The following is a 55,803-nucleotide window of genomic DNA, read 5'->3' as shown; positions in this document are numbered from 1 at the left end:
CTACACTCGACCTGAAAACCCCAGCCCAAGCGCTGGACGAACTGCTCGCCAACCCGGCAGCAGCATGACCGTTGCTTACACCGATGGACACCGCCAGGCCTGTACGGGTGGTGACGCATGGAATTCCATGGTGAACGTGGTCATTCACGTCAGAGGACGGCGCCGTTGTCGGGGTCGTCGGGGTGGTGCCCGCGCATGCGGGCGATCAGGGTCGCGAACCCGGCGATGAACGCCACGACCGCGGCCAGCACCACCTCGTCGGGAGGGGTCCACGACACCGCGCTGACCAGGATCAGTCCCGCGGGTCCGGAGATGACACCGGCCCAGGCGAGCTGTGAGACGCGGTCGCCGCGGGGGATGGGCGCCGGCGTCGGCGGCACGAAGTGGTCGGGTTGCTCGTCGACGGTGCCGGGGCCGGAGCCGGGCTCGGTGGTCGCGTCGTCGCGCCTGGCGGGTCTGTCCGGCGGACGGTCGCCGGTGGTCAGCGTGCCCAACGTGACCGACGCGTCGCCGTAGCCGTCGTCACGGTCGTCGTCGGGCTCGTCCGCGTCGAGATCCTCCGCGGCCGGCCACCGGCCCTGGCCGTCTCCGGACGACGGCGAGGCGTGGAACGTGTCGACCAGTTCGGCCCAGGTCTTGTCGTCGTCATGACTCATGTGCTCGGACCCGACTCCCCTCCGTGATTCGCTCGATGAAGGCCGTCGCACCGTCGAAGATGGCGGAGGCATCGTGGTCGAGTGTGGCGACGTGGTAGCTGTGGTGCAGCTCGGTCTCGGTCACGTCCGTGGACGAGACACCTGCGAGGATCTGCGGAGCCCCCGTTGCGTCGACGACGTGGTCGTTCGTGCTGCGGTAGAGCAGCAGCGGCTGGGTGATCGCGGCGAGATCTCGTAGCACCAGTCTCCACAACCGGGTCTGCGAATACAACGCCGGCAGCGGTGTGCGGTCGTAGGCGTGCTCGTCCTGCCCCGGCCGGGCGATGTCGTTGCCGATGGCGGCGACCGAGGGCTTGACCAGCCGCAGCAGCGGCAGCGCGCGTAGCCGCGGGTCGCCGCTGGCCACCGCCGGGTTGACCAGGACCAGTCCCTGCACGAGTGGGCCGTGCTCCTGAGCCAGCCGCAGCGCCAGGCACCCGCCCATCGACAGGCCCGCGACGACCACCGCGTCACAGCGCTCGGCGAGGTCGAGCAGGCTGCGCTCGACGCAGCGGTACCAGTCCGGCCAGGCGGTGCGGTTCAGGTCCTGCCACACGGTGCCGTGCCCGGGCAGGCGCGGCAACTCGACGGAGTAGCCACGCTCGGCGAGGTGCTCCGCCCACGGGCGCAACGACGCCGGGGACCCGGTGAACCCGTGGCACATCAGCACGCCGACACGTCCGCCGGCATGCCGGAACGGCTGCACAGCGGGGTCCGGTTCACCCTCCGACGGCATCGCGTACCTCCGTGTTCACGCCGGTGCGTCCGCACCGGTACCCGACCGAACAAGCATGGTCGCACGAGTGTTCCGCGACGTGGGCCGAGGGACGTGCCGGATGCGCGGGCGGTACCGTCCGGCGTTTCGCTGTATGGTGCCGACGTGCTCTATTGGCTGATGAAGAGCGTGATCTTGGGCCCGATCCTGCGGCTGGTGTACCGGCCGTGGGTCGAGGGGGTCGAGAACGTTCCGGACGAGGGGGCGGCCATTCTCGCGGGCAACCACCTGACCGTCATCGACTCGTTCTTCCTGCCGGTGATGCTGGAACGCAAGGTGAGTTTCCTCGCGAAGAGCGACTATTTCACCCAGCGGGGGGTCAAGGGCTGGTTCAAGCGGCGCTTCGTCGGCGGCACCGGCCAGGTGCCGGTCGATCGCTCCGGCGGCCGTGCCGGCGAGGCTGCGCTGAACGCCGGGCTGGCGGTGCTCGACCAGGGCGAGCTGTTCGCGATCTACCCGGAGGGGACACGGTCGCCGGACGGGCGGCTCTACCGCGGCAAGACCGGCGTCGCGCGGCTTGCGCTGAAGTCGCAGGCCCCGGTGATCCCGGTGGCGATGATCGGCACCGCGGAGATGCAGCCGGCCGGGCGGGTGATCCCCAAGGTCATGCGCCCAGGCATCCGGTTCGGTGCGCCACTGGACTTCAGCCGCTACGAGGGCATGGAGTCCGACCGGCACGTGCTGCGCTCGGTCACCGACGAGATCATGTACGCGCTGATGGAACTGTCCGGGCAGGAGTACGTCGACGTCTACGCGTCGAGTGTCAAGGCGAAACGGCAGGGCGACACCGCCGGCCGCGACGAGTCCGACTGACCGTGTTGGCTCAGGTGACGGTCAGGCCGCGGGCTCTCGGCCGAGCACCGCGGTGACGACTGCGCCCGGTTCCGGGCCCGCCCGGTCGAGCACCGAGCCGTCCGGCGCCCAGATGCCGGACCCTCCGGCCGCCTCGGCGTAGCCTCCGCCGGTCGACCCGGCGAAACTGGCGACGACGACCCACACGCCGTGCTCGCCGGTGACGCGGCAGGCACGTTCGGCCGGCACGGCCGCGTCGTCGGCGGACTCGAGGACACCGGCGACGTAGCCGTCGACACCGAGCGCGACCGTGTCGGCAGCGTGCCGAGCGACCCCTGTGTCCTTGCAGACCGCAAGACCGAGCCGCCAGCCGTCGACGTCGAACACCGCCGGTTCCGTCCCCGGGGCGAACCGGTCGGGTTCCGGCCCGCCCAGCCACATCTTGCGGTACACCACGGTTGCCCCCGCAGCGTCGACGGCGAGCACGGCGATACTCGGGTTCTCACGGTCACCGCCACCGGGCACAGGCGCCCCGGCCAGCGCGACGGCGCCGGTCTCCGCGCATGCCCGGACCAGCGGCTCGAGCCGGTGATCGCCGGCCGGCACCGGGTCGGCGTCCAGCTCGTAACCGGTCAGCGACAGCTCGGGGAACACCACCAACCGGGCACCGGCGGCCCGCACGACGTCCGCGTGCACCCGGGCGTTCGTGGCGACGTCGTGGGCGGCGACCGGCGGCTGGGCGGCGGCCACCCGCAGCGGCTGACGCACGAGAACGCTCAGTGCCGGCCGGGGTAGTGCTCGGGCTCGGGCTCGGCCGGCTGGACGCTGTGGCTCGGGAAGTCCTCGAGCGCCCCGGTGGGCTGGTCGTCCCAGTCGCTGAAGGTCAGCGAGCTGCGCAGGTACGTGGTGAGCAGTTCGGCGGTACGGCGGACGCCGTCGAGGTGCGTGCGCTCGTGCCCGTGGCTCGACTCGACGCCGAAGCCGATCAGCGCGGTGCGGCACTCGAGGCCGGACTCGATGGCCGGCGCGGCGTCGGAGCGGTAGAAGCGGTACACGTCGCGCCGGTAAGGAAGCCCGACCTTGTCGCACAGCCCGATGAGCCGCCGCGTCAGGTGGTAGTCGAACGGCCCGGTGGAGTCGAGCATGCCGATGTTGACGGTGTCCTCCCGCGACTCCTGTCCCTCGCTCACCACGGCGTTGTCGACGGCCACGAGTTCGGCGACGTTCTCGTCGAGTCCGTGGGTGGCGCCCATGCCGACCTCTTCGCCGATGGTGACCAGCAGGTGCGCGGTGACCGGCAGCGGGGCGTCGTCCTCGACGAGCGCCTTGACGGCCGCCAGGCACGCGGCGACGCCGGCCTTGTCGTCGAGGTGACGCGACTTCAGGTATCCGTTCTGCGCGAGCTGGGGCGCGGCGTCGAGCGCGACCATGTCGCCGACGTGCAGGCCGAGAGCGATCAGGTCGGCGCGGTTCTCGACCGGCTCGTCCAGCCGGATCTCGACCTGGTGCCAGCCGACACCCTGGGTGTCCACGGCGTCGCCGAAGTTGTGCCCGCTGGACATCAGCGGCAGCACGGTGCCGGTGTGGATCTGGGTGAGGTCGTCGGTGAAGACGGTGACGTGCGCGCCCTCGGCGAACCGGGCGCTGTGGGTGCCGATCGGGACGACCTCGAGACGGCCGTTGTCCTTCAGCCGTTTGACCATGCAGCCGATGGTGTCCGCGTGCACGGCGACGGCCCGGCTGGTGTCGTCGACCTCGCCGGTGAGCGTCGCGCGCAGGACACCGCGGCGGGTGAGCCGGATCGGCACGCCCAGAGCGTCGAGATGGTCACCGATGATCTGCATGACGGCATCGGTGCGCCCGGACGGGCTGGGCGTGCGGAGCAGCTCGAGCAGGACCTCGCGCAGATACTCCTCGTCGATCGGCAGGAACTTCATACGCCAAGCTTCGCACGGCAACCGGTGTGAGTGACACGTGCCCGACCCGCCGTCCGCCCTGTCCCGCGGTCATCCGCCACCCCTGCCGTCGCCGGTGGTCAGGCACGTGCATAGTGGGTCGGATGGTAGCGGCGGCAGCGGGAGGCGACGGCATGCGCACACTCACGTACTTCGTGGCGGCGACGATCGACGGGTTCATCGCGGAGTCCAGCGGGACGGACCCGACCGACAGCCTGTTCGGCGTCGAGGGGGACCACATGGCGGCGATCTCCGCGGAGTACCCGGAGATCATCCCGGGCCATGTCCGTACGGCGCTCGGCATCGCTCCCGACAACGTCAGGTTCGACACGTTGCTCGAGGGCCGGCACAGCTACGAGATCGGGCTGCAGGCGGGCATCACCAACGCGTATCCGCACCTGCGGCACTACCTGTTCTCCACCAGCATGGCCGAGAGCCCGGACCCGACGGTCGAGCTGGTGCGTGACGACGCCGTCGAGACCGTCCGGCGGCTGAAGCGCGAGGACGGCGACGGGATCTGGCTGTGCGGGGGCGGCAGGCTTGCGTGGAGCCTGCGGACGGAGATCGACGAGCTGATCGTCAAGGTGAATCCGGTCGTCACCGGGTCGGGGGTGCCGTTGTTCGCCGGCGGGTTCGACGCCATGCGGTTCCGGCTGGAACGCAGCAGGACGTTCGACAGCGGCGTCGTGTTCCTGACCTACACCCGGTCGTGACGTGGTCAGGCGGACGAGCTCGGGGGAGCGGGTGTCCAGGCTCGCGGTGTCGCGCGGGTCGCCGGGAACAGCAGGTCGATGAACGCCGCGGCGGTCGGCTGCGGCTCGTGGTTGGCCAGCCCGGGACGTTCGTTCGCCTCGACGAGGACGTAGTGCGGCTGGTCGGGCGCGGTGACGATCATGTCGAGCCCGGTGACCGGGATGTCGATGGCCTCGCTGGCGGATGTCGCGGCCTCGGCCAGACTCGGATGCAGGATGGCGGTCACGTCGTGGATCGTCCCGCCGGTGTGCAGGTTGGCCGTGCGCCGCACCCGCAGCGCCTCGCCCTCCGCGAGCACGCTGTCGAGGGTGTAACCGGACAGGCGGACCGTCTCCTCGGTGGTGTCGTCGAGCGGGATCCGCGACTCGCCGCCGGTGGCGGCCGAACGGCGCCGGCTGTGTGTCTCGATGAGCTGTGCGACGGTGTGCCGGCCGGTTCCGTAGACCATCGCCGGGCGCCGCACCGCGGCCGCGATCACCTCGTGACCGATGACGATGATCCGCAGGTCCTCGCCGCTGACGCACTCCTCGAGCAGCACCTGCGGGCAGAACGTGTGCGCGTGCTCCACGGCGCGGGCCAGCGCGTCCGGCTCGGTGACCCCGACCGTGATGCCGCGGCCCTGCTCACCCCGGGCCGGTTTGACGACGACCTCGCCCACCTCGGCCAGGAACGCCCGGTCGGCGTCGGTGTCGCCGGCCAGCCGGCCGCGGGCCACGCTCAGCCCGGCCCGTTCGAAGATCCGGCGCGTGGCGAGCTTGTCGTCGCAGCGGCTCATCGCCACGGCCGTGGTGAGCTCGGACAGGGACTCGCGGGTGACGATGCGCCGCCCGCCGTGGGTCAGGCGCATCTCGTCGCTCTCGACATCGGTGGTCTCGACCGCGATCCCGCGGCGGCGCGCCTCGTCGGCGATGATGCGTGCGTACGGGTTGAGCTCGGAGAACTCCGCCTCCGGCTCGGCGGCGAACAACGGCTCGTTGATCGGATTCTTGCGCTTGACGGAGAACACCGGCACCCGCCGGAAGCCGAGCTTCTTGTACAGCCGGATCGCCGGGTCGTTGTCGTGGATCACCGACAGGTCCAGGTGGTTGCGGGTGCGGCCGATGTAGCGCTCGGCGAGCACCCGCACCAGCGCCTCGCCGACACCGGGCACCGTCGACTGCGGGTCGACGGCGAGACTCCAGAGACTGGCGCCGTTGTCCGGGTCGTCGAAGGCGAAGACGTGGTCGATGCCGGTGACCGTGCCGATGATCTGCCCGGTGTGCTCGTCCTGGGCCACCAGATACGTGAACGTGCGCGTGCGCTGGTTGGACCACATCAGCTCGGGGTCGGCGGTGACCATGCCCTGCGCGGTGTAGATGCGGTTGATCTCGTCGGCGTCGGCCAGCTCGTTCATCGCCCGGACGAACACGCCGGGGACCAGGTTGCGCCGCGGCCGGTACCGGTGCAGCTCGAGCCGGTAGGTCAGCGACGGGTCGATGAACAGCTCGTCCGGTGCCTGCGAGATCAGCACGTGCGAGTCGGCGACGTACATCGCGATGTCCCGCCGGCCCTCCTCCTCGGCGCCGAGCAGGCTGATGATGTCGGTCGGCTCGTCGAAGGTCTGCGCGAACACCAGCCGTCCCCAACCGCAGTCGACGACGACGTCGCGACGCATGTCGCGGACCAGGTGCTCCGGGGTCTCCTCCCACGGCCGGGTCCACAGCGACTGGCGCTGTTCCGGCTGGACCTTGCGTCGCTGGTCGGAGAGGCGACGTGACTGGGATCGGACGCCGTCGTCGTCGCCGTGCCCGTCGTGACGTTCGCCCTCGGTCACCGGATGCCGCCCTCCCCGGACAGGTGGGTCTGTAGCCACATCTCGAGCAGTCCGAGCTGCCACAGCCGGTTGCCCCGCAGCGGAGTGAGCTCCGCGTTCGGGTCGGCGAGCAGTCGGTCGACGTACTCGGACCGGAACAGCCCGCGCTCGCGCGCCGCCGTGGAGTGCAGCGCGTCGGTGACCATCTCGAGGTAGCGCCCGCGCAGGTACTTCAGGGCCGGCACCGGGAAGTAGCCCTTCGGGCGGTCGATGACCTCGTTCGGGACGACCCGCCGGCCGGCCTCCTTCAGCACGCCCTTGCCCTCCTGGGCGAGTTTCAGCTCCGGCGGGCACTGCGCGGCGAGCTCGACGAGGTCGTGGTCGAGGAACGGGACCCGTGCCTCGAGACCCCAGGCCATGGTCATGTTGTCCACACGCTTGACCGGGTCGTCGGTGAGCATGATCTGGGTGTCCAGCCGCAGGGCGGCGTCGACCGCGGTCTCGGCGCCGGGACGCTTCATGTGCGACGAGACGAACTCGTGGCTGACCGCGGTGCCGGTGAGGTACTCGGGCGAGACGACCTGGACCATGCCGTCGTGGTCGCGGTCGAAGAACGCCGCGGCGTAGGTGTCGACGGCGTCGCCGCGCGCCGCACCCTGCAGTGGCGGGTACCAGTGGTAGCCGGCGAAGACCTCGTCGGCGCCCTGGCCGGACTGCACGACCTTGACGTGCTTGCTGACCTCATTGCTGAGCAGGAAGAACCCGACGGCGTCGTGACTGACCATCGGTTCGCTCATGGCGCCGATGGTGTCCTCCAACGCCGGCAGCATGAGGTCCTGGCCGACGCGGACCTGGTGGTGCTCGGTGCCGAACTCGCGGGCGACGACGTCGGAGTACTTGAACTCGTCGCCCTCCTCACCGCCGACGGTCTCGAAGCCGATGCTGAACGTGTTCAGGCCGTGCTGGCCCTCTTCGGCGAGCAGGCCGACGACGAGGCTGGAGTCGAGCCCGCCGGACAGGAGAACGCCGACGGGGACGTCCGCGACGAGCCTTCTCCTGACAGCGACGCGGAGTGATTCCAATGTGGCGTCCTGCCAGTCACGCTCGCTCCAGCCGGCCTTGTCCGGGTCGCGCACGAACGCCGGGTCCCAGTAGACGCGCTCGCGGCTGCGTCCGTCGGGTTCGATGACCCGGATGGTCGCCGGCGGCAGCTTCCGCACGCCGCGCAGGATGGTGTACGGCGCCGGCACGACCGCGTGCCAGGACAGGTAGTGGTGCAACGCCACCGGGTCGATCGTGGTGTCGAGCGAGCCGTCGGTGCGGCCGGCTCGCACGAGCGCCGGCAGGGTGCTCGCGAAGCGCAGCCGGTCACGGGTCTCGTCGAGGTACAGCGGCTTGATGCCGAGCCGGTCGCGGGCGAGCACCAGCCGGCCGCTGTCGCGCTCGTGAACGGCCACCGCGAACATGCCGGACAGGTGGTCGACGAAGCTCTCACCCCAGTGGTGGTAGGCCTTGGCGATGACCTCGGTGTCGGAGGTGGAGAAGAACCGGTAGCCGTACCCGGCGAGCTGTTCGCGCAGCTCCTTGTAGTTGTAGATGCAGCCGTTGAACACGAGGGCGAGGCCGAGCTCGGCGTCGACCATCGGCTGGTGCCCGTGCGGCGAGAGGTCGATGATGGACAGCCGCTGGTGCCCGAACGCCAGCGGGCCGTGTGCGTATGCGCCGGAGTCGTCGGGCCCGCGCGGGATCATCGCCGCGCACATCTGACCGACCGCTGCGAGGTCGGCGGGGCGGTTGCCGAAGGTGTACTCGCCGGATAGACCGCACATACGGTTCGACACTACACGTCGCGGGTGATGTGGCGAGGCGCTGTCTCATCGCTGCCGCAGGCAGTGACGTTGCCGCCGGCGCCGCGTGTGTGCGGCGCCGGCGGCATGATCAGTTCGTTCCCGGAGATGACCGGGATCGACGGTTACGCGTTGGTGGTGCGTCGCCGTCCCACGACGGCCAGAGCGGTGCCACCGATGGCCAGCAGCGCCGCGAGCGCGAGGCCGGTGCCGGCCCCCGCGCCGGTGTCGGGCAGGTTGCCCTCGGGGTCCTCCGTGGGCTCGGCCGTGGGCTCCTCGGTCGGCTCAGCGGTGGGCTCGGCCGTCGGCTCCGCCGTGGGGGTGGGGTCCTCGGTCGGCTCGGAGGTGGGGTCCTCGGTCGGCGTTGGCGTGGGCTCCTCCGTGGGCTCCTCGGTCGGCGTCGGTGTCGGCTCCTCGGTCGGCTGCGCCTGACCGCTGACCGTCACCGTGACGGTGGCCGTCGTGGAGTCGGTGAGGCCGTCGTTGGCCGCGTACGGGAAGCTGACCTCGCCCTCGAACCCGGGCTCCGGCGTGTACGTGAGCGTGCTCAGCGTCTCGTCGTCGCTGGTCAACTGGCCCGTCTCGGGCTGGCCCACCTTGAACCGGATGTCGTCGCCGTCGGCGTCGTCGGCGGTGAGCGAGATCTCCACCGGCGTGTCGATCGTGGTCTCCACGGCGACGTCCTCGACCTGCGCCGGCGTGTTCTCGCCGTTCGCGACGGCCATGATGTCCCCGGCGAACGCGCTCACCTGGGTGTAGATACCCGGGAAGCCGGGCCGGGCGCAGCCCTGGCCGTGGCTGACGATGCCGACCTGGACGTACTGGCCGTTCTCGTCCTCACGGAACATCGGGCCACCGGAGTCACCCTGGCAGGAGTCGACCCCGCCCTCCTCGAGGAATCCCGCGCAGATCTCCTGCTCGGGCACGACACCGTCGCCGTACGCGGCGGTGCAGTCCTCGTCACTGACGAACGGGACGGTGGCCTCGCGCAGCACCTCGCTGCCCTCGCCGGCGCCCTCCTCGGTGTCGCCCCATCCGATGATGGTGAACTCACCCTGGTCGTACTCGGTGGTCGTGGCGATCGGCAGCGGATCGATGCCCTCCACCTCGCTCTGCAGCTTGACCAGTGCCCAGTCGGTCGGGATGCCCGAGACGTTGCCCGAGTAGACGTGCTCCGACTGGTACGTGGTCATCTCCGGGCTGCCCAGCTCGACCGAGCCGAAGTGCGCGGTGATGCTGGTGTTCGGCCCGGTGCCCTGAACGCAGTGTGCCGCTGTCAGGACCATGTCGGGTGCGTACAGCGAACCTCCGCAGGAGTACGTCCCGTCCTGCTGCTCGATGGTCAGGTAGCTGATGAACGGGTATTCGCCCTGGTCGGCGGGCTCGCCGCCGACGATGCGCGGCTCGATGTCCGCGGGGGCGGTCTGGGTGATGAGCGACTCGGCGGGGATCTCCTCCGCCGCGTTCGCCGCGGATGCGGTGCCGAGAGCGCCGGCTCCGGCGACCAGAGCGGCCAGTAAGGCGCCCGTCACCCGCGCGCGGCCGCGCTGAATGGTGGTCAAGATGTCTCCAAGAAGTCAGCAGAATCCATGCCGCTGTCGGCCCCGGGTGTGCGTGCGGATGGCGCCGATGGCGCCGAAAGGGGTCGAAGCGGAACGGATGCTACACGAGGTGATCATGGAGCGGAACCAGCCGACGCCCCGGCGCGTCTCATCGTGTTCGGCCGCTGACTCCGGTCTGCTCTGTCCGCCTTTACTCACCGGAACGAGCACCTCGTTACACTCTGCGCGTGAGCGACCACGACACCTTCGACCAGCGTCCGGCCGTGCCCGCCAAACCCACCGTGGACGGGCTCGAGGACGTATGGGTGCGGCGTTGGGCCGACGGTGACGTGTACCGGTTCGATCGCACGCGCCCGCGGGCCGAGATCTACTCGATCGACACCCCGCCGCCGACCGTCAGCGGGTCGCTGCACGTGGGGCACGTGTTCTCGTACACCCACACCGACGTGCTGGCGCGGTTCCAGCGGATGCGCGGCAAGGCCGTGTTCTACCCGATGGGCTGGGACGACAACGGGCTGCCGACCGAGCGGCGCGTGCAGAACCACTTCGGTGTGCGGTGTGACCCCTCGTTGCCGTACGACCCGGCGTTCGTGCCGCCGGAGAAGCCCGGCAAGGAGCAGTTGCCCGTGTCTCGGGGCAACTTCATCGAGCTGTGCGAACGGTTGACAGTCGAGGACGAGAAGGCGTTCGAGGAGTTGTGGCGGCTGCTCGGGCTCTCGGTGGACTGGTCGCACACGTACCAGACCATCGACGCTCGGGCGCGGCGGACGTCGCAGCGCGCTTTCCTGCGCAACCTCGCCCGGGGCGAGGCCTACGTGTCCGAGGCGCCGACGCTGTGGGACGTCACCTTCCGCACGGCCGTGGCTCAGGCCGAGCTCGAGGACCGTGAGCGCCCCGGAGCGATGCACGAGCTGACCTTCGCCCGCCCCGGCGGCGGTGAGCCGGTGACCATCGCTACCACCCGCCCGGAGCTGCTGCCGGCGTGTGTGGCCGTCGTCGTGCACCCGGACGACGAGCGTTACCGCGCATTGGTCGGCGACGAGCTGCGGACACCGGTGTTCGGGGTGGACGTGCCGGTGGTCGCGCACCGCCTGGCTGACCCGGAGAAGGGCTCCGGTGCGGCCATGATCTGCACGTTCGGCGACACCACGGACGTCACCTGGTGGCGTGAGCTGGCGCTGCCGACCCGTCCGGTCGTGGGCCGCGACGGGCGCATCGTCTGGGACGTGCCGCCGTGGGTGACCTCGCAGACCGGGCGTACCGCGTTCGAGGCGCTGGCGGGAGCCACCGTGCACACCGCGCGTGAGCGCGTGGTCGAGCTGCTGGGCGACGCGGGAGCGTTGCTGAGCGGGCCGCGGCCCATCACCCATCCGGTCAAGTTCTACGAGAAGGGCGACAGGCCGCTCGAGATCGTCACCACGCGCCAGTGGTACCTGCGCAACGGCGGGCGTGACGCAGATCTGCGCGCCGCACTGATCGATCGCGGGCGCGAGCTGAGCTGGCACCCCGATTCCATGCGGGTGCGTTACGAGAACTGGGTCGGCGGGCTCAACGGCGACTGGCTGGTCAGCCGGCAGCGCTTCTTCGGCGTGCCCATCCCGGTGTGGTACCCCCTGGACACCAACAGCGAGCCGCGCTACGACGCGCCGATCGTGCCCGACGAGGCGATGCTGCCCGTCGACCCGAGCTCCGACACGCCGCCGGGCTACGACGCCGCGCAACGCGGCAGGCCCGGCGGCTTCGTGGGCGACCCGGACGTCATGGACACGTGGGCGACGTCGTCGTTGACGCCGCAGATCGCGGGCGGCTGGGACGACGACCCGGACCTGTGGTCGCGGGTGTTCCCGATGGACCTGCGTCCGCAGGCGCACGAGATCATCCGCACCTGGCTGTTCTCCACGGTGGTGCGTGCCCACCTGGAGGACGGCGTGCTGCCGTGGCGGCACACCGCGATCTCGGGCTGGATCCTCGACCCGGATCGCAAGAAGATGTCGAAGTCCAAGGGCAACGTCGTCACCCCGGTCGAGTTGTTGCGTCAGTACGGCTCGGACGCGGTGCGGTACTGGGCGGCCAGTGGCCGGCCGGGCGCGGACACCGCGTTCGACGTCGGGCAGATGAAGGTCGGCCGACGGCTGGCGACGAAGATCCTCAACGTCAGCACGTTCGTGCTGGGGCTGGGGGAGCCGGGCGCGTCCGCACGGGTTGGCCGGCCGCTGGACCGCGCGATGCTGGCGTCACTGGCCGACATGGTGCGTACGGCCACCGACGCGCTCGAGGGCTACGACTACACGCGTGCCCTGGAGGCGGCCGAGCGGTTCTTCTGGGACTTCTGCGACGACTACGTCGAGCTGGTGAAGTCCCGCGCGTACGGGCCGGACACGGGTGCGGCCGACGACGAGGGCGCCGGTTCAGCGCGGGTGGCGCTGCGCCTGGCGCTGACGGTGCAGTTGCGGCTGTTCGCGCCGTTCCTGCCGTTCGCGACCGAGGAAGTCTGGTCGTGGTGGCAGGACGGCTCGGTGCATCTGGCGGCATGGCCGGAACCCGGCGAGCTGACGCTGGAGGCGGGCGTCGAACCCGACCCCGGTGCGTTCGCGACCGCGTCGGCGTTGATCGGCTCGGTGCGTCGCGCCAAGTCCGAGGCACAGCTGTCGATGCGCAGCGAGGTCGAGCGGGCGTCCGTCCGCGGCCCGTCGGCCGACCTCGACGCGATCCGGCAGGTCGTCGCCGACGTGCAGGCCGCCGGCCGGATCGGCGAGATCGGCATCGAGTCCGACGACGACCTTGAGGCGCCGGCCGTGACGTTGGTCATCTGACCCGCGGTCCGACCTCGGCGTCGTCGATGCTACTCGGCGACACCGAAGAGGAGCTTGGTGACGAACCCGTCGATGGCTCCGTTGAACTTGGAGTCGAAAGTCCTCGGCGTGGTCGGGAAATCGGCCGACCCCGTGGCGCCGACGACGTGGGCCGCGCCCTCGGCATCGAGTGCGACCGCGTTGACCCTGTCGAGGTCGGCGGCGCCGCCCAGGAAGGTGCTGGATTCGAGCGTGCTCGCGCTGGAGTCGAGCAGGGTCACGAACGCGTCGTTTCTTCCGTCCAGGGTCGCGTCGAAGGCCTCCGACGTCAACGGGTAGTCGGGCGACCCGGTGGAACCGGTCACGACGGCGCGTCCGGTGGCATCGATTGCGATCCCTAGCGCTCCGTCGCCGCTGCTCCCGCCGAGGAAGGTGCTGTAGGTGAGTGAGCTCCCGTCTGGGGCGAGTTTGGTGACGAAGCCGTCCGAGTTTCCGCCGAGGCTTCGGTCAAAGCTGCCTTCGGTGGTCGGGAAGTCCCCCGATCTCGTCCTACCGATCACATGGGCGGCACCGTTGTCGTCCACGCCCAGATCGCGCATGTTGTCCACGAGACTCCCGCTGAGGAAGGTGCTGTAGGTGAGTGAGCTCCCGTCTGGGGCGAGTTTGGTGACGAAGCCGTCCGTGCTTCCGCCAGGGCTTCGGTCGAAAGCTCCCTCGGTGGTGGGAAAGTCCGGCGACGTGGCGTTGCCGGTCACGTAGGCAGCGCCGCTGTCGTCCACCCGCACCGCGAAGCCTGTTTCTCCGTCGGTCCCCTCATCGGTGCCCCCAAGCAATGTGCTGTAGTCCAGCGCGCTTCCGTCCGGGGCGAGCTTGGTGACGAAGGCGTCCGAATAACCCCGGACGTCTCGGGCGAAGGCGCCTGCCGTGGTGGGGAAGTCCTGCTCGGTGTCCTCGGCCCGGTGGGTGGTGCCGGTCACGTAGGCCGCGCCGTCCGAGTCCACCTCGAGTCCGAAGACGCTGTCGCCTGCGGCCCCGCCGATGAACGTGCTGTAGACGAGGGAACCCCCGTCGGGGGCCAGCTTCGTGACGAAGGCGTCTCCGCCGAGGCCCGAGGGTCCATTGAACGTCGTGTCGAACGCTCCCGGCGTGGTCGGGAAGTCCGACGACTCGGTCGTGCCTGCCACGTAGACCGCGCCGGTGGCGTCCATCTCGAGGGCACAACCGACGAAGCAGTCGGAATCGCTCCCGCCCAGGTAGGTGCTCCACACGAGGTCCTGCCCGTTCGGCTCGAACTTCGAGACGGCCAGGTCGCGGAGTCCGGACTTTCCGGTGAGCTTCTTGTCGAAGGCCCCGGATGTGGTCGGGAAGTTCTTCGAGGTCGAGTAGCTGAGGACGTAAACGTGGCCGGACGCGTCGACCGCAATGTCGACGGCATGGTCGAAATCGCGCCCACCGAGGAAGGTGGAGAAGGCCAGGCTCGATTCGCTCGCCTCGGCGGTCACCGTCTGCCCGCCTACGGGTGCGACGCCGGCGGCGAACACCAGGGCGATCACGCCGGTCAGGGGAATCGCGTTCGGTCTCATCCTTCTCCTCCTTGTCCCAGTACCCCCGCTCCTGATCTGCGCGAGGCCTCGAGCAGCACCTCCCGGGTCACGCGTGGTGCTTGCGCGTGACCTCGTTCGTCGCTGACCCGCCGTGGTCGCTGCGCACGGTGATGCTCTGTGGGTTCGACGGCCGGCGTGGTGCTGGGGGCGGCCGAGGGCGCGACCGGCACGATGCTCGGCGACACGAGCGTGCAGAGAGCGGCAAGGGGCAAACTGCGTAGGGACATACACTGTCCTCGTCCAGTACCTGCGCCGCACGATACTGCCGACGTGCAGGATGGTCCACCCTCCGGAGGCTGCGAATGGCCGGCGGAGTTGGTCGGGTTTGCGCACGTTCGTGCCGGCATAGCCGGGCAGCTCAACGGCGCGCCGCGGAGGGCGTGCGCGAGCGGTGCCGGCGCACGGCTTCCCGGTTCGCGCACCGGGTGGAGCAGTAGCGCTGCCGGCCGTTGCGGGTGATGTCGGCGAAGGCGAGCGAGCACTCTTTCGCCCCGCAACGTGCGACGCGGTGCATCCGCATGGAATTCCATGCGTCACCACCCCTGCAAGCCTGGTGACGCGTACACACGCCTGGTGATGGTCCGCTGACGGCTACGCCCGCCACATCGACACCCCTGCGTCGTCGCGTCGACAGCCACCTCTTTTGGTACGGAGGGAAATACCCCAGGGGGGTAGGGTGTTGCTTCGGTGAACCCGAGCGAAAGGTGCGAGCCATGGATCAGCGGCGATCGGCGCCGGCGATTTCTGCCGGACGACACGCCTCCGGCGATGACGGCGACGAGGACGCGCCGATCGGCCCCACCGGGCATCAGGGGCACGGAGACGACGGCCACGAGCAGCATGCCGGCCACGAAAGCCACGACGGCCACGACCAGCATGCCGGACACGGGGACCACGGCGGCATGTTCCGCGAGAAGTTCTGGGTCAGCCTCGTGCTGTCGATCCCGGTCGTCCTTCTCAGCCCGATGGTCGGCGATCTGTTCGGCTACGATCCGCCGTCCTGGGGCGCGTGGATCCCGCCGGTGCTCGGGACCGTTCTGTTCTTTTACGGCGGATGGCCGTTCCTGACCGGTGCGCGCACCGAGATCCGGAACCGCCGACCCGGCATGATGACCCTGATCGCGTTGGCGATCGTGGTGGCTTTCGTCGCGAGCGGGCTCACCTCACTCGGCATCGGCGGCTTCGACCTGGACTTCTGGTGGGAGCTCGCGCTGCTGATCGTGATCATGCTCCTCGGGCACTGGCTGGAGATGCGAGCGCTCGGCCAGGCATCGGGGGCGCTCGACGCGTTGGCGGAGCTGCTGCCGGACACCGCGGAGCGATTCCGCCCGGCGCAGGCCGGTTCCGGCGGTGTGCGCGCGGAGACCGTCGAAGAAGTCGCTCTGTCCGACCTCCGGGTGGACGACCTGGTGCTGGTGCGCTCTGGTGGCCGGATCCCCGCCGACGGCACCGTGCTGGAAGGGACGGCCGAGGTCGACGAGTCCACGGTGACCGGCGAGTCGGCGACCGTGTCGCGAGGCCCGGGGGACCGGGTTGTGGCCGGGACGGTGGCCACCGACACGTCGCTGCGCGTCACGGTGGCGGCGGTGGGCGACGACACCGCATTGGCGGGCATCCGGCGCCTGGTGGAGGACGCGCAGGCGTCTCGGTCACGGGCGCAGGCGCTTGCCGACCGTGCGGCCGCGTACCTGTTCTGGTTCGCGCTCGCGTCGGGCGTCGTCACGTTCGTGGTGTGGATGCTGCTCGGCGACGCCTCGCAGGCCGTCGAGCGGACCGTGACGGTGCTGATCATCGCCTGCCCGCATGCGTTGGGGCTGGCGATCCCGCTGGTCATCGCGATATCCACGGCGATGTCGGCGCGCGCTGGCATCCTGGTGAAGGACCGTCTGGCGCTGGAGCGGATGCGAAGCGTCGACGCGGTCCTGTTCGACAAGACCGGCACGCTCACCCTGGGCCGACCGGCCGTCGCGGGCGTCGCGTCCACCGGCGGCGTGACCGACGACGACGTTCTGGCGCTGGCCGCGGCGGTGGAGTACCAATCCGAGCACCCACTCGCCAAGGCGGTCGTCGCCGCTGCCCGGGAGCGCGGCGAGGTGCCTGCGGCGACGCAGTTCCGGTCGTCGACCGGTAGGGGCGTGCGCGCGGTGGTCGACGGGGAGGCCGTTGCCGTCGGCGGGCCGGCGCTGCTGCGCGAACACGATCTCGTCGTTCCAGAGCCGTTGACCGGCAGCGTCTCGGCGTGGGCGGATGCAGGGTCGACGGTGTTGTACGTCGTCCGTGACGGGGCCGTCGTCGGGACGATCGCCGTGGCGGACGAGATCCGTGCCGAGTCTCGCCAGGCGATCGACGCGTTGCACGCCGAGGGGGTGCGCGTGGTGATGGTCACCGGCGATGCGCGGACGGTGGCGGACTCCGTCGCGGCCGAGCTCGGCGTGGACGAGGTTTTCGCCGAGGTGCTGCCACAGGACAAGGACGCCGCCGTCGTCGAACTGCAGGGACGCGGCCTGTCGGTGGCGATGGTCGGCGACGGTGTGAACGACGCGCCGGCTCTCGCGCGCGCCGACGTGGGCCTGGCCATCGGCGCGGGTACCGATGTCGCCGTCGAGTCCGCCGGCGTCGTCTTGGCCTCCGATGATCCTCGAGGCGTGCTGTCGGCGAGGCGGTTGTCGCAGGCCGGATACCGAAAGATGGTCCAGAACCTGGTCTGGGCGAGCGGTTACAACCTGCTGGCCGTGCCGCTGGCTGCCGGGGTGCTGGCGCCCGTCGGGTTCGTCCTGCCGCCCGCGGTCGGGGCGGTGGCGATGACCGCGTCGACGATCGTCGTGGCTGTCAACGCCCAGTTGCTGCGTCGACTGGATCTGCGTCCGTCCCGCTGATCATCGGCACTTTCGTGCGCATTCGACGGAAAGTGCCGATGATCACGAGAGGGGTCAGCCGTGATCACCACGGTGCAGCATGTCGTTCATCCGGTCGATCTCCGCGCGCTGGGCGGCGATGATCTCTTCGGCCAGGGCGCGCGCCTCGCTGTTGGTGCCGTTCGCGAGCTCACGTTCGGCCATCGTGACGGCGCCCTCGTGGTGTTCGACCATCATGACCAGCCACCGGCGTTCGAACGCCGGCCCGGAGGAGCGCTCCAGGCTCGTCATGTCGCCGGCGGACATCATCCCGGACATCGGCGCGGTGCCGGGCGGGGTCGGGCGGCCCGCCGGGAACCGGCCGGCATCCGGCGGTGCGGCGTCCCACCGGCGGAGCAACGCCGTCAACGTGTCGATCTCGGGCTGTTGCGCGGCCTCGACCTCGGCGGCAAGGTCGACGAGGTCGGGGCTGACGTCCCGGCCGGGCACCATCCGTGCCATCTCGAGTGCCTGCTCGTGATGCGGGATCATCGCTCGCGCGAACTCGACGTCGGCGGAATCTGCCGTCTCGCCGGCGTCGGCTGTCTCGCCGGCGTCGGCCGTCGAGCGGCTGTCGGCCGGACTGGTGTCGTCGGCGCAACCGGTGAACACCGTGGCTGCGACGAGGGCGCATGCGGACAGGGTGCGGTACGGGTGTGGCATCTGTGCTCCGTCTCGGATGAGTGACGTGCGGTTCGGCTCGGCTGGGCCGAACCGTCACGTCCGCATCACGCACAGGCGCAGCAGGAGTGCTGTGCCGTGCGGGAGCACCGGTCCGTGGACCTGCACCCGGTATGCGAGACCACCCTGGGCAGCACCGGAGACGGCGTCCCAGGCACGGCGCAACACGGCGTGGCGGCCGAGGAGCGCGCCGGCGACGACGGTGACGACAGCCAGGCACAGGTGCAGCAGCGCACTGTCGTGACCGTCGCGCTCGGTGAAACCGGATCTGGACGCGGCGTCCTGGTGCGGGCCGGCCGATTCCGAGGTGGCGACAGCGGACGTCGCTGCGGTCGTGACGTTGTACGCGGGGGCTTCCGGCGAGTGCTCGACGTCGGCGACGTGGTGCATGACGACGATGCCGAACACGACGACGGCGAGAGCCACCAGCCGCCCCACCGGTCGTCGCGCTGCCCGCACGAGCAGAGAGTACCGACCGGCGCGGCCTCCGCGTCGCCGCGGGCCCCGGAGATCGCCCGCCCGGTGTCAGAGCCGGAGGACGTCGACGGCGGCCCGTGCGGCACGGCCGATGGCCCGCTCGGCCTCCGGCTGGTGTGTGGCCGCGACGGTGGACGCGGTCAGCGCGGCGACGGCGATCCGGTCGCCGGTGGACGTCTCGACCACCCCGGCCTCGTGGCGCAGGTTCAGGAACGTGCCGGTCTTGCTCCGCACCGTGATCGAGTCCGTCGTGAGCTCCGCGACCATGCGGTGCCGGCTCGCCTGCTGGCCCAGCAGCTCCCGGAGCCGCCCGGTCGCCGCGGGCACGCTGATCGCGTCCGTCCAGATCCGGGCGAACAGGGCGACCAGGCCGCGCGCGGTGCCACGGGTGGCCGAAGCGATGTCGAGGGTCGGCAGCACGTGCCCGCCGCCGTCGGTGGTGGCGCGTACGGCGAGCTCGAGTGCGAGCGCAGGGTCGTCCGGCGCGACCGCTCTGGCGGCCTCGTAGAAGACCCGCATCGGGTGCCGGACGACGATGCCACCGCATCCCCACTCCTGCAGCGCCCTGGTGACGTGGACCGGAGGCACCAGCTCGAACACCGCGTCCGCGGCGGCGTTGTCGCTGACGGCGAGCATCATGTAGAGCAGGTCCTCGAGCGCGATGCGGCTCGGGTGCCGGAACGCCGCGACACCGGTCGGGCCGTGCGTGGCCGTCGCGGGGTCGATGTCGAGTTGTTGTGCGGCGTCCAACTCGCCCCGGGCGACGAGGTCGAGCGTCACCAGCGCGAGCGGGACCTTGCTGACCGACGCGAGCGCGTACGGCGTGTCCGCGCCGAACCCCAGCTCCTCGCCGGTGTCGATGTTGCGGGCGCAGAACCCGCCGCGCAGCCCTGCGTCCGCCCAGTCGCGCTCGATCTCGTGTGCGGCCTGCACCGCCTCGCCCGCGAAGCCGTACGGGCCCGACGACGCCGTGGTGGTCACAGGGCCTCCTGACGGGTGGGGTCGGCGACGGCGCTCGTGGCCGAGAGCCCGGCTGCGAGCGCCAGCGCCGGGAACGCGGAGCGGACCGTGGCCGAGTCGACCGGCGAGCCGGAAGCCACCGAGTAGGTGCGGCGCAGGACGACGTCGCCGAGTGGCCGCCAGTGCAGGCCGAGTGCGTCAGCCCGAGCCTGTGTGCACAGCACGGCGTCACCGTGTTCCAGAGCGTTCGTCATCGCCTGTGTGGGTGTGGTGTCGGCGCGGACCTGATCGTCACGGAGTCCGGCCGCTCGAGCTGCCCGCCGTAGCGGGTCGCGGACCCACGGCACGTCGTCCTCGGCGTCGAGGTGCAGCGCGCGTGGCCGGCCGTGCTCGCTCGCGGTGCGACGGAGCTGATCGAGGTGGACGCGCCGGCCGCGCAGATCGTCGGTGGCCGTGCCGGCGCCTAGCTCGGCGCCGATCTCCTCCTCGTCGGTCGGGCAGGGGAGCACCGCGATGTCGAGGCGTCCCATGCGCAGCAACGAGGCGCGGTCCGCGGCATCGTGCTCGGAGAACGTCACGGCCAGCCCGGCCGCTGCGGCCGCTCGCCGCGCGGCGACCAGCGTCCGGGGGTCGGTCCCTGGAGGGACGCCGACGACGAGTCCGGCGGCCATGGTGCTCCGCGCCAGTTCGTACAGGTGATCCGTCCGCGCCAGCAGGTCGGCGGCGTGCGGGAGTAGCGTGCGTCCCAGTTCGGTCAGGTCGACCTGCCGCGACGTACGGTGCAGCAGCGTCCCGCCGAGGTGTTTCTCCAGCGCGGCGATTCGCCGGCTGACCACCGGCTGCGGCGCCCCGCATGTCTCCGCCCCGCGGGTGAAGCTGCGTGCCTCGGCGACAGCGACGAAGGCGTGCAGATGGGCGAGGAGGTCCACGCTGCAACCATACATATTCGGTATCGACCGGTGACAGTTGCGTCTTGGACATCGGTGCAGCGCTGCTGCGATCGTCAACTCGACCGTGAGGCGTCTCGGCCGCGAGGCGTCTCGGCCGTGAGCCGACCAGCATGTCCGTACTGCCGCAGGAGAACCGATGGACCAACGCCGCACCAGCTTCCACCGAACCGGCCTCGACCCGAGCCGCCGCAGCCTCCTGCGGCTCGGTGCCGCGGCGCCCCTGACCCTTCCCGCCGCCGGACTCGTGACCACAGGGGTCGCCGCGGAACCGGCTCCCGGCACGACGCGCGCCGACGACGTCCTGGCCCGTGGGATCGCCGGATCCACGGACGACGCCGTACACCGGCTCGAGCGTGCGTACGACACCACGATCGGGTTGGCGGCGGCCAACCTCGCCACCGGAGCACGTCTCGTCCACCGGGCCGGAGACCGGTTCCCGATCCTGTCCGTGTTCAAGACCCTCGCCGTGGCGGCGGTCCTGCGCGACCACGACCTGCACGGCGAGACGCTGCGCCGGAGAGTGTGGTTCCCGCCGGCGGACGTTCTCGAGTACGCCCCCGTCGCCTCCGAACACGTCGACACCGGCATGACGATCGAGCAGATGTGCGCCGCCGTCCTGCATCTCAGCGACAACACCGCCGGCAATCTGCTGCTGCGAGAGGTCGGCGGCCCGCAGGGGCAGACCGCGTTCGTGCGCAGCCTCGGTGACCGCACCACCAGGCTGGACCGGTGGGAGGTCGCGCTCAACACCGCGATCCCGGGGGACGTGCGCGACACCACGTCGCCCGCGGCGATCGCGCGGACGTTCGCTCGTCTGCTCACCGGGACCGCGTTGCACCGGCACGACCGCGCCCGCCTGCGGCAGTGGATGCTGGAGAACCGGACGGGGGACGCGCGCCTCCGCGCCGGCCTGCCGGACGGCTGGCGCGTGGCAGACCGGACCGGAACCGGGGCGTACGGGACCGCCAACGACGTCGGCGTCGCATGGAACCCCGCCGGCGAGCCGGTCGTGATCGCGGCGCTGACCCGGCGGGACGATCAGGACGCGACCGCCGACGAAACGGTGCTGGCCGACGTCGCCGGCCTGGTGGCCGAGCGGATCGGCTGAGAACGGCCCCAATGCGCAGGAGCCGAGCCGTCGCGATGGCCGCCGCCGTCACGGTGGCGGCGGTCGTGGCGGCGGCCGTGACGGACGGGCACCAGGGCGTGACCGTCGAGCCGGCCACCCCGCGCACCGGCATGCCCGCCGATTCCGCCGGCCAGATCCCGGACGAGCCGACCGATGACGACGTGCGGTTCCTGGACGATTACGCCCGGGAACTCGGCCTGGTCATGTCACGGGCGCGTGGACCGGAACCGGAGGCGTTCGCCCGGCAGGTGGACGGGCCCGGCCCCGATGTACGGACGATGCGGCTGTCCGGCTCGGCCCACGACGGCGGCGCCGAGGTCGTGCTGCGGCTGCGGACCGAACGCACACGCACCGGATGGTTCGGCTCGGTCGAGGCGCGATACCGGGTGAGCGCCTGCTACCGGTGGGTGCTGGGCGAGTCGGTGGACGACTTCCGCCCGGAGCGGTTGTCTGCCTGCCCCGCCGGGCCGCCCGCCGAGTTGGGCCGGGCGCCGGTGGAACCCCGGCTGCCGGACGGACTGTACGACCGGTTGAGCGGCGGGCTGGCTGCGCGGAAAGGGCCGGTGACGCCCGAAGCGCTGCTGGCCGACGTCCGTACGCTGTATGTCGAAGCGGCCCGGGCCGAGCAGCGACGCGGTGGCGTCCGGCCCGAGCGCCTGATCGACGTCGACGACGCGCTGGACCGGCATTCCGTCGTGGTGAAGGGCGAGGCCGTGGGCGTGTCCGTCGGATTCGGGCAGGAGTGCATGATGGTCCGTGCCGCAGCCGGCGAGATCGACGTGTGGGTGCCCGACCGGATCAGCCTGCAACCGGGCGAGATCGGGTGCTCGGCGAGCGCGGCGGCAGCGCCACCGAACGCCCGGACGAGTGGTGGCTGAGCGCCGCCAGGGACTTTGACCAGCATGATCGGAGATCGATGAAGGACATCAACGTGTGGCGGTGCGCCGTGACGGCGTTGGCCGCGGTCGCGGTCGCGGGTGCCGCGGCCGGGTGCAGCGGCCCACCGGACGCGGATCCTGTCGCGGAGCAGCTGGCTTCGGCCGTGGCGAGCGGGGAGTTCGGCGACGTCCCGATGGCCGATGCCGCCGGCGCGGACGTCTCCGCCGCCGTGGCGGATCTGACCGAGGGCATGGACGGCGCGCCGCGCCAGGTGGAGGTCGTGGAGGTACGCGACGACGGCGACGACCGGCGCGCGGTCGACCTCGAGCTGAGCTGGGACGTCGGCGGGCAGGAGCCGTGGACCTACACGACGACGGCCGCGCTGGTGCTGGTGGACGAGCAGTGGCGGGTCGAGTGGTCACCCGACGTCGTCCATCCGGAACTGACCTCGGGTGCTCGCCTGGACGTCGATCGTCAGCAGGCCGAGCGCGGCGACATCGTCGGCGCCGACGGCCAGGTCATCGTCACCGAACGGCCGGTGTACCGGATCGGCGTCGACAAGACCCAGGTGGAGGCGGGCGAGGTCGAGGCGACCGCGCGGGAGCTGGCCGACTTGGTGGGCGTCGACGCGGACGGCCTGGCCGAGCGGGCCGAGGCGGCGGGAGCGAAAGCCTTCGTCGAGGCCATCACGTTTCGTGAGGCCGACGCGGCACCGGTGCTGGGGGCGGTGGCCGAGCTCGACGGCGCGATCGCACTCGACGATACGCTGGCGCTGGCGCCGACGCGGGAGTTCGCCCGGCCGATCCTGGGGACGGTGGGCGAGGCCACGGCGGAGATCATCGAGGAGTCGGACGGGCGGCTCGGCGTCGGCGACGTGGTCGGCCTGTCCGGGTTGCAGCGCCAGTACGACGCGCGGTTGCGCGGCAAGCCGGGCGTCACCGTCCAGATCGTGCTGCCCGACGACGCTGCCGGTGAGTCCGGGTCTGGGTCCGAGTCGGGGTCTGGATCCGAGTCCGGGGCGGAGTCGGGCGAGCCCGTCGTGGTGTACGAGAGTGAGCCGAGCGCGGGCGCCGACCTCACCACCACGCTCGACGTGGAGGTGCAGGACCGGGCCGAGCAGATCCTTGCCGACGTCGATCCGGCCAGCGCCATCGTGGCGGTGCGCCCGTCCGACGGCGCGGTGCTGGCGGCTGCGAGCGGGCCCGGCGGCGAGGGCTACTCGACCGCCACACTCGGCCAGTACGCCCCGGGTTCGACCTTCAAGATCGTGACGTCGTTGGCGCTGCTACGCGCCGGGATGGACCCCGGCACCACGCTCAGCTGTACCCCGACCGTCACCGTCGAGGGCAAGACCTTCGAGAACTACGACGACTATCCTGCCGACGCGGTCGGCGACATCCCGTTGCGCTCGGCCGTCGCGCATTCTTGCAACACCGCGCTCATCGACCGGCACGACACCGTGACGCAGCGCGAACTGGCCGACGCGGCCGGATCGCTGGGGATCGGCGCCGGTCACGACGTCGGTGGTCCGGCGTTCCTGGGAGACGTTCCGGTCGAGGCCGGCGCCACCGAGCACGCAGCGTCGATGATCGGCCAGGGCAAAGTGCTCGCGTCGCCGCTGGCGATGGCCACGATGGCCGCGTCGGTCGCGGCGGGGCGGACCGTGACGCCGGAGCTGGTCGCCGCCGAGGACGCGGCGGGGGACGAGACCGATGACGCGGCGGGGGACGAGGCCGGGGAGGAGCCGACGGCGGCCGAACCGTCGGCGTCGCCGTCGTCGTCCTCGTCCCGGGCGCCGGCCGCTCCGCTCGCACCGGGCGAGGCGGACGTGCTGAGTGAGCTGATGCGGGGCGTGGTCGAGGACGGCAGCGCGAGCTTCCTGGCGGACGTCCCCGGCGACCCCGTCGGCGCGAAGACCGGGACGGCGGAGTACGGCTCCGAGTCGCCGCCGCGAACGCACGCGTGGATGGTCGCCGTGCAGGGTGATCTCGCGGTCGCCGTGTTCGTCGAGGACGGCGAGTCCGGATCGCAAACCGCGGGGCCGTTGCTCGAGGAGTTCCTCACCGACGACTGACCGCGGTTGCGGGCGGCCGCCGGCCGGAACTCCTCGAGCCCCATCACCAGGCTTCTAGGCGCATCACCAGGGTTGCAAGGGTGGTGACGCAGGGAATTCCATGCGGAACGTGATCATGCTGCAGTCGGTTGGTCGGGTGGCGGGTCAGGTGACGGGCTGGCCGATCGCGCCGACGAGGTCGGCGAACCAGGGCGTGGTGGGGTCGAACGACTTGCCGCCCGCGACCCGGTCGAACTCGATCGCGCGCAGCCGGCCGCCGCGGCCCTCGTCGTGCCCGATCAGCCCGCCTTCGTGGCGCAGCGCGCACTCGACCGCCAGGTCCGTGCAGCTCTTGATCAACCGCAGGTCGTCGACGTTCGCGGCAGCCGAGCGGCTGAAGTATCCGCTCTTCTGCACCATGACCTTCTCCGCGCCGAGGCGGGCGGCGAACTGGTCGGCGAACCAGGCGCCCGGGTTGATCTTGTCGAGCTGGACGTGACCGAACGGGTCGCGGGGGACCTCCTCGCCGTTGGCCTCGAGCTCGGCGACGATCGACTCCACGCCCGCACCCTCGGAGAGGAAGATGTTGACGCAGCCGATGTCGTCCATGACACCGCGCAGCCGTCCGGCCTCCGCCTCGATGTCGAGCTTCAGCTCCGGCAGATAGACCGCGTGCACGTCCCAGCGCCGCGGGTCGAGGCCGATCTCGGGCACCCACTCCCGGGTGGCCAGCCAGCCCCGGTACGCACGCGCCGTCGCCGCCGTCAGCCAGCCGCAGTTCCGCCCCATGACCTCGTGGATGATGAGCATCCGCGGGTTGGACGAGTGCTCGGAGACGATGTTGCGCGCGTAGACGGAGCCCTGCTCGGCCGCGGTCCACGCGCCCAGGCTCTGCCGGACGGGCGTGACGTCGTTGTCGACCGTCTTGGGCAGCCCGACGACGGTGAGCCGGTAGTCGTTCTCGCCGAGGTAGTCGGCCAGGCTGGCGGCCATGGTGTTCGTGTCGTCGCCGCCGATGGTGTGCAGCACGTCCACCCCGTCGCGAGTGAGCTGCTCGGCGGCCACGTGCAGCGGATCCTGTCCCTCCTGGACGAGGCCGCGCTTGACGCAGTCGGCGACGTTGGTCAGCTTGACCCGGCTGTTGCCGATGGGGGAGCCGCCGTACCGGTGCAGGCGGGCGGCGGCGGAGCGCACGTCGGGGGTGACGGTGACCGAGCGGCCGGTGAGCAGGCCCGCGTACCCGTCGAGATAGGCGATGATCTCGACATCGGGCGCGATCTCGGTGTAGCGCTCGATCAACCCGCCCACGGCGGAGGACAGACACGGCGCCAGTCCGCCGGCCGTGAGCATGGCGACCTTGCGCACCGGCCGGTCGTCGTGCTCCCGACGAGAGGAGTCCAGCGTGCTCTCGGGCATGGATTCGTGACCTTCTGTCGAAGTTCCAGGGACGTTTCTCGCTACCGCGAACGGGGCATACCCTACCGCCGTGGCCCGGGGCGATACCGGCCCGGCGTCCGCTGCGTGGGCGCTGGTCGGCGTCGTCGCCGGTGAGGCCCTACCCTGGGTCGGGTGAACTCGTCCGAGGACCGTGCCCTGTACTCCGAGCTGACCGAGACCGTCGGCGCCCTGCCCGCGGCGCAACAGCCGCAGTGGCCGCACCGTGACGCCGTCGACGACGCCACCGCCCAGCTGCGCGAGTTGCCGCCGCTGGTGTTCGCCGGCGAGTGCGACCTGCTCACCACGCGGCTGGCGGCGGTCGCGCGCGGCGAGGCGTTCCTGCTGCAGGGCGGCGACTGCGCCGAGACGTTCGCCGGGGTGAGCGCCGAGAACGTGCGCAACAAGCTCAAGACACTTCTGCAGATGGCGATCGTGCTGACGTACGCCGCCAGCGTCCCGGTGGTCAAGGTCGGACGGCTCGCGGGCCAGTACGCCAAGCCGCGCTCCAAGGCCGACGAGATCCGCGACGGCGTGACGCTGCCGGCCTTCCGTGGCGACATCGTGAACGAGTTCGACTTCACCGAGCAGGCGCGGCAGCCGGACCCGGCGCGGATGGTCCGCGCCTACCACGCGTCGGCGGCGACGCTGAACCTCGCCCGCGCGTTCGTCGGCGGCGGCTACGCCGACCTGCACGAGGTCCACTCGTGGAACACCGACTTCGTCCGCACCTCACCGGCCGGGCAGCGCTACGAGCGCCTGGCCGGCCGCATCGACCAGGCGCTGGCGTTCATGAAAGCCATCGAGATCGACAGCGAGCAGCTGCGCACGGTCGAGCTGTACTCCTCGCACGAGGCGCTGCTCCTCGACTACGAGATGGCGCTGACCAGGGTTGACTCCCGGTCCGGGGTGCCGTACGACGTGTCCGGGCACTTCCTGTGGATCGGCGAGCGCAGCCGCCAGCTCGACGGCGCGCACGTGGAGTTCGCCTCCCGGATCACCAACCCGATCGGGGTGAAGGTCGGCCCCACCACGACGCCCGACGAGCTGATGGCGCTGGCCGACAAGCTCGACCCCGAGCGTCGCCCGGGCCGGTTGACGTTCGTCACCCGGATGGGCGCGGGGACCATCCGGGACGCCCTTCCGCCACTGATCCAGAAGGCGGCGGCGAACGGCCTGGTGGCGACCTGGATCTGCGACCCGATGCACGGCAACACGTACGAGGCGCCCAGCGGGCACAAGACACGCCGGTTCGACGACGTGGTTGACGAGGTCCGCGGGTTCTTCGAGGTGCACCGCGGCCTGGGCACGCATCCCGGTGGCCTGCACGTGGAGCTGACCGGCGACGACGTCACCGAGTGCGTCGGCGGTGGCGACCCGATCGCCGAGGACGGGCTGGGCAGCCGCTACGAGACCGTATGCGATCCGCGGCTCAACCGGACCCAGTCGCTCGAGCTGGCCTTCCTCGTCGCCGAACTGCTCGAAGCCGCCCGCTGACCCACCGACCGCGGAACGGTGCCGCGCGCACGGACGCCGAACGGCGGCGGGATCACGCGGGGGCCATGCGGCGGGGCGGCCGCGCAGGACACGTACCCTGATCGCGTGATCGACCTGCGCAGCGACACGGTGACCCGGCCGACCAAGGGCATGCTCGACGCGATGGCGGCGGCGCCGACCGGCGACGACGTGTACGACGAGGATCCGTCGGTGCGGGCGCTGGAGGAGCGCACGGCGGAGCTGCTGGGCCACGAGGCCGGACTGTTCACCGTCTCGGGCTCGCTGGCGAACATGCTGGGGGTGCGGGCCTGGGTCGCGCCCGGCCGGGAGCTGCTGTGTGAGGCCCAGGCGCACGTCGTCCGCGCGGAGCTGGGCGGGCACTCGGCATGGCACGGCGTGACCACCCGGACGTGGACGCACGACCGCGGCGGCGTCGACCTCGAGGCCGTCCGGCGGCTCATGACCCCGGACGCGGGACCGTACCTGGTGTCGACGGCTGCGATCGCGGTGGAGAACACGCACAACTTCGCCGGCGGGACGGTCCATCCACTGGGCGAGCTCGCGGCGCTGCGCGAGCTGGTCGGGGGCACCGGGGTCCGGCTGCACCTGGACGGCGCACGGTTGTGGAACGCGCAGGTGGCTTCGGGTACCCCGGCGGGCGAGTACGCCCGGCTGTTCGACACGGTGTCGGTGTGCCTGTCCAAGGGTCTCGGCGCGCCGGTCGGTTCGGTTCTCGTCGGCCCGGCCGACGTCATCGCCGAGGCCAGGGTGTGGCGCAAGCGGATGGGCGCGGGCTGGCGGCAGGCGGGTGTGCTGGCCGCGGCCGGGTCGTACGCGCTCGACCACCATGTGGAGCGGATGCGCGACGACCACGCGAACGCCAGGCTGATCGCCGCGACGGTGGCCGATGCGGCGCCGTCGGTCGTCGATCCGGCGCGGGTCGAGACGAACATCGTCCTGCTGGACGTCGGCGAGAGCGCGCATCGGCTCGTGGAGGAGGCGAGGGCGGAGGGCGTGCTGACCGGCATCGTCGGCCCGGGCCTGGTGCGTGTCATCACCCATCTCGACGTCGGCGCCGACGACGCACGGCGCGCGGCGGAGGTGCTGGCACGGTTGGCTGAAAGCTGACGAACCTGCCCGAGGCTGACGGACCCGCCGGAGGCTTGCCGCGCCGAGTTTCCGTCGCCCATCCCCGAGGACAGGTGGCCGGAGCAGGGCCGCGAGTCCGAGAAGGAGATCTTCACCTACGACACCGGCCTTCACGCTTCTTCGATCCCGTCGAGATGACGTACGTGGGCGCCGACACGGCCTTACCTTGAAGGCTCGTCACTGACGCAGCCAGGTACTTCGTGTCTCGGGGGTGACATGAAGGCAACTGCTTGCTCTCAGTGTCACCCATCTCTACCGATGGCCGAGCACGGACGCCCGCTACCGCCCGCACACCGGCCCCCCGCGGCAGACGGGCCCGGGAAGCCGGACGGGGGCGAACCTCAGTCGACCGCGTCAGGGGCTGCCGGCTGTCGTTCGGTCGCCGGAACCAGCCGGCGCAGAGCGGAGGCCAGCTCCCGCACGTCCGCGCCGGCCAGGGCCTGCTGGCCCTCACACAGCGCGTTGTCCGGGTCGGCGTGGACGTCGACGAGGATGCCGTCGGCGCCGACGGCGATGGCCGAGCGCGCGAGCGGGAGGACCAGCTCGCGCCGTCCCGCGGAGTGAGTGGGGTCGACGATCACCGGAAGGTGCGACAACCGCTGCACGACCGGGACGGCCGAGATGTCCAGCGTCGTCCGGGTGGATGTTTCGAAGGTGCGGATGCCCCGCTCGCACAGCACGATGTCGAGGTTGCCGCGCTGCGCGACGTACTCCGCGGCCATCAGCCACTCCTCGACCGTGGCCTGGATGCCGCGTTTGAGCAGGACCGGTCTGCCGGCCGCGCCGACGGCTTGCAGCAGGGCGTAGTTCTGCATGTTCCGCGCGCCCACCTGGAGCATGTCGGCGTACGTGCTGACCAGGCCCACGTCGGAGGGATCGATGACCTCGGTGACGACGGGCATGCCGGTGGCCTCGCGGGCTTCGGCCAGGATCCGCAGGCCGGCCTTGCCGAGGCCCTGGAACTCCTGGGGTGACGTCCGCGGCTTGAACGCGCCGCCGCGCAGCAGCGCCGCCCCGGCGGCCTTGGCCATCGCGGCCGCTTCCAGCGTCTGGTCGAGGGACTCGACCGCGCAGGGGCCGGCGATCAGCGCGAACGTGCCGGGCCCGATGGTCACGGGCGGCACGCCGCTGTCCGCGCCGACCTGCACGGTGCTACGGCCGGGCTGGTGATCGGCACTGACCAGCTTGTACGGCGTCGAGACCTGAATGATGTCGGCAACGCCGGGCATGCCGCGCAGGTTGAGCGCGCGGAAGTCGTCGACGTCGCCGATGAGCCCGACGATGGTGCGGTGCAGCCCGCGGCTGACGAACGCCTCACCACCGACCTCCCGGACCCGCGCCACTACCGCGTCGATCTGCGGGTCGCTTGCGTCCGGCGACATCACCACGACCATGACGACTCCTCCGGCTCGGCTGTGCCCTCGATGACGCTAGGCCACGTTTCGCCTGCGGCGGACGTCATGTCCGTACGACAAGACGGTTGGTCACGATGTGGTCACTCCGGACCGGGCCGCTCCGGTACCGGTGCGTGCTCGCGCAACGCGATCAGCGTCGCCAGGTCCTCGGCGTAGGCCTCCGGGCCGCCGGGTGTTTCCAGGACGACCGGCAGGCCGGCCACGGCCGGGTGGTGCAGCAGCTCGCCGAACGGCTCCACGCCGATGTGACCGGCGCCGATGCGCTGGTGCCGGTCGCGGAACGAGCCACAGACGTCCATCGAGTCGTTGGCGTGCACCGCGGCCAGCCGGTCGGCGCCGGCGACCTCGGCCAGCCGGTCCAGGGCCGCGGTCATGCCGCCCGGGACCGCGAGGTCGTGGCCGGCGGCGAACAGGTGACAGGTGTCGAGGCAGACCCGCGCCCGCGGATGCCGGTCCAGCGCGTCCAGGTATCCGGCGAGGTCGTCGACGGTCGCGCACAACGACCGACCCTGGCCGGCCGTGGGCTCCAGCAGCAGATCCGGATCGTCGGGCCCGAGTTCGTCGAGCAGCGGCAGTAGACCCGCGCGGACCTGGCGCATCGCCTGACCGTCGTCGTCCGCGTCGACGCACGAGCCGGTGTGCACGACGACACCGCTGGCGCCGACGTCGCGCCCTCGGCGCAGCGCGTGCGCAACGGACGCCGCGGACCGTTCGTAGGTGTGCGTGGTCGGGCTGCCGAGGTTGATCAGGTACGGGGAATGGACCAGCACGGGCATCTCCGCGGCGCGGGCGGCGTCACGGAAGGCCGCGTCGACCGCGGGATCGCCGGCCGACAGCGCCCAGCCGCGCGGATTGCCCAGGAAGATCTGCACGCTCTCAGCGCCGAGCCGCCGGGCACGGTCCGGGACGGTGGCCAGCTTGCCTTGCGCGGGCAGGTGGGTGCCGAGAGCAGGGGAGGTACGGGTCACGACGCCGATCATCGCAGCCGCGGGAAGACCGTCGAGCGCCCCGGGTCAGAAGTGGTACAGCGTCAGTGTCGACCCATGCGGTTGGGTGCTGCCGGCAGGGTCGACCCGCACGACGCGCGGGTTGCCGTCACCGGGACCGTCGAGGAGGTCGACGCGTTCGACCTCGAAGCCCAGCGCGCGCAGATCGCGCTCGGCCTGGTTGACCCGCACGCCGATCACGCCGGGAATCTGGACCATCTCGGGGCCCTGCGACACGACGAGCTCGACCTGGTCGCCGCGGTGTGCAGTGCCGTCGGCCGGGTCCTGGGAGATGACGAGCCCGGCCGCGACGTCGTCGGAGAACTCCTGAGAGCGGCTGACCTCCAGCCCCGCCTCGCTGAGGGTCGTCTCGGCCTCGTCAGCGGACCGGCCGGTGAAGTCCTCGATCTCGATCGGCTCCGGGCCGCGGCTGACCACCACGCCGACCTCGGTGTCGGGGCGGACCCGCTCGCCGGCTTCGACGGTCTGGGAGACGACGCGCCCCTTGGCGACCTCCGGGTGGTAGACCTCCTCGGTGACACGCACGGTCAGCGGGCGGTCGCCGAGGGCCTGGGTGGCGGCTTCGACGGTGCGTCCGCCGAGGTCGGGAACCTTGTAGCGTTCGGGGCCCTTGGACACGACGTAGGTGATCTCGCCGCCGTCGAGGATCTGCTCGCCCGGGCCCGGATCGGTCTCGACGATCTGGCCCGCCTTGACGGTCTCGGAGAACCGCTCACCGCCGTCGGTCAGGCTGAACCCGCCTTCGGCCGCGGCCGCCTCGGCCTGCGCCGGCGTGAGGTTGAGCAGCGAAGGCGTGGAGGCCCAGCGGCCGGCGCCGAACCACCAGGCGCCGACGGCGACCGCGACGGCCAACAGGAGCACCAGGACGAACATGATCATTCCGCGACGGCTGCGGCGCCGGTCCCGGCGCCTTCCGGGCGCCTGGGACTGCGCTGCCACCGACGTGGGCTCGGCCGAAGCGTCGTCGGGGTCGGCGGCGTCACCCGCTCGGCCGGCCCGGCCGGAATCGCGTCCCGACGTGCCGATGACCCGGGTGCTGGTGCGGCCCGGCGGAGGGGGCGGAGGGTTCGTGGGCGCCCGGCCGGCGGGGGCCGGGCCGGCGGGCACTGAATCGGCGGGCACCGAGTCGACGGGCACTGAATCGGCGGGCACTGAATCGGCGGGCTCGTCACCGGCGAGGTCGTCGCCTTCGGCGCCGGCGGCAGGACCGGCCGCGTCGTCCGCGGTCTCGTCGCCGTCCGCGGCGTCTCCGTCCTCGTCGGCGCCGGCCCGGCCGGATCCGTCGGTGTCTGCCGGAGTCACGAGGTGTCCCGCGAGAACGGTCTCGGCCAGCGCCTCGTCCAGGGTGACCCCGGCGGAGTCGCGCGACTCCGCATGGATCTCGCTGAGCACCATGGCCTCGGTGGCGTCGGGATCGTACGAGTCGTCCCCGGCCAGCCCGGCGCGCACCACCCGGACGGCTTCGAGGAACTCGGCGCAGTCGGCGTAACGCTCGCCGGGCGCACGCGCCGTCGCGGTCTGCACGAGGCGGTCCACGCCGGGCGGCAGCGGAGCCGACTCCGACGGCGGCGGCACGTCCTCGTCGATGTGGCTGCGGACCACGACGAAGTCGGTGGGACCGTCGTGTGGCGGCCGGCCGGTGAGCACCTCGAAGAGCATGATGCCGGCGGAGTAGACGTCCGACCGCGGCGTCGCCTTCTCGCCGAGCGCCTGTTCGGGGGAGATGTAGCTGACGGTGCCGAGCAGGCCTCGCGTCGTCTTGGACGAGCTGCTCACGGCCCGGGCCAGGCCGAAGTCGGCCACCTTGACCCTGCCGTCGTTGCCGACGAGGACGTTCTCGGGCTTGATGTCACGGTGGACGATGCCCGCGCGGTGTGCCGCCGCCAGGGCCGACAGCACGGACTCCGCGACCTCGAGCGCGAGCGCCGCGCCGAGCCGGCCGCGCTCGTGCAGGACGTCGCGCAGCGTCCGGCCCTCGATGTACTCCATGGCCAGGAACACCGCGCCGTCGTCCTCGCCCTGGTCGAAGACGTTGACCACGTTGGGGTCGGACAGTTTGGCCGCCGAGCGTGCCTCACCGATGAACCGTGCGACGAAGTCGTCGTCGGCGGCGAGCTCGGCGTGCATGACCTTGAGCGCGACCAGCCGGTCCAGCCTGGTGTCGACCGCCCGGTAGACGGTGGCCATCCCTCCGCGCGCGAGCAGCGCTTCGATCCGGTACCGGCCGTCGAGCAGGCGGCCGACCGGTGCGTCGGAGACGGAAATGTCCACGGTGGGAGTGTACGGGCCGCGGGCCGCTGAGCCAGGGGAGGACACGGCACGGGTGCCGAAGCAGGTGAGCGGCCGTGTCGGCGTGGTGCGCCGGCCGTGAACCGGTAGTGTCGCGGCACGTGACCTCCGCGCCCCGGGACCCGGCGTCGTCCTCGCCGTTCGGTGACGACGACGGATCGCCCGACCCCGGTGTGACGGACGCGCTGGCAGCGTTCGAACGGGGTGAGGGCGGCTCAGCCGACGTGCTCGCCGCGCTCGCGGCCAGCCGGCTGCTGGTCCCGGTGGTGCCGGTTCCGGACGAGGTGCCCGACGAGGCGCCGGAGGACGCGGGGGAGGACCGCACGCCGCCTCGAACCTCCGGCGGACACGCCGACATGGCCGCGGTCCTCACCACCGGTCGCGACGGCCGACGCGGCCTGTTGGCGTTCACCTGCCTCGACACGATGCACCGATGGGACGCCGGTGCGCGGCCCTCGCCGGTGCCGACCCGCAGCGCCGCCGAGGCCGCCCTGGCCGACGGTGCGGACGCGCTGGTGATCGACCTGGCCGGCCCGGTGATGTTCTCGATCGACGCGCCCGAGCTGCGTTCGCTGGCCTCCGGCTGGCGCCCGCTGGGGACGTGGGCCGGCGCCGGGTCCGCGGAGTCGCGGCGAGCCGAACACTCCGACGGGGAGCAGCGCACGGCGCGGCCGGTGCGGCGCGTCCGGGCCGCCGGCGGGCGCCTCCGGCGCCTCCTGCGCGGTCGCCGACGGTGAACCCAGGGCCGAGGCAGGCCTGGGGCTGGCTCAGGCGCGGACCGTCCCGGTGAACCGTTCACCAGGTCCTTCGCCGTCGGGATCGGGGTGCGGAGACGCCTCGCGGAACGCGAGCTGCAACGTACGCAGCCCGTCGCGCAGGGGAGCGGCGTGATGGTGACCGAGCGCTGGCGCGCCGGCCGTCACCAGGCCCGCGAGCGCGTCGATCAGGGTCCGCGCCTCGTCGAGATCACGATGGTCGGGCAGGTCCTCGGCCAGGCCGAGGTGCACAGCGGCCGCGCTCATCAGGTGCAGGGCGGCGGTCGAGACGACCTCGACCGACGGGACGTCCGCGAGGTCGCGGGTGGCCTGGGTGGGGATGCTCTCGGGCGTGCTCACTCGTGGTAGGGTGTCACACCGAACCGGACTGTTCCGCCTCGACCCTTGGTGGATCAGCCTGCAAGCGGAGACTCTCCCACCCGCAGCGGTCGCCTAGACCGTCGGGTTCCCGGGTCAGGGCGTCCATGGCGGACGTCCGAGTGGTGGTGTGGAATATTCCACGACCACGATGGGTTGGGCTTCGCGTGCACGTGTCGCGGAGCCCGTTTGTGGTTCTGGGGCCGTGGTCCAGCAGCACAGACATCCCATCGATTGTCGGGAGGAAGGCATCAGCGCAGAGCCACGCATCAACGACCGGATTCGCGTTTCCGAAGTCCGGCTCGTCGGCCCCAATGGCGAGCAGGTAGGCATCGTCCGTATCGAGGACGCGCTGCGCCTCGCCGGGGAGGCCGACCTCGACCTGGTCGAGGTGGCACCGGGAGCTCGCCCACCGGTGGCGAAGCTCATGGACTACGGCAAGTACAAGTACGAGTCCGCCATGAAGGCGCGTGAGGCTCGGCGGAACCAGTCGCATGTCCTGATCAAGGAGCAGAAGCTCCGTCCCAAGATCGACAAGCACGACTACGAGACGAAGAAGCGCAACGTCGAGCGTTTCCTGGCCGAGGGCGACAAGGTCAAGGTCACCATCATGTTCCGCGGCCGCGAGCAGTCCCGGCCCGAGCTGGGCTTCCGGCTGCTGCAGCGGCTGGCCGAGGACGTCGGTGAGCTCGGCTTCATCGAGTCGTCGCCGAAGCAGGACGGCCGTAACATGATCATGGTGTTGGGGCCGACCAAGAAGAAGTCCGACGCCAAGGCCGAACGCGAGGCGGCGAAGGTCGAGCGGCAGGCTCAGCGCAGCGCGGACGAAGAGGCCGAGAAGGCCGAGCGTGCGGCGGGGCGTGCTGCCGCGGAGGCCGACAAGGCCCACCGTGGTGAGCGCCCGCAGGCCACACCCGAGAACGAAGAGTAAGAGGAGACGACGGCGCCATGCCGAAGAACAAGACGCACAGCGGGGCGAGCAAGCGCTTCCGGGTGACGGGTAGCGGGAAGATCCGGCGGGAGAAGGCGAATCGGCGCCACTACTTCGTGAACAAGCCTTCCACCCGGACCCGTCGGCTCGACGGCACCACCGACGTGTCCAAGCCGGACGAGAACCGGGTCAAGAAGATGCTCGGCCGATAAGGCGACCACGACGCAGACATGAACCCGGCCCCGTGCGGGCCGAACGGAGCAAGGAGTATCAGTGGCACGCGTGAAGCGGGCGACCAACGCCCACAAGAAGCGCCGCGAGACGCTCGAGAGGGCCAGCGGCTACCGGGGTCAGCGCTCCCGGATGTACCGGAAGGCGAAAGAGCAGGTCACGCACTCGCTCGTCTACGCCTACCGTGACCGTAAGCAGCGCAAGGGTGACTTCCGGCAGCTGTGGATCACTCGGATCAACGCGGCGGCGCGCGCCGAGGGCCTGACGTACAACCGCTTCATCCAGGGGCTGCGCCTCGCCGAGATCGAGGTCGACCGGAAGATCCTGGCGGACCTCGCCGTCAACGACCAGCCGGCCTTCAAGGCCCTGGTCGAGACCGCCCGGGCGGCTCTGCCGGCCGACCGGAACGCGCCGGCGACCTGAGCCGTCGTTCACGTCGCCTCCGGTGACGGGCCCGCCCGATGACACAGTTCATCGTGCGGGCCCGTTTTCGGTGATCACGCGGGTACGCGGACGAGGAGAGCGCGCACATGCTGACACGACGCTCCGGCCGGATCCGGGACGCGCACAAGCTCACCCGGCGTGCCGGCCGGGTGAAGGCCGGCCTGTTCCTGGCCGAGGGTGCGCAGGCGGTCCGCGAGGCGGTGGCCGCGGGGCCCGGGCGGGTGGTCGAGATCATGGCGAGCGAGTCGGCCCGCGACCGGCACCCCGCGATCGTCGCCGACGCGGAAGAGGCCGGCATCGCGGTCACGCTCGCCGCTGACGACGCGCTGGCCGACCTGTCCGAGACGGTCACCCCGCAGGGCCTGGTCGCCGTGTGCCGCTCGCTGACGCTTCCGCTCGACGACGCGCTGCCCGCGGCGCCGGGGCTCGTGGCGGTGCTCGCCGGGGCACAGGACCCCGGCAACGCGGGCACCGTGATCCGTTGCGCGGACGCCGCCGGTGCCGACGCCGTCGTGCTGACCAGCGGCTCGGTCGACGCCCAGGGTGGCAAAGCCGTGCGAGCCTCGGCCGGGAGCGTGTTTCACCTGCCGATCAGCGCGGACACGCCGGCTGAGCAGGTGATCGCCGCACTGCGCGGCAGGGGTGTCACGGTCCTGGCGGCCGACGGGACCGGCCGGCAGGATCTGGACGCCGTGGAGGACGCCGGTGTTCTTGCCGGCCCGACGGCGTGGCTGTTCGGCAACGAGGCCCGCGGTGTGCCGGACGAGGTGCTGCACCAGGTCGACCAGGTCGTCAGGGTGCCGATCTACGGCCGGGCCGAGAGCCTGAACCTGGCCGCCGCAGCCGCGGTCTGCCTCTACGCGTCGGCGCGGTCACAACGACGTCCCCGAACCTCGCATGATCCGTGCTGACACAAATACTTTCATGTCATAACAGGTCATGGTCCGAAATGCTGCTGATAATTCGGTAGCTAACCATTGACGGTTCTTGAGGTCGTCTGTACGGTCAGCGCCGGGGGGAGGGCTGACAATGGCCCGTACCGGGGAGATCACGCAGACGACGGCCGAACGGTCAGTGACCGTTCTCCGTCGGCGCGATGCTGACAGGTCGACCGTGTTCCGTGATTCGGTATTCGACCTGCGATCCTCCGGTTCGCCCGCGTCGTTGTTGCATGGCCGGAACGGGTGGCCGGTCTTGTCCGCGGGGTCCACGACGCCGCGAACTTTCACGTCAGGGCCTGGAACTCTCCGGTCCTGAGCGCGTCGACCGGCCACGAGGGGCGTGTGGTCGGCTCGGTACCCCTCGGGGGGCTGCTCATGAAGCGTGAGCTTGCTGGATTCACGGCCGTATTGCTGATCACCGCGTCCACGACGACCACCGCCGCCGCGAGCGAGCACAGCGATCCGCTCGCCGCCGGGCTGCGGGACGGCATGGGCCAGATCGCGGACTGGTATGCCGCCGAACTGCCGCAGTACGACCGGTTCGGGCAGAAGGTGCCGCTGATCGACGTGGTCCCAGGGGTGGACACCGCGATCAGTGCGGTGTTCAGCGGGCCGCTGTCGTTCGCGAGCGGCAACGACCTGGGCGCGTTGCCCGACGTTGACGCGCTCGCCGCCGCTGTTTCCGGCGAAGTGGCGCTCGACGCCGGACTGTCCTTCGCGGTCGAGGCCGAACCCGTGGACGACAACGGCCTGCGGTTCGCCGTGACGATCCGCCGTGAGCTCGACGACGTCGGCTTCGCCGTGTCCCGGGACGCCGCCGACGGCGTCTCGCCCGTCGGTATCGGCTCTCCGACCGACGACGACGGCGACGTGGTCGACGGCGTGCCGGTCACGCTGACCTTCGAGACGGCGATGACGGTCCGGTACACGCCCGATGACGACCAGTTCTGGATCGAGGCCGACCCCGGCCCCACGGCGGTGATCAGTGCCGCCATCGACTCCGACCGGACGACGCCCGAGCCGGACCCGTTCACGGTCGGGGCCGAGGGCCTGCCGGCCGCGGTCGGAATCCTGGACGCGACCGTGGCTGCCGGGTCCACGCTGGCGCTCGACGCGGAGTTTGCCGCAACCCTGCACGACACCGACGACGACGGGATGCTCCAGTTCGACGAGAAACCCGACGACGGCGGCACGAACGTGATCCCGGGAGAGATGCGCTTCGCCCTGGAGGATCTCATCGGGACCGTCACCCGGACCGGCAGCGCCGACGGCACGTTCACGCTCGAGTCGTCGACGGTCACGATCGGCGACGGTGCGGATGCGCTCTCCGCCGAGGTGGGCGTCGACGGCCCGGATCTGGGCGCGGCCGAGCCGGTGGTGAGCACCGACGCGACTTACGACGACGTCTTCGCCGATTTCCTCAGCGTGGACGCTTCCGAGCTGCTCGGCGGCCTCGGTCAGCTGTTCCTCGCCACGAGCGTGGTGCAGGGGCACCCGGCCGCGGACATCCAGCTTCCGTTCCTGGGTGTGTCACTGCGTGGCATCGCCAGCCCGGCCGACGGTCTGGCCGAGTTCGTCACGGATCAGACGGTGGAGTTCGATCCGGGTAACCCGGAGGCCAGTCAGTTCGGCCAGGCGAGGTTCACCACCATCGGCCAGCTCGTCGACCGGCTCACCGCCGAGGACGACGGCGTGCCGGGCCTGGACGCGTCGCTGCTGGAACCGGTGTACGACCCGGAAACCCAGGTCCTGGACCTGCGGATCACGATCGACAATTCGCTCGGTGACGAGGCGCCGATCACCGATCAGGACGGTGATCAGACCGGTTGGCTCGACTTCGGCGACACACTCCGGGCCGACGCGGGCATCGATGCGCTGCAACATCGGCAGACCCAAGCCGCGCCGGCCCGCGCTCGCACCGGCGGCAGCGTCGACCTGCTGTGGACCGTCGACCTCCAGCCGGGGGACACCTCCTGCGACGACCCGGACACGCCCGACGTGAACGAGTGCGACGACCCGGACACGCCTACGATCACCGAGACCGAGCAACCCGCGATCTACGAGCGGTTCGGGCTCAGGGAGTCCGAAAACCACGAGATCGAGGTCCTGTCCGAGGTTCGCGTCCCGGCCTCCGGCAGCATCGGCACGGCCGGTTGGGTCGAGGTCCGCGGAGTCGGTGGAGAGATCGTCTACCGGCCGGCGGCAGGCGCGGAAGAGCCCGCGGTGACGGTCGACCTTCTGCTCGACGGCGGTCACCAGTCGATCCACTCGTTCCTGCAGGCACTGACCGCCGCGGAGGAGGGCCAGCCGCCGCCGGTGGCCGCGGATCATCTCGCGGTCGAGCGTGACCTCGGTGTGGAAGGTTCGCTCCAGCTGCGTGTCGTCGATGCCGAGGGTGAAGAGGTCACCGTGGGCGCAGGCGGCACGGCCGGCGTGTCGCTCACCTGGCCCACCGCACACGATCCGGACACGTCCCCCGAGGTGACCACGACCGACAGCCGCGCCGCCCTGCTGAAGGCGCTCGACTACGATCTTGAGCACCGCACGGCGTTGTTCGGCCGCGTCGTCGACACGGTCGACGGCTTGCTGGGCCAGGTTCAGCAGATCGGCTCCGACGGTGCGATCGCGACCGAAGCTCTGCAGACGCCGATGCCGATCGTCGAGCGCAGCCTCGGCAGCTTGGCCCGTGAAGCCACCGCCTTGTCCGACACCATCGATGGGATCCGCACGGCCGGCCCGCCCGGGTCGTTGCAAGCCTTCGAGAAGGCCGTCCAGGACCGGCTCGCCGAGCTGCTCGGGTCCGGAGCCGAGACCGACCTGGACTGGGAGATCGCCGACCTGGAGGACGACGGTACGCCGGACCTCGTGGTCACGATCGGCGCGTCGTCCACGTATGCCGACGACGTTCCGGTCTCGCTGCCGGTGCCGGGCACGGGCGACCTGTTCGGTGGCACGCAGGGCAGCGTGTCGCTCGAGGTGGGAGCCGGGCTCGACCTCGGTTTCCCGGTCGACGTGTCGGACGCCACGCTTCCCGATGCGGCGGATCTGCGGATCCGGGAGAGCTCCGGTCTCGACGTGACCGGCACGGCCGCGCTCGGCGAAGAGGACTCCCTGGGTGTCGCCGTGGCCGGCGTCGACGTTCAGCTCGGGCCGGGCGGCGAAGCCAAGCTCGACGCCGGCGTCGAGGTTGGCGTGGACGGCGCCGGTGACGGATTCGTCCCCGCGGGCACCTGGATGTCGCAGCTGAACGCGCAATTGCAGCCGAGCGGGCAGACGTGCACGACGAGCACGGTCCCCGCCGAAACCGCGAAGCGGACCGTCACTGGGCAGCTCGCGTGTGTGAACCTGCCGATTCTCGTCGACGGCGAACCGATCGACCCGGCGGACCCTGCGAACAGCCTGCTCCAGGTGACCGCCGACGATCTCGGCGCCCCCGTCGTCGACGCTCCGGACGACCTGAGCGGGCTGCTGGCGGGCCAGTTGCTCAGCCTGGCGGGCCTCGGTGACGTCTTCGGCCAGGTCTCCACATTGCTGAACCGGGTGTTCGACGCCACCGAATGGGGATCCAAGATCCCCTTCATCGGTAAGCACCTGACCGGTAGCGACAAGGCGCTGGGGGAAGTCGGTTCGGCTTTCGACAACTTCACCAGCGCTCTCACCGACCCGATCGAGATCGCCGACGAAGAAAACGGAGCCGCCGCGGCGGCACTCACGCCGAGCGTGGCCGACCTGCGGACGCATCTCGAGAAGGCCGCCGCCGAACTTCCTGCCGACCTGCTCGTCGCTTTCGACACCGAAGACGACGTCAAGATCACGTTGCGCTGCGGCAGCAACGAATGTGCCGACGAAAGCGACACGGACGCCACGAACGTCAGCGCTGTCGAGGTCGAGTTCTCGCTCGGGCAAGGCGACGTCGCCGGTGACCCCGTCTGCTCCCAGGCGGACCAGGCAGACTGCCTGTTCGAGCTCCCGTTCGACCTCGGACTGCCGGGACTGCCGCTACGCACCAGCGGAGACGTGAACGTCGGGGGCGGCTGGCGGGTCGACCTCGGCTTCGGTATCAGCCGCGACCGCGGCGCCTACCTGCTGGACGACCCGCGCTCGTCCATGCCGGACGGAGGAACGGACCCGGCGCACATGGTCGCCAAGCTGCAGGCCAGCCTGAACGGCGAACTCGCCGCGTCGTTGGGCATCTTCTCGGCCGCGATCACGTCCGACGAGGAGGCGTCCGGGGTGCGAGCCGACTTCAGCGCGAGCCTGCCCTCCGGTGACGCGGATGGGCGGATCCTGGTGGGCGAGCTGGTGACCATGGCCACCAGTGACCTCAGCGGATCCTTCGACCCGACCTTCGACGTCTCGGCCGGCATCAAGCTCGACTTCACGGCCGGCGCCGGCGACGTCGGTCTGCCCGGGCTGGAGACCAGCCTGTGCTACGGGTTCCCCTCGTCCAACTGCGACGGCAGTGGCAGCGCGGCGGCGGCCACGCAGGCCGGCGAGTTCGACCCGGCCGCGGCGCTGGTCCAGTTCGACGGCGTCTACCTGAATCTGGGCGATGTGCTGCAGTCGATGCTCGGTGAGCCGCTGCGCTTCGTGGGCGACATCACCGAGCCGATCGAGCCGGTCCTGGACTTCCTGACAGCCCCGATCCCGGTGATCTCGGACCTTTCACGCCTGTTCGGTGGGCCAGACGTCACGATGCTCTCCCTGGCCAGGCTGCTGGGCATGGACGACAGCACCGAGTTCGTCGCATCGGTGTCCAGTGCGGTGCGCCTCGCGGACTCGTTCGCCGGCGGGGCCATCAAGGTCGCCGACACGGTGACGCTCGACGCCGAGCGGGCCGGTGGCAACCGGCCGGCGCCGGACCAGGCGTTCGACGCATTGACCGACGACATCAGCGGCATGATCGGCACTGTAGATCAGGACGGGGAAGCGGCAGCCGCAGTCGAGGCGAACAAGGCAAAGGTGGCCGATACGCCCCAGTCGTGGGTGACGGCGCCGGTCCTCGAAAACCCCGGCTGCCTGGTGACGACGATATTCGGGCAGGACTGCGACATCGTCCGCTGGGAGCCGCCGCCGCTGAAGGTCGAGTTCGCCTACGACCAGGCGTTCGGGCCGTTCTTCGGCGTGCTCTACGTGAGCATCGGCGGGTGGGCCGGCGCGGGCGCTCGGTTCGGCGCCGGGCTGAGCACCGCCGGAATCCGTGAGGCGCTGGATCAGGACTCGAGTGTCGTCGACAGTCTGGCGTTCGCCCTGCACGGGCTCTACGTCATCGACTTCGATGACCCCGAGCTGTTCCTGGAGGCCGGTATCAAGGCCGGCGGCAAGATCGACGCGGTCGTCGCCGCCGCAGGTGTGGACGGCGGCGTCGCGGCCAACCTCGGGTTCGACCTGAGGGATCCGGTGCCAGACGGGCGCGTGCACACCACCGAGATCGGGCAGAAGATCTTCACCCCGCTGTGTATGTTCGACATCGCCGGGAAGCTCACCGCGTTCCTGGAGGCGTGGGCTCGTCTCGGGGTGAGCCCGTTCAGCGTGCGCAAGACGTTCAAGCTGGCCGAGGTGACGCTGTTCGACTTCACCGCGGCGTTGCAGGAGCAGTGTGAGAAGAACGCCGCTCCGCCGGTCCTGGCGTCCACCGATGACGACGAGACGTGGGACTTCGGTGCGCGCGGAACACACCACGTCGAGGTGCTCCGGCTGAACATGGGCGCCCACGCGAGCGATCGCGGCGCGTTCACGGACGTGACGGACGAGTCGTTCACCGTCCGCGAGTTGGCCGCGCCGGTCTGGGACGGCGACACACCGGTGTCGCCGGGGCGCTACCAGGTGTCCGCGTTCGGGCATTCGCAGGAGAAGGACCCGGACGACGGCCGGGTGTACGAGGGGTACGCAGTGGTCCTGGACGCCGCCGACGGCCACGACAACGTGGTGTTCAGCGGCGGTCAGAGCGTCGACATCACCGACGAGCAGGGCCTGGACCAGCCCGCGACATCCAGCTTCTCCGCCGCGGTCTGGGGCGATCTGGGTCCCGGGAACGACGTGATCCAGACCGGCGACGGCGACGACCGGATCGCAGGTGGTCAGGGCACGGACGACATCGTCCTCGGCCGCGGCGGCGACCGAGGTCACGGCGACAGCCAAGCCGGTCTGGACGGGCTGTTCACCGTCAGTGCCTCGACCGACAGCAGCGGTGCGGCCGACGTGGTCGACGGCGCCGACGGCGACGACGTGCTGTTCGGCGGTGGTGGCGACGACGAGGTCAACGCCGGCCCGGGCAGTGACACCATCAACGCTGGCGGCGACAGCGATGTGGCCTACGGCGACGACGGAGTCGACACCGTGACCGGCGGTCTGGGCGCGGACACGCTCTACGGCGGTGACGGGAACGACACCGTCCACGGTGACACGGCCGCCGACGCCGACGACCCCAACGCCACCGGCGATCCGCCGTCCGGCAGCGCGGACACCGTCTTCGCCGGACCCGGCCGTGACCGGGTGTTCGCCGGGGCCGGTGGCGACACCGTCCACGGCGAGCCGGGCAACGACACCGTCTTCGGCCAATGGGGCGCCGACACCGTCGACGGCAGCGACGGCCACGACCTGCTCGCCGGCGGACCCGGTGACGACGCGGTCACCGGTGCCGCCGGGCACGACAAGATCTGGGGCGACGCACGCCCGGATCCGGACGACGACAGCGCCACCAGCTCCGACGACGCGACCTCCGGTGGCGGCGACACCATCGACGGTGGGCCCGGCTCGGACTTCGTCGACGGCGGTGGCGGCTCGGACGTGATCGGTAGCGGTCCCGGCGACGACGGCGTGACCGGCGGCTGGGGCGACGACACCATCCGCGCCGGAGACGACGCCGACCTGGTGGCCGGCGACGTCGCGGCGATCACCGGCGTCCCCACGGACTGGTCGGTGCAGATCGACGACGACGGTGCCGCCGACGACACGGACGCCGAGGACCGGATCTTCGGGGATGCCGGCGACGACACCGTGTACGGACAGAGCCGTGGGGACGAGATCCACGGCGGGCTCGACGACGACGTCATCCGCGGCAACGCCGGCGAGGACGAGATCTGGGGCGACGGCGGCGACGACGAGATCCACGGCAACGTCCACGACGACGTGGCGATGGCCGGTCCGGGCGACGATCTCGCCTTCGGCGGGCCGGGCAGCGACGAGCTGTACGGCCACGCCGGAACCGACCGGCTCGTGGGCGGCAGCGTCGACTCGGCGGCGGCCGACGCCGGTGACGTGATCTACGGCGGCGCCGGCGAGGACGTGGCCCTGGGCGACAACGGCACCGTGGGCGACGTGCTGGACGAGTCCACGATCGTCCCGGCGAACGGCAACGAGGCGGGCACGTTCGGCGACGACCACATGGGTGGCGGCGCCGGCCGGGACGTGCTGCACGGCCAGGACGGCGGCGACCGGCTCTTCGGTGATGCCGGAGACGACCAGCTCTTCGGTGAGCTGGGTGCGGACCGGCTGATCGGCGGGGCGGACCACGACACGCTGCTGGGCGATCAGGGCGCGGTCACACCGGCCGCCGCGGTCGACCCGGACGGCACGGACGGCGTCGGGCGCTGGCCCGGCGGTGCGCCGCGGTGGACCACACAGCTGGTGGCGCCGGACGAGGGCGGCGAGGACGATCTGTTCGGCCGTTCCGGCGACGACCACGTGTACGGCGGCTGGGCCGACGACTATCTCGAAGGCGGACCGGGCGACGACGCGATCGAGGGCAACGGCGGCCGGGACACGATGTACGGCAACGAGCCGCCGGACGGTTCCGCCGCCGGGCCGATGTCCGCCGCGGCGGAGGCGCAGGCCGCTGCCGATCCGCGGGACGCCGACGACATGATCGGTGGATCGTCGGTGGTCAACGGCGCGGAGGCCAAGCTCGACGAGGGCGAGTTCCTGATGTTCGGCAACGAGCTCGAGGACGTCATGGCCGGCGACAACGCCGTCATCACCGGTGTCGTCGCACCGGGCGACAGCGGTGCGACGTGGGCTGTCGACGACGTCACCGGCGGCCGGCTGCGTCAGATCGAACTGTTGGATCGCGAGAAGTCTGCCACCACGCCGATCCCGCTTTCCGACGTCTCCGGGCCGGACCTCGTGCACGGCAACGAGGGCAACGACCGCATGTTCGGCCAGGGCGGTACCGACATCCTCAAGGGCAACGAGGATGACGACTTCGTCCAGGGCAACCAGGATCGTGACCTCATCGAGGGCAACGGGGGCGAGGACGACCTGGTCGGTGGTTCGCAGTTCCTGTCGCCGTTCGTGGGCACTCCGGACGAACACCACCCGGACCAGGGCGACCACGACGCCGGCGACGAGATCTACGGCGGCGCGGGCGCCGACGTGGCCATCGGCGACAACGGCGACGTGACCCGCCGTTGCCAGGAGGACGTCGACTACACCTACGCCACCACGCAGCTGGGCATCGAGAACCAGCGCTGCATCCAGCTGCTCGACCTGCAGGCTCCGCCGGCGGAGGCGAACTTCGGCCCGGACGTCATCTCCGGCGGCGCCGGTGTCGACGTCCTGTTCGGTCAGGACGCCGACGACGTCGTCGCCGGCGGGCCGGACGACGACTACATGGAAGGCAACGGCGGCACCGAGTGGTTGTTCGGCGACAGCCTGGCATCGGGGGTCAAGACGAGTCCGCCGAGCGTCACGCTGCCGTACGAGACGTTGCCCGCGGACGCCCAGGACGAGCTGGCGCTGCCGACGCCAGGCACGCTGGAGTTCCCGCCCGCGGTGCCGTTCTTCGACACCTGTCCGCTCGACGACGACAACGACGACAACGACTGCCGTAGCGCCGCGCCCGAGCTGGAAGGTCCAGCGGGTCCGGATGGTCAGGACGACCAGATCGGCGGGTCGTCCCGCTCGGACCACCGCGACAGTGCCGACGTCGTGTTCGGCGACGGGGCCGCGGACTTCCAGCTCGGCGACAACGGCCGGCTGGACCGCGAGATCGTGGACGGGGCGTACTCGACCTACGCCGACTACAACCCGACCACCGTCGTTCGGGAGGCCACCCGCTACGACGTCGCCGGGCCGCCACACACCCATGGCCGCGACGTCCTCATCGGCGACGGCGGCGACGACTACCAGTGGGGCCAGGACGGCAACGACGCCCTGCTCGGCCAGCAGGACAACGACGAGCAGTACGGCGAGCTCGGCGGTGACTGGGTCGACGGCGCCCGTGGTCAGGACGTCCAGATCGGCGACCGTGGCGGCGTGGTGAGCCGGCTGCTCGGGCCGGGGGAGGAGGTCACCGCCACGACAGGCGGGCCGACCTTCTTCGACATCGTCCTGATGCGTGAGGGCACGTTCGACCGCCGGGTCGACCTGCAGCACGACGCCGACGGCAGCGCACTCGAGCATCCGGGCCTGACCTCCGGCGGCGACGACATCGTTCTCGGCGGGCCGGGGCACGACGTCATGCACGGTGCGTTCGCCGACGACGCCATGAACGGCAACGGCGGCGGCGACTGGATGTACGGCGACGACGGCGCCGACGTCATGTGGGGTGGACGCGGCTGCGTTCCCGGTGATCCCGAGGACGGGGTCGACGATTCGGGCGCGCCGTGTGCCGGAGTGGCCGACCCGGGGGAGTTCGACCAGTTCGTCGACATCCTGTTCGGCGGGCACGGCGGGACCTCCGGCGACGAGGTCGGGGACGCGGACATCCTCGACTTCCGGCCGCGGGCGGGCGTGGATCCGCCGCTGTGGCATCTGCTGACCGGCACGCTGAACGATGACGCCTCCGACCCGGACAGCATCGAGGACAACGACCACCACCACGGCGTCGACTGGATCTACGGCGGCTGGGACCGCGACGTCCTCCAGGGCGACATCGGGCAGAACGGGCCGGAGCCCGACGGCGACCGGCTGATCGACTGGGTCGGTGCTTTCAACCTGTTCACCCGGTGCAATGCCAGCTACGGCGACGACGGCGACATCCGTCAGCGTTCACCGCAGATGGAGACGCTGCTGCAGACGCTGGCCTTCGGCACCGGCGTCGGCACGAGCATGGACGACGTGCGGGACCCGGACTCGTCGGCGTACCGGGAGCTGGCGCTGGTGTACAAGACGGACACGAGGGAGAACAACGGGAGAGCGTTCCCCGGCACGCCGGGACACTTCGACGAGCCGTCGTGCCTGCCGTAGCCACGCCGTCGTTCGGCGGCGGCCGGCGCTCGATGTCGGCGAGGGGCCGACGTCGACTCGAGTAGGCTGGCTGGATGCCCAACGTCGCTACCAACACGACCGTCGACCACGACGGGCTGCTGGAGTTCGTCCGACCCCGCCACCACGCCGTCGTGCTGACCTTCCGCGCCGACGGCACTCCGCAGGCGTCCCCGGTGACCTGCGGCCTCGACGACAGCGGCCGCTTGGTCGTATCCACCTACCCGGACCGGATCAAGGCCGTGAACGTCCGCCGCACGCCCAAGGCGAGCGTCGTCGTGCTCTCCGACGACTTCGGCGACGCCTGGGTGCAGGTCGACGGTCCCGCCGAGGTGATCGACCCGCCGGACTCCGTCGAGCCGTTGGTGGAGTACTACCGCAACATCGCGGGCGAGCATCCGGACTGGGACGAGTACCGCGACGCGATGCGCCGGCAGGGCAAGTCCCTCATCCGCGTCACCCCGCAGCGCTGGGGCCCCATCGCCACCGGCGGCTTCCCGCCCCGGCTGGTCGACGGCGAGGGCTGAGCCGGACCCGGACGCCAGCTCGCGCCGCTGGACACCAGGGGCGCCCCTGCACAGGGCGCCGGATGGTCAGTTCTGACCATCCGGCCACCGTGTCGATCTACACCTTCCTGGCGATGCCGCCCCTGTTCTCGGCTGCGTAGCGTCAGTGACCGCCAGGGGGGCGGGATCGCCCGCGGCGGGGGTTTCGTCCGGCACCGGACCGGCGGCCCGATGGGGAGTTGGTATGAATCGTTCGGCAGCGTCCCGGACCGCGGTGGTGTCCCGGGATTCGAGTTCTGGTTCCGTCGCGGACTTCGCCGCCGCGCCCGCACTGCCTTCGGGGGAGGCGGTCGCGAACCTGGAGGCCGGGCTACGGGGGGAGGTCGTGCGGCCGGACGACGCCGGCTACGACGACGCCCGCTCGGTGTGGAACGGCATGATCGATCGACGGCCGGCGCTGGTCGTGCGCTGTGCGGATGTCGCCGACGTGCGGTCGGCCGTCGCGTTCGCCCGCGAACACGGGCTGCCGATCGCGGTGCGCGGCGGCGGGCACAACGTGTCCGGTAACGCGGTGTGCGACGGCGGTGTGGTCGTCGACCTGTCGGCGCTGGACGGTGTCGACGTCGACGCCGACCGCCGCCGTGTGCGTGCGGAGGGTGGGGTGACCATCGGCGCGCTCGACCGCGCCACCCAGGCATACGGGCTCGCCGTTCCGCAGGGGATCGTGTCGGAGACCGGCGTCGCCGGGCTGACGCTGGGCGGCGGGCTGGGGTGGCTGCGCCGCAGGCACGGTCTCAGTTGCGACAACCTCGTCGCTGTCGAGCTGGTCACCGCGGACGGGCAGCAGGTCAGAGCGGACGAGCAGCATCACCCCGAGTTGTTCTGGGCGGTGCGTGGTGGCGGCGGGAACTTCGGCGTCGTGACCGCTTTCGAGTTCCGCGCCCATCCGGTCGGCCCGGACGTGTTCGTCGCCCTCGTCTTTCACCCGTGGGACGGGGCAGCGTCGGCACTGCGCCACTGGCGGGAGTGGCAGGCGGACGCGCCGGACGAGGTCAGCTCGCTCGCGGTGCTGTGGCACGCACCCGCGATCGAGCAGATTCCGCAGGCCTACCACCATCAGCCGGTGCTGACCTTCGCGGCCGTGCACACCGGCGCGGTGGCCGACGGTGAACGTGAACTCGATGCCGTGCGCGGGAACGGAGCGCCGATCGCCGACCTCAGTGCGGTGATGCCGTACACGGAGGCTCAGCAGGTCTTCGACGAGGACTATCCGGCGGGCCTGCGCTACTACTGGAAGTCGCGGTTCCTGACGGAGCTGACCGACGAGGCAGTCGACGTACTGATGGAGCTGACCGAGAGCAGCCCGTCGCCGCACTCCACCCTGGACCTGTGGCAGCTGGGCGGGGAGATGGCGCGGGTGAGCACCGAGCACACCGCGTTCGGCGACCGCTCCGCGCCGTTGCTGCTCGGGGTCGAGGCGAACTGGGAGGACACGGCGGACGACGACGCGTGTCTGGCCTGGGCCCGGCGCGCGCACCGGGCGGCGGAGCCGTTCTCGACCGGCGCGGAGTACCTGAACTTCCCCGGGTTCCTCGAAGAAGGGGAGGCGGTGGTCCGCCAGAGCTTCGGGACGAACTACCCGCGGCTCGTCGCGGTGAAGAACCAGTACGACCCGGCGAACGTGTTCCGGCTGAACCAGAACGTCACACCCGACGCGCCTCGCTGACCGCCGCTGCCGTGTCGTCTGCCCGCCGGGGCCTCGACGGATGCCCTTTCCGGGCGCATAATCGCAGCACACCTCCCCGGTGACCGTGCCGGGGACGGGGCCGGATGTGGTCCGCGGGCGAACGGGTGTGGCGCGATGACCGGTACGAAGCCGGCCGCCGGGCGAGGGGCGAGTGCCACGTGGCGGCAGGCGTACGACGACCTCACGGCGCGCGGCGTCGGCGAGCTGGACGTCGTCGGCTTGGAGCGCCTCGGGGAGGCCGCGTTCTGGACCGGTCGGCCGCGAGAAGCCATCGACGCACGCCGGCGGGCACACGCGATCCATCGCGCCGCCGGCCGCGACGCACGTGCGGCGAAGGTGGCGTGGCTGCTGTTCTCCGGGCATTTCGACCTGGACGAGATGGCCGCGGCGAGTGGCTGGCTCGGCTGCGCTCGGCGCGACGCGGAGACGGCGCGAGGCTCGCCCGAGTGCGGGTACGTCGCGCTCGCCTCCGGTGAGTGGGCGCTGTACCGCGGCGACACCGGGAGCGCGCTGGCACACGTCGACGAAGCGCGCCGGACCGGGCAGGTCCACCGCGACCGTGACCTCGTGGCGTTGAGCCTGGCCACCGAGGGGCGGGTCCGCGTGACCCGCGGCGAGACCGCCGAAGGAATCGCGCTGCTCGACGAGGCGATGGCCGAGGCCACCTGCGGCGGGCTCACCCCCTTCGTCACCGGATGGGTGTACTGCCTCCTGCTCTACACGTGCCAGCTGCTCGGCGATGTCGGGCGGGCAGGCGAGTGGAGCGACTGGGCCATGCGATGGTGCGCCGAACACGGCGAGGAGAGCTGGTATCCGGGCCTGTGCCGGCTGCACCGCTGCGAGGTGGCGGTGCAGCGCGGTGAGTGGACGTCCGCCGAGCGGGAGGCGGTGCGCGCGGTCGAGGAGTTGGCGGCGTTCGGTGACTTCGCCATCGCCGACGGGCATTACCTGGCCGGGGAGATCCGGCGCCGGCGAGGTGACCACTCGGCGGCGGAACGGGCGTTCCGGCGAGTGCACGAGCTGGGTGGGAATCCGCAACCGGGCCTCGCCCTGCTCCGGATCGACCAGGGTGACGCCGAGGCCGCGGTGACGGCGTTGGCCGTGGCCCTGGCCGGTGCGCCCGCCCGGCCGCTGCCGCGGGCCCGGCTGTTGGACGCGCACGTCCGGGCATCGCTGTGCGCCGGAGACGTCGCCACGGCGCGCGGTTCGGCCGACGAGCTGGCGGCCTTGGCGACGGGGATGGACGCGATCCTGATGCGCGCGCTCACCACAGCCTCGCGCGGCGCGGTCATGCTGGCCGAGGACGATGTGGGCCATGCCGTGCCGGCGCTGCGTGAGGCCGTCGCGGCGTACCGGCGGTTGGCCTGCCCCTACGAGGCGGCGCAGGCCCGGGAACTGCTCGGTCGGGCCCTGCGGCGAGCCGGTGACGAGGACGGCGCGGCGATGGAGTTCGACGCCGCGGTCGTAGCGTACCGGCACCTGGGCGCGGTGCCGGACGCGCGGCGGGCGTCCGCTCTCGCCGGCGAGCACGCGTCGTACCCGAAGGGACTGACGGCACGTGAGGTCGAGGTGCTGCGGCTCGTCGCACGTGGGGAGTCCAACCGTGCCGTCGCGGCGGAGCTGTTCATCAGCGAGCACACCGTCGCCCGGCACCTGAGCAACATCTTCTCGAAGGTGGGGGTGCCCTCGCGTTCGGCTGCGACGGCGTTCGCGTTCGGACACGGTCTCGTGGCTGACGACGCCGCGGGCCGCCGGACGTCCTCCGGATCCGGGCGGGCGCCGCGTCCCGCGTCATGAACCCGCGGGCGCCGACCGCGGCCCCCGCCGTAGACTCGCGGGTTGTTCCGGTCCCCGCCGCCGGCGGGGAGACGTACGCGTGAAGTTGCGAGGAAGATGTCCGCGCCGAACAGTGAGTACGACCCCGTCGAGGTCTCGTCGCTGCACCCGGACGAGGTCGCCCGGATGGTCTCCGACGCGCTGAGCGCCTTCGAGGCCGCACGCGACCTGGACGAGCTGAAGCAGGCCCGGCTGGCGCACACCGGTGACCGGGCGCCGCTGACGCTTGCCAACCGTGAGATCGGCGCGTTGCCGCCGCAGGCGCGCAAGGACGCCGGCCGGCGGGTCGGCGCCGCCCGCCGCGAGGTCGGCGAGGCGCTGGCGCGGCGGCAGGCGGTGCTCGAGGCCGAGCGCGACGAGCGGGTGCTCGTCGACGAGGCGGTCGACGTCACGCTTCCGTGGGACCGCGCGCCGCGCGGAGCCCGGCATCCGCTGACGACGATCCAGGAGCGGGTCGCCGACGTGTTCGTCGCGATGGGCTGGGAGGTCGCCGAGGGGCCCGAGGTCGAGGCCGAGTGGCTGAACTTCGACGCGCTGAACATCGGCCCGGACCATCCGGCGCGCACGATGCAGGACACGTTCTTCGTGGCCGCCGAAGGCGCCGACGGTGCGGACGGGGCCGACGACTCCGGACTGGTGCTGCGCACACACACGTCACCGGTCCAGGCGCGCACCATGCTGGCGCGCACGCGGCAGACAGCCGACGGCTCGGGGGAACCCGGCCGGGGCATGCCCATCTACGTCATCTGCCCGGGACGCACGTTCCGCACCGACGAGCTCGACGCGACTCACACGCCGGTGTTCAGCCAGGTCGAAGGGCTCGCCGTCGACGAGGGGCTGACCATGGCGCACCTGAAGGGCACGCTCGACCACTTCGCGTCGTCGATGTTCGGCGCCGGCATCACCACCCGGCTGCGCCCGTCGTACTTCCCGTTCACCGAGCCCAGCGCGGAGATGGATCTGCAGTGCTTCGTCTGCCGCGGAGCGTCGGTGGGTGATCCGGAAAGGCCCTGCCGGACGTGCGGCTCGGAGGGCTGGATCGAGTGGGGCGGCTGCGGCATGGTCAACCCGCGGGTGCTGGTCGCCTGCGGCGTCGACCCGGAGCGCTACACCGGGTTCGCCTTCGGCATGGGCCTGGAGCGCACGCTGATGTTCCGGCACGGCATCGAGGACATGCACGACATGGTGGAAGGCGACGTCCGGTTCGCCACCGCGTTCGGGATGGAGGTCTGATGCGCGTCCCCATGTCCTGGCTGCGCGAGTTCGCGGCCGTTCCCGGCTCGGCCACGGGTCGCGACGTCGCCGACCGGCTGATCGCCGCCGGGCTCGAGGTCGAGACGGTCGACGAGGCCGGCGCGGACGTGTCCGGGCCGCTGGTCGTCGGCCGGGTCCTCGAGTTCGTCGAGGAGACGCACAAGAACGGCAAGACCGTGCGCTGGTGTGCCGTCGACGTCGGCGCCGAGCACAACGAGCAGCGACCGAGCCACACCGACGACGGCTCCACCACCATGTCGCGGGGCGTCGTGTGCGGCGCGCTCAACTTCGAGGTCGGCGACCTCGTCGTGGTGTCGCTGCCCGGCACGGTGCTGCCCGGCGGGTTCACCATCACCGCACGCAAGACGTACGGGCACGTGTCCGACGGCATGATCTGCTCCGCCCGCGAGCTCGGCCTCGGCGACGACCACACCGGCATCCTGGTGCTGCGTCCCGACGAGGCGGCGCCCGGTGACGACGCCGCGGCGGTGTTGCATCTGCGTGACGACGTGCTCGACATCGCGGTCACGCCCGACCGCGGATACTGCCTGTCCGTGCGTGGCGTCGCCAGGGAGGCGGCCACGGCGTTCGGCGTCGACTACGCCGATCCCGCCGGCTCTGGTGTGGACGAGCGCGAGGACGACGATGCGGACGGTTCAGGGTATCCGGTGCGCGTCGACGACGCCGACCGCTGCCCGGTGTTCGTCGCACGCACGGTCACCGGCGTCGACCCGCACGCCCCGAGCCCGCGCTGGTTGCAGCGCCGGGTCCAGCTGGCCGGTATGCGGCCGATCTCGCTCGCCGTCGACATCACCAACTACGTCATGCTCGAGCTGGGCCAGCCGATCCACGGGTACGACCGGGACGCGCTCACCGGCACCATCGTGGTGCGTCGAGCCGAGGACGGCGAGAAGCTGACCACCCTGGACGGGGTGGTGCGCACGCTCGACCCGGACGACCTGCTGATCACCGACGACACCGGGCCCATCGGGCTGGCCGGTGTCATGGGCGGCGGCACCACCGAGCTCAGCGGCTCGACGACGGCGATCGTCGTCGAGGCCGCGCACTTCGAGGCGACCGGAGCGGGCCGTACCGCCCGCCGGCACAAGCTCCCCAGCGAGGCGTCCAAACGGTTCGAACGCGGTGTGGACCCGCGGGCGCCGTGGGCGGCCTCGCGACGGGTGGTCGAGCTGCTGGTCGAGCACGGTGGCGGTGTGGCCGACTCCGGCATGACGGCGGTGGGCGCGGTGCCGCCGGCGACCGCTGTCGACATCGACACCACCCTGCCGAGCCGGGTCGTCGGCGTCGAGTACACCCCCGACGAGGTCACCAGGGCGCTGACGTCGGTCGGCGCCACGGTCGAGGCGGGCGCGGGACCGACCGTCACGGTGACGGCTCCGTCCTGGCGCCCGGACCTCACCGATCCGTACGACCTGGTCGAGGAGGTCGCGCGGCTACGCGGCTACGGCGCGATCCCGTCCGTGCTGCCGATGGCTCCGGCCGGTCGCGGTGTCACGAGTGGTCAGCGGGTACGCCGCCGGGTCGAACGTGCCGTCGCCGCTGCGGGTTACGTCGAGGCGCCGTCGTACCCGTTCGTCGGGGAAGGCGACTTCGACGCGCTGGGCTTCGCCGTGGACGACCCGAGGCGGCTGGCGGTGCGCCTGGCGAACCCGCTCTCGGAGGAGCAGCCGCTGCTGCGCACCACGCTGCTGCCCGGCCTGCTGGCGACACTGCGGCGCAACGTCGGCCGCGGGAACACCGACGTGGCGCTGTACGAGTCCGGCCTGGTGTTCCGGCGCGGGCCCGGCACGCTGCCGCGGCCACCGCGGCTGCCCGTCGACCGTCGCCCGACCGAGGACGAGCTCGCGGCGCTGGAGGACGCCGTTCCGGAGCAGCCGCGCCGCCTGGCGGTGGCGTTGTCCGGCGCCCGCGAGCCGGCTGGATGGTGGGGTCCGGCCCGCCAGGTGTCCTGGGCCGACGCCGTCGAGGCCGCACGCGCCGTGGCGTCGTCGGCCGGTGTTCGGCTGCGAGTTGGCAACGACGAGCAGGCACCGTGGCATCCGGGCCGCTGTGCTGCGCTGTACGTCGGGGCCGAGGTCGTCGGTCACGCCGGCGAGCTGCACCCGCGGGTCGTCCAGGCGCTCGGGCTGCCGCCGCGGACCGCGGCCATGGAGCTCGACCTCGATCGGCTGGTCGGTGCGGACGAGGACGCCGACGCGCCGGTTCGCGCGCCCGCGGTGTCGACGTTCCCGGTGGCGACGCAGGACGTCGCCCTGCTGGTCGACAGTTCGGTTCCGGCCGCCGACGTCGAGGCGGCGTTGCGGGCCGGGGCGGGCGAACTGCTCGAGTCGGTGCGCCTGTTCGACGTGTACACCGGTGCGCAGGTCGGCGAGGGACGCCGGTCGCTGGCGTACGCGCTACGCTTCCGCGCGCCGGACCGGACACTCACCGCGGACGAGACCACCGCGGCCCGCGACGCGGCAGTGGCCGCGGCCGCCGAGCGGACCGGGGCTGAGCTGCGAGGAGCGTAGATGACACTGCCACCCGGCCGGCCTGGCCACACCGCTCTGATCACCGGCGCCAGCCGCGGGATCGGTCGCGCACTGGCGCTGGGACTGGCCGATCGCGGCATCAACGTCGGGTTGCTTGCGCGTGACGGCGACCGGCTGGCGGCCGTCGCGGACGAGTGCCGCCGCCGGGACGTCGTGGCGGTGGCGGCGACGGCCGATGTCACCGACGGCGCCGAGGTGGCCGAGGCCGTCGCCGCGGTGGCCGGCGGCCTGGATCGCATCGACCTGCTGGTGAACAATGCCGGCGCGATCGAACCGGTGGAACGCCCGTTCCTCGACACCGACGTCGAGGACAGCTGGCGGGTGGTCGAGGTGAACGTACGCGGGCCGATGCTGGTGACGCATGCGGTTCTGCCGGTGATGCTCGACGGCGGCGGTGGCCGCGTGGTCAACCTGAACAGCGGCTCCGGGTACAAGGCCATGGACACCTACACCGCCTACGCGGTCAGCAAGGGCGCGCTGGCCCGGCTGACCACTCAACTGGACGCGCAGTACCGCGATCAGGGCGTCGCCGCCTTCGACGTGGCACCGGGGCACGTGCGCACCGACATGACCACGGCGATGCCGATGCACGACGGACGCACCTCGTGGACCCCGCCGGAGGCCATGGTCGAGCTGGTCGC

38 protein-coding genes and 1 pseudogene are annotated in these 55,803 nt (G+C 71.4%); 21 read left to right on the top strand and 18 right to left on the bottom strand.

Going from position 1 to position 55,803, the window contains the following annotated elements:
* Positions 1–149: 149 nt before the first annotated feature.
* Positions 150–656: a hypothetical protein gene (locus CLV30_RS24465; RefSeq protein ID WP_106539870.1), complete on the bottom strand. Its 507-nt coding sequence runs from the start codon at positions 654–656 to the stop codon at positions 150–152.
* The gene (locus CLV30_RS24460; RefSeq protein ID WP_106539869.1) at positions 646–1,431 is read right to left on the bottom strand and encodes an alpha/beta hydrolase; all 786 of its coding nucleotides are present in this window, start codon (positions 1,429–1,431) and stop codon (positions 646–648) included. The genes CLV30_RS24465 and CLV30_RS24460 overlap by 11 nt, the downstream gene beginning before the upstream one ends.
* Positions 1,432–1,575: 144 nt before the next feature.
* Here CLV30_RS24460 and CLV30_RS24455 point away from each other — a divergent pair, with 144 nt between their 5' ends.
* Entirely contained in the window at positions 1,576–2,283 is a 708-nt protein-coding gene (locus tag CLV30_RS24455) for a lysophospholipid acyltransferase family protein (RefSeq protein ID WP_106539875.1), read from the top strand.
* Between the two features lie 21 nt (positions 2,284–2,304).
* On the opposite strand, the gene CLV30_RS24450 is transcribed toward CLV30_RS24455, so the two are convergent.
* Positions 2,305–3,030, bottom strand: coding sequence for a carbon-nitrogen hydrolase family protein (locus CLV30_RS24450; protein WP_106539868.1), 726 nt, complete (start codon positions 3,028–3,030; stop codon positions 2,305–2,307).
* Positions 3,031–3,038: 8 nt separating this feature from the next.
* Positions 3,039–4,199: an osmoprotectant NAGGN system M42 family peptidase gene (locus tag CLV30_RS24445; protein WP_106539867.1), complete on the bottom strand. Its 1,161-nt coding sequence runs from the start codon at positions 4,197–4,199 to the stop codon at positions 3,039–3,041.
* A gap of 152 nt (positions 4,200–4,351) precedes the next feature.
* Between CLV30_RS24445 and CLV30_RS24440 the strand changes: the two genes are divergently transcribed.
* Positions 4,352–4,930 carry a dihydrofolate reductase family protein gene (locus CLV30_RS24440; RefSeq protein WP_106539866.1) on the top strand — a complete coding sequence of 193 codons (579 nt, stop codon included), beginning with the start codon at positions 4,352–4,354 and terminating at the stop codon, positions 4,928–4,930.
* 5 nt (positions 4,931–4,935) lie between these two features.
* On the opposite strand, the gene ngg is transcribed toward CLV30_RS24440, so the two are convergent.
* The 3 genes from ngg to CLV30_RS26790 all read right to left on the bottom strand — a co-directional run bounded on the left by ngg (position 4,936) and on the right by CLV30_RS26790 (position 10,171).
* Positions 4,936–6,783, bottom strand: a complete 1,848-nt coding sequence (gene ngg, locus CLV30_RS24435; protein ID WP_240723266.1) for an N-acetylglutaminylglutamine synthetase — start codon at positions 6,781–6,783, stop codon at positions 4,936–4,938.
* A complete protein-coding gene (locus CLV30_RS24430) occupies positions 6,780–8,591 on the bottom strand; it encodes an N-acetylglutaminylglutamine amidotransferase (RefSeq protein ID WP_106539865.1) in 1,812 nt (603 codons plus the stop codon). The genes ngg and CLV30_RS24430 overlap by 4 nt, the downstream gene beginning before the upstream one ends.
* A gap of 143 nt (positions 8,592–8,734) precedes the next feature.
* A complete protein-coding gene (locus CLV30_RS26790; RefSeq protein ID WP_165358566.1) occupies positions 8,735–10,171 on the bottom strand; it encodes a trypsin-like serine protease in 1,437 nt (478 codons plus the stop codon).
* Between the two features lie 221 nt (positions 10,172–10,392).
* Here CLV30_RS26790 and valS point away from each other — a divergent pair, with 221 nt between their 5' ends.
* Positions 10,393–12,984: a valine--tRNA ligase gene (gene valS / locus CLV30_RS24420; RefSeq protein ID WP_420841988.1), complete on the top strand. Its 2,592-nt coding sequence runs from the start codon at positions 10,393–10,395 to the stop codon at positions 12,982–12,984.
* 29 nt (positions 12,985–13,013) lie between these two features.
* Here the strand turns inward: valS and CLV30_RS24415 are convergent, their stop codons facing one another.
* Together CLV30_RS24415 and CLV30_RS27975 are read right to left on the bottom strand one after the other, a co-directional pair.
* On the bottom strand, positions 13,014–14,546 hold the full coding sequence (locus CLV30_RS24415) for an NHL repeat-containing protein (protein ID WP_106539864.1): 1,533 nt from the start codon (positions 14,544–14,546) through the stop codon (positions 13,014–13,016).
* 379 nt (positions 14,547–14,925) lie between these two features.
* Positions 14,926–15,081: pseudogene (locus CLV30_RS27975) on the bottom strand (CGNR zinc finger domain-containing protein); the annotation flags it as partial.
* Positions 15,082–15,280: 199 nt separating this feature from the next.
* Here CLV30_RS27975 and CLV30_RS24405 point away from each other — a divergent pair.
* Positions 15,281–17,443, top strand: coding sequence for a heavy metal translocating P-type ATPase (locus CLV30_RS24405; protein WP_106539862.1), 2,163 nt, complete (start codon positions 15,281–15,283; stop codon positions 17,441–17,443).
* Between the two features lie 54 nt (positions 17,444–17,497).
* Here CLV30_RS24405 and CLV30_RS24400 read toward each other — a convergent pair whose 3' ends face one another.
* The 4 genes from CLV30_RS24400 to CLV30_RS24385 all read right to left on the bottom strand — a co-directional run bounded on the left by CLV30_RS24400 (position 17,498) and on the right by CLV30_RS24385 (position 20,508).
* Positions 17,498–18,124 carry a DUF305 domain-containing protein gene (locus tag CLV30_RS24400; RefSeq protein ID WP_106539861.1) on the bottom strand — a complete coding sequence of 209 codons (627 nt, stop codon included), beginning with the start codon at positions 18,122–18,124 and terminating at the stop codon, positions 17,498–17,500.
* 54 nt (positions 18,125–18,178) lie between these two features.
* Positions 18,179–18,601 carry a hypothetical protein gene (locus CLV30_RS24395; RefSeq protein WP_129710966.1) on the bottom strand — a complete coding sequence of 141 codons (423 nt, stop codon included), beginning with the start codon at positions 18,599–18,601 and terminating at the stop codon, positions 18,179–18,181.
* A 66-nt stretch (positions 18,602–18,667) separates the two neighbouring features.
* Positions 18,668–19,600: a serine hydrolase gene (locus CLV30_RS24390; RefSeq protein WP_165358567.1), complete on the bottom strand. Its 933-nt coding sequence runs from the start codon at positions 19,598–19,600 to the stop codon at positions 18,668–18,670.
* Positions 19,597–20,508, bottom strand: a complete 912-nt coding sequence (locus CLV30_RS24385) for a LysR family transcriptional regulator (protein ID WP_165358568.1) — start codon at positions 20,506–20,508, stop codon at positions 19,597–19,599. Before CLV30_RS24385 ends, CLV30_RS24390 begins: the two co-directional genes overlap by 4 nt.
* A 157-nt stretch (positions 20,509–20,665) precedes the next feature.
* Here CLV30_RS24385 and bla point away from each other — a divergent pair, with 157 nt between their 5' ends.
* Genes bla through CLV30_RS24370 form a run of 3 tightly spaced genes read left to right on the top strand, consistent with a single transcriptional unit; the run spans position 20,666 to position 24,611 of the window.
* Entirely contained in the window at positions 20,666–21,637 is a 972-nt protein-coding gene (gene bla / locus CLV30_RS24380; RefSeq protein WP_106539857.1) for a class A beta-lactamase, read from the top strand.
* An 11-nt stretch (positions 21,638–21,648) separates the two neighbouring features.
* A complete protein-coding gene (locus CLV30_RS24375) occupies positions 21,649–22,536 on the top strand; it encodes a hypothetical protein (RefSeq protein ID WP_129710967.1) in 888 nt (295 codons plus the stop codon).
* Between the two features lie 38 nt (positions 22,537–22,574).
* A complete protein-coding gene (locus CLV30_RS24370; protein WP_106539872.1) occupies positions 22,575–24,611 on the top strand; it encodes a penicillin-binding transpeptidase domain-containing protein in 2,037 nt (678 codons plus the stop codon).
* A 144-nt stretch (positions 24,612–24,755) separates the two neighbouring features.
* Here the strand turns inward: CLV30_RS24370 and CLV30_RS24365 are convergent, their stop codons facing one another.
* Positions 24,756–26,006, bottom strand: a complete 1,251-nt coding sequence (locus CLV30_RS24365; RefSeq protein WP_106539855.1) for a pyrophosphate--fructose-6-phosphate 1-phosphotransferase — start codon at positions 26,004–26,006, stop codon at positions 24,756–24,758.
* Positions 26,007–26,159: 153 nt separating this feature from the next.
* On the opposite strand from CLV30_RS24365, the gene CLV30_RS24360 reads away from it, so the two are divergent.
* A complete protein-coding gene (locus tag CLV30_RS24360; RefSeq protein ID WP_211300113.1) occupies positions 26,160–27,521 on the top strand; it encodes a class II 3-deoxy-7-phosphoheptulonate synthase in 1,362 nt (453 codons plus the stop codon).
* A 105-nt stretch (positions 27,522–27,626) separates the two neighbouring features.
* Entirely contained in the window at positions 27,627–28,649 is a 1,023-nt protein-coding gene (locus tag CLV30_RS24355) for a threonine aldolase family protein (RefSeq protein ID WP_106539854.1), read from the top strand.
* Positions 28,650–29,011: 362 nt separating this feature from the next.
* Here the strand turns inward: CLV30_RS24355 and aroF are convergent, their stop codons facing one another.
* The 3 genes from aroF to CLV30_RS24340 all read right to left on the bottom strand — a co-directional run bounded on the left by aroF (position 29,012) and on the right by CLV30_RS24340 (position 33,363).
* Positions 29,012–30,064, bottom strand: coding sequence for a 3-deoxy-7-phosphoheptulonate synthase (gene aroF, locus CLV30_RS24350; RefSeq protein WP_106539853.1), 1,053 nt, complete (start codon positions 30,062–30,064; stop codon positions 29,012–29,014).
* Between the two features lie 101 nt (positions 30,065–30,165).
* Entirely contained in the window at positions 30,166–31,065 is a 900-nt protein-coding gene (locus CLV30_RS24345) for a deoxyribonuclease IV (RefSeq protein ID WP_106539852.1), read from the bottom strand.
* A 33-nt stretch (positions 31,066–31,098) separates the two neighbouring features.
* Complete coding sequence (locus tag CLV30_RS24340; protein ID WP_106539851.1) at positions 31,099–33,363, bottom strand: Stk1 family PASTA domain-containing Ser/Thr kinase; 2,265 nt, start codon at positions 33,361–33,363, stop codon at positions 31,099–31,101.
* 119 nt (positions 33,364–33,482) lie between these two features.
* On the opposite strand from CLV30_RS24340, the gene CLV30_RS24335 reads away from it, so the two are divergent.
* Entirely contained in the window at positions 33,483–34,118 is a 636-nt protein-coding gene (locus CLV30_RS24335; protein ID WP_165358569.1) for an SseB family protein, read from the top strand.
* A gap of 30 nt (positions 34,119–34,148) precedes the next feature.
* Here CLV30_RS24335 and CLV30_RS24330 read toward each other — a convergent pair whose 3' ends face one another.
* Positions 34,149–34,496: a DUF1844 domain-containing protein gene (locus tag CLV30_RS24330; protein WP_106539849.1), complete on the bottom strand. Its 348-nt coding sequence runs from the start codon at positions 34,494–34,496 to the stop codon at positions 34,149–34,151.
* A gap of 223 nt (positions 34,497–34,719) precedes the next feature.
* Between CLV30_RS24330 and infC the strand changes: the two genes are divergently transcribed.
* The 11 genes from infC to CLV30_RS24275 all read left to right on the top strand — a co-directional run.
* Positions 34,720–35,445 carry a translation initiation factor IF-3 gene (infC, locus tag CLV30_RS24325; RefSeq protein WP_240723268.1) on the top strand — a complete coding sequence of 242 codons (726 nt, stop codon included), beginning with the start codon at positions 34,720–34,722 and terminating at the stop codon, positions 35,443–35,445.
* A gap of 17 nt (positions 35,446–35,462) precedes the next feature.
* Positions 35,463–35,657: a 50S ribosomal protein L35 gene (gene rpmI, locus CLV30_RS24320; RefSeq protein WP_106539847.1), complete on the top strand. Its 195-nt coding sequence runs from the start codon at positions 35,463–35,465 to the stop codon at positions 35,655–35,657.
* Positions 35,658–35,718: 61 nt separating this feature from the next.
* Entirely contained in the window at positions 35,719–36,099 is a 381-nt protein-coding gene (rplT, locus tag CLV30_RS24315) for a 50S ribosomal protein L20 (RefSeq protein WP_106539846.1), read from the top strand.
* 107 nt (positions 36,100–36,206) lie between these two features.
* Positions 36,207–37,031: a TrmH family RNA methyltransferase gene (locus CLV30_RS24310; RefSeq protein ID WP_106539845.1), complete on the top strand. Its 825-nt coding sequence runs from the start codon at positions 36,207–36,209 to the stop codon at positions 37,029–37,031.
* Between the two features lie 405 nt (positions 37,032–37,436).
* Positions 37,437–47,249, top strand: coding sequence for a calcium-binding protein (locus CLV30_RS24305; protein WP_129710968.1), 9,813 nt, complete (start codon positions 37,437–37,439; stop codon positions 47,247–47,249).
* A gap of 74 nt (positions 47,250–47,323) precedes the next feature.
* Complete coding sequence (locus CLV30_RS24300) at positions 47,324–47,794, top strand: PPOX class F420-dependent oxidoreductase (protein ID WP_106539843.1); 471 nt, start codon at positions 47,324–47,326, stop codon at positions 47,792–47,794.
* A 223-nt stretch (positions 47,795–48,017) separates the two neighbouring features.
* Positions 48,018–49,499 carry an FAD-binding oxidoreductase gene (locus CLV30_RS24295; protein ID WP_106539842.1) on the top strand — a complete coding sequence of 494 codons (1,482 nt, stop codon included), beginning with the start codon at positions 48,018–48,020 and terminating at the stop codon, positions 49,497–49,499.
* A gap of 135 nt (positions 49,500–49,634) precedes the next feature.
* Positions 49,635–51,317: a LuxR C-terminal-related transcriptional regulator gene (locus CLV30_RS24290; RefSeq protein ID WP_106539841.1), complete on the top strand. Its 1,683-nt coding sequence runs from the start codon at positions 49,635–49,637 to the stop codon at positions 51,315–51,317.
* A 96-nt stretch (positions 51,318–51,413) separates the two neighbouring features.
* Positions 51,414–52,589, top strand: a complete 1,176-nt coding sequence (gene pheS / locus CLV30_RS24285; protein ID WP_106539840.1) for a phenylalanine--tRNA ligase subunit alpha — start codon at positions 51,414–51,416, stop codon at positions 52,587–52,589.
* Positions 52,589–55,141, top strand: a complete 2,553-nt coding sequence (pheT, locus tag CLV30_RS24280) for a phenylalanine--tRNA ligase subunit beta (protein ID WP_106539839.1) — start codon at positions 52,589–52,591, stop codon at positions 55,139–55,141. Before pheS ends, pheT begins: the two co-directional genes overlap by 1 nt.
* Positions 55,142–55,803: SDR family NAD(P)-dependent oxidoreductase (locus CLV30_RS24275; protein WP_106539838.1), on the top strand; the 662-nt coding region annotated here is incomplete at its 3' end.

Origin of the sequence: Haloactinopolyspora alba (assembly GCF_003014555.1) — a bacterium.
Classification (GTDB): domain Bacteria; phylum Actinomycetota; class Actinomycetes; order Jiangellales; family Jiangellaceae; genus Haloactinopolyspora; species Haloactinopolyspora alba.
Note: the sequence above shows the minus strand (reverse complement) of the source record. Positions and strands in the feature narration are given on the sequence as shown.

Bases quoted from the DNA above. Each gene is read 5' to 3' on its own strand.
- CLV30_RS24345 (WP_106539852.1), bottom strand. From the start codon at position 31,065: ATGATCGGCGTCGTGACCCGTACCTCCCCTGCTCTCGGCACCCACCTG.
- CLV30_RS24445 (WP_106539867.1), bottom strand. From the start codon at position 4,199: ATGAAGTTCCTGCCGATCGACGAGGAGTATCTGCGCGAGGTCCTGCTC.
- CLV30_RS24400 (WP_106539861.1), bottom strand. From the start codon at position 18,124: ATGCCACACCCGTACCGCACCCTGTCCGCATGCGCCCTCGTCGCAGCC.
- CLV30_RS24300 (WP_106539843.1), top strand. From the start codon at position 47,324: ATGCCCAACGTCGCTACCAACACGACCGTCGACCACGACGGGCTGCTG.
- bla (WP_106539857.1), top strand. From the start codon at position 20,666: ATGGACCAACGCCGCACCAGCTTCCACCGAACCGGCCTCGACCCGAGC.
- aroF (WP_106539853.1), bottom strand. From the start codon at position 30,064: ATGGTCGTGGTGATGTCGCCGGACGCAAGCGACCCGCAGATCGACGCG.
- CLV30_RS24430 (WP_106539865.1), bottom strand. From the start codon at position 8,591: ATGTGCGGTCTATCCGGCGAGTACACCTTCGGCAACCGCCCCGCCGAC.
- CLV30_RS24370 (WP_106539872.1), top strand. From the start codon at position 22,575: ATGAAGGACATCAACGTGTGGCGGTGCGCCGTGACGGCGTTGGCCGCG.
- CLV30_RS24365 (WP_106539855.1), bottom strand. From the start codon at position 26,006: ATGCCCGAGAGCACGCTGGACTCCTCTCGTCGGGAGCACGACGACCGG.
- CLV30_RS24405 (WP_106539862.1), top strand. From the start codon at position 15,281: ATGGATCAGCGGCGATCGGCGCCGGCGATTTCTGCCGGACGACACGCC.
- CLV30_RS24460 (WP_106539869.1), bottom strand. From the start codon at position 1,431: ATGCCGTCGGAGGGTGAACCGGACCCCGCTGTGCAGCCGTTCCGGCAT.
- CLV30_RS24465 (WP_106539870.1), bottom strand. From the start codon at position 656: ATGAGTCATGACGACGACAAGACCTGGGCCGAACTGGTCGACACGTTC.
- CLV30_RS24295 (WP_106539842.1), top strand. From the start codon at position 48,018: ATGAATCGTTCGGCAGCGTCCCGGACCGCGGTGGTGTCCCGGGATTCG.
- CLV30_RS24310 (WP_106539845.1), top strand. From the start codon at position 36,207: ATGCTGACACGACGCTCCGGCCGGATCCGGGACGCGCACAAGCTCACC.
- CLV30_RS24440 (WP_106539866.1), top strand. From the start codon at position 4,352: ATGCGCACACTCACGTACTTCGTGGCGGCGACGATCGACGGGTTCATC.
- rpmI (WP_106539847.1), top strand. From the start codon at position 35,463: ATGCCGAAGAACAAGACGCACAGCGGGGCGAGCAAGCGCTTCCGGGTG.
- CLV30_RS24290 (WP_106539841.1), top strand. From the start codon at position 49,635: ATGACCGGTACGAAGCCGGCCGCCGGGCGAGGGGCGAGTGCCACGTGG.
- pheS (WP_106539840.1), top strand. From the start codon at position 51,414: ATGTCCGCGCCGAACAGTGAGTACGACCCCGTCGAGGTCTCGTCGCTG.
- CLV30_RS24375 (WP_129710967.1), top strand. From the start codon at position 21,649: ATGCGCAGGAGCCGAGCCGTCGCGATGGCCGCCGCCGTCACGGTGGCG.
- pheT (WP_106539839.1), top strand. From the start codon at position 52,589: ATGCGCGTCCCCATGTCCTGGCTGCGCGAGTTCGCGGCCGTTCCCGGC.
- CLV30_RS24305 (WP_129710968.1), top strand. From the start codon at position 37,437: ATGAAGCGTGAGCTTGCTGGATTCACGGCCGTATTGCTGATCACCGCG.
- CLV30_RS24415 (WP_106539864.1), bottom strand. From the start codon at position 14,546: ATGAGACCGAACGCGATTCCCCTGACCGGCGTGATCGCCCTGGTGTTC.